The organism is Colwellia piezophila ATCC BAA-637, assembly GCF_000378625.1.
In the GTDB taxonomy this organism is placed as follows: Bacteria; Pseudomonadota; Gammaproteobacteria; order Enterobacterales; family Alteromonadaceae; genus Colwellia; species Colwellia piezophila.
On sequence record NZ_KB905161.1, the window covers coordinates 404,270 to 461,940 of the forward strand.

Here is a 57,671-nt window from a genome sequence, read left to right on the forward strand (position 1 = left end):
CTCTAATAAACCTGATTGTGTTTTGATACCGGCTTTTTCTAGCATAGCTAAACCATTGCCCGAAACGCGTTGATCCGGGTCAACCATCGCAGCAATAACATGACTAACTTTAGCGTCAATTAAAGCTTGAGCGCATGGTGGCGTGCGACCAAAATGGCTACAAGGTTCAAGAGTGACATAAGCGGTAGCACCTTTAATTAAATCGGCATGTTTTATTTTAGCCGCGGCTAAAGCATGAACTTCGGCATGGCCCTGCCCTGCTTTTTGGTGATAGCCGGCACCAATCACTTTACCAACGCCCTGATGGTAACTCACTAACACACAACCCACTCTTGGGTTAGGCGAAGTAGTAAAGTGGCCTTTTTTAGCTAATTCAATAGCCTCAGACATGAAACGTCGGTCTTGGTCAGTAAAGTCTTGCTTATTATTTTCCACAGCAGCTACCATATTATTTAACCACTTTCGTTGCTTTGATTTTTTTTGCCTTACCGTTTTTTTCTTTACCTAAACGGGTTATCTCATCAGCAAACTCGCTAATATCTTCAAAGGATAAATACACCGAAGCAAAACGTAAATAAGCCACCTTATCTAATTCTTTTAACTGCGCCATGATCAGATCACCAAGCATTTCACTGCTAATTTCTCGTTCACCGGTAGCACGCATTTGCGATTTGAGTTTATTCACCGCAAGTTCTATTTGTTCCATACTAACGGGACGTTTTTCTAATGCCCGACTTATGCCACTACGCATCTTATCTTCATTAAAAGGCTCTCTACTACCATCACGTTTAATAATTCGCGGCATCACCAACTCAGCATTTTCAAAGGTGGTATAACGTTCATGACAGGCTAAGCATTCTCGGCGGCGACGTACTTGGTGGCCACCAGAAACTAAGCGTGAATCAATCACTTTAGTGTCAACAGCGGAACAAAATGGACAATACATGGATTACCTTCGAAAATTATAAGCTAAAAGATACAGGCGGAAGTTTATGGATAAAAACGAAAAATGGCCGCTCAAGGCGACCATTTTAATATAAAAGAAAACATTAAGCTAAACAAACTGAGTATTGGTAAACCCTAGGAAAAAAAGAACTAGGCAATGACAAAACGTCTCTAGCAACTGATTTAGACAAATAGATATTTATCTTTAATATTACACTTAAAAAAAATGGCCGCTAAAAGCGACCATTTATACAGGATATAAGCGATTAAAAACAAACTGAGTCTTGATAAACCCTAGCGACAAGAAACGTCAGGAATGACACTAATTCGTTATTAACTTACTTTACCAGAAGCTCGTTATCGCAAGTCAGTAATAACTTTAAGCTGTAAGGTTAAATTTAAAGGAAAAAGCACGGAGTTGACGTTAGTCAATGAGTACTTTTGACACCTAAATTTTTTCTTACAGCAACAAGTTATGTTGACTTATGTACTATCTATCTACTTTTGGTAAACAGGGAAACGGCTACATAACTCTTTAACTTGACCTTGAATACGAGTAATAACGTCTTCATTGTTGATGTCATCAAGAATGTCACAGATCCAGCCAGTTAAGGCTTTAGTTTCTTCTACACCAAAACCACGACGGGTGATTGCAGGTGTACCTAAACGCAAACCAGAGGTAACAAACGGAGAACGTGGATCGTTTGGTACTGAGTTTTTGTTTACCGTGATGTTTGCTTTACCTAAAGCAGCATCAGCATCTTTACCGGTGATATCTTTATCAATTAAATCAAGCAACAATAAATGGTTTTCAGTACCGTTAGAAACAACTTTGTAACCACGTTCTTGTAATACCACGACCATAGCTTTAGCGTTATCTAAAACACCTTGCTGGTACACTTTAAACTCAGGCTCTAATGCTTCTTTAAATGCTACCGCTTTCGCAGCAATAATGTGCATTAATGGGCCACCTTGGCCACCAGGGAAAACAGCGCTGTTAAGTTTTTTGTAAATAGCTTCGTCATCACAAGCAGAAACAATTAAACCGCCACGTGGGCCAGCTAATGTTTTATGCGTAGTTGTGGTAACAACATGAGCGTGTGGTAATGGGCTTGGGTAAAGACCCGCAGCAATCAAACCAGCAACGTGAGCCATATCAACGAAGAAGATAGCGTCAATTTTATCAGCAATCTTACGCATACGTGCCCAATCAACAACACCTGAGAATGCTGAGAAGCCACCGATAATCATTTCTGGTTTGTGTTCTAGCGCTAAACGCTCTAATTCTTCATAATCAATATCGCCAGTTTCAGGGTGAAGGCCATATTGAAATGCTTCATAGGATTTACCAGAAAAGCTTACATGTGAACCATGAGTTAAGTGACCGCCATGAGCCAAGCTCATACCTAACACTTTACCGCCTGGTGAAACTAACGCTTGGAAAACAGCAGCATTTGCTTGTGAACCAGCATGTGGTTGCACGTTAGCGTAAGTAGCGCCAAATAATTCTTTAGCGCGGTCAATGGCTAATTGCTCAGCAATATCTACATACTCACAACCACCGTAATAACGTTTGCCAGGGTAACCTTCAGCATATTTGTTAGTAAGTTGAGAACCCTGTGCTTCAAGAACACGTGGGCTACAGTAATTTTCAGAAGCAATTAATTCAATGTGTTCTTCTTGACGAACAACTTCATTACTTATTGCTTGAGCAAGTTCTGGATCAAATTCAGCAATATTCATATCACGAGTAAACATGTTTTATTCCTTAAGTATTTCAGCCCAAGGCTGCAAACTATGCCCTACTACTTCTTTATAAAGCAATTAGAACATACAAAAATTAATGGCAGTATTTTGCCCTACTTTTATGGCTATGTACACGGCAAAACGGTCTTGCTTTAGTGCATTTAGCTCTGCTTTATAGCGTAAAAGGTTAAGAGCTTTAGCAGAACGTTTAGTTAAAATTCGCTAAAAAGCAACCACGCAAACTATAACCAATAAAAAACCAAGTTACAACGAATTTAATACAGAAATGCAAAGTGTATACCGAATTTTACACGGAACCATAAAGTAAAGTGCAAATAATTCATAAAAGTCGTGAGAATATTACATCGCCATGAAACTAACAAGGCACTGTCGATTATTACTCGATAGTGCCTTGTTTGTTTCATACCATTTTTAAAAAAACCTAGCGCTGATGCACTTAAAAGATTAACGCCGTAATAAAGTCCTCATTCATAAATAATTATATAACACCTAGTTGAGATAATTCTTTATTGCGCTTTTTATGAAACCAGTGGGTGAGCAGCCACATGACCAACACAATCGTATTCATGGTAATAAAAGCCGGCCAAGGTGACTTACCAGACTCTTCAATCATCGCATAAAGATAGCTATTAGCTGCCAGTAAGCACAACCAACAAGATAATTTAATTAATTTAATATATTTAATGGAAGACTCGACCCCAGCAATAGCATTGGCTACCGCTTTATCTGGGCTATCACAGCATTGTTGCCATATTCGTAAGCGTATTTTTATTTCATAATAAACAAAGACTACTGAGGTTATGCCGCCAAATGCCAGAAAAGCAAGAGTCGCAGTGCTCCAATCGCCTTGATAAAGCCCAACAAATAGCACGATGAAAGTCCCGATAGTGGCAATAACATCCAATGCCAACAAAGACTTCGCTAGCAAGGTACGTTTTTTGGTTTGTTTTAACAGTGCCTGAATATCCGTTTTTTCATAAGGCTGACTTTGCCAGTCTTGGCTCAAGGCTAGCCATTCGTCATCTAGTGGATGCTCACCTAATGGTGGACACTCTTTTTCTTTTTCTGATTCTGATTCTGACAAAGTGATTTTTTTCGGTAATGAAAGTACATTAATCTGCTTTGTTTTGACGGTAATCGAATGGTCGATTTCATGCTTACTCGGCTCTACTGACGATGTATCTTCATTATCCAATATTGATTTATCCATTTGCTGATCCCTCCAACAACTGTGCTAGCGCCTGTTTAGCTCTTTGTAATCGTACACCCACAAGGTTACTGGTAATGGCCAAAACCTCAGCGATTTCTTGGTAACTCATACCTTCTAAAGCCAGAGTAATCACTTGCTGTTGCTCAAGTTTTAACTGACGGATAGCATCCGCTAACTTTTGTTGTCGCTGGCTCTGATTAAGTGATTGATAAGGCGTGGGTTGATGTTGATCTTTTTCTGCCTCACTACTTATTTCACTTAAGTCTTGATCCGCTTTGATGGTTTTCACCGCCTTAGCAACATGGGTAGCTAAGACATTATGAGCAATACGTGCGACAAAGGTTTTCACCGCTGAGTCTTGACGAAACTTAGGTAAGGCGCGCCAAATATTTAAGGCTATTTCTTGAAAGAGTTCATCTTGAATAGCTATTTTTGCTTCAAAGCCGGTAATGATATGACGCAGCAACTTCTCGTGCTCCGTCATCCACTCGGTGAATATTGCTTGATGATCTAGATGTCTAACCTCTGAATAAGAGCGATCCAAACTATTTTCCTTGCCTTCAACTTGCTCGGCCGTAGCATAAGAAAATTGAGCTTTTGATAATATTAATTCACTAGAATTTAACATATTCATCGCTTTTGAGTCATCTCTTTTTCAGTGTGCTAGCTTTAATAATCAAGACCAGTGTTAGCTCAACGCCATTACTACTTTTTCAGACTTAAGCTTTTTAGCTAAGGCTAAAACTAAAGCAGCGGTAATCGCAATGGTGACACCACTAGTGGCAAATACCGCTAACCAATTCACATCAACACCTTTAAAAACACTTTCAATGATCAAGGATTGACCCGAAATTGGCAGCCAATCTAACCACTCAGGTCTATCGTCCATCATAGAAACCACAAAAGGTATAAAGGCTGGAATACCAATTAACATACCCACCGTAGACTGCGCTTCTTTAAAACTTTTGGTTTGAAAAGCAACAAAGAGCTGACAGGCTGAAGCTAAGAAACAGATAGGTAACAGTAGTAACATCAGGAATATTGCGGTCGACATATCTAAACTAAACGTTGCGCCAATTTTGGTTAAATCAACAAAACCTACTGAAAGTGAAGTAAGTACCAATACCAGTACCACACCTATAAAGGCAATCGTTGATGCGCCAATCAGTTTTGCTAGTACTATCTTCAAGGTACTGACCGGTTGGCAAAGTAACATTTCCAGCACATTACGTTCACGCTCACCCGCACTCGAATCTATAGCTACCGATAAACCCGACATAAAAGCCGCTAGCATAAGATAAATCCCCAACATCATAGAGATCAAAATAAAGGTAGCATTGGGTTCAGCGGTGTCTTGTTCGACCAATTTAACCGGGTTTAATAAACGTACATCGACACCACGCAGTAATAAACGCTTATAACCAATAGACAATGAAAATTCACGTATCGCACTGTTGATACGTCTTACCGGCGGTTTCACCGCTTTATCGGTAAAGTCAGCTTGTAAATGTAACTTAATCGGCTTACCTTCAGCCATATTTTTTGCATAATCTGCTGGGATTTCAATAGCAATATTACGTTTTTCCCAAGTCGTTTTTTCGTCCTCTGGCACATCGACAAAGTTTAATAAGTTATTATCCGCTAAATGCAGCATTAATTTTGGTGCAAATTCAGCACCGGTAAATTTCACATAGACCGGCGGCTCATCGACTAATTTTTCAATCATGATTTTAGCCATCCCCATGATCATAATGGGTGCAAAAAAGGCGAAACCTAACGCCACCATTAAGGCACGTTTATCACGAAATGTTTCTCGATATTCTTTTAGCAATAAGGCTTTAAACTGGATCATGCCGCCACTCCTTCATCTGAGCCAATCAACTTAACAAAGGCATCTTCTAAGTGTTCCTCACCCGCTAAATCACACAATTCTTGCGGTGTACCTTGTGCGGCAAGCTTGCCATTAGCAACAATAATCACCCGATCACATAAAGCCGCGACCTCTTGCATCACATGTGAAGAGAATAAAATACAGTGGCCCTTGGCTTTAAATTTCGCTAAATGATTGCGTAAAACCCGCGTGCTCATTACATCTAAGCCTCGTGTAGGTTCATCAAGCACAAAGTTTTGTGGTTGATGGACAAGTGATTGTGCCAAGGTTACTTTCATGCGTTGGCCTTGTGAAAAACCAACAGTTTTACGGTGCGCTAAGTCTTCCATATCTAAATCTTTGAGCACTTGTGCAATGGCTTGTTTTTTACTCGCCCCGCTCATGCCATGAATACTGGCAAAATAATCAATTTGTTCATAAGCCGTTAAACGTTCATATAAACCAAATTTATCTGGAAATATTCCCAGCTTAGCGCGTGCGGCCAAAGGATCCTCGGCAACGTTAATGCCATCAATGATGACATGCCCTTCATCGGCAGCGAGTAAGCCATAGAGAGTACGCAAGCAAGTAGTTTTACCGGCGCCATTAGGTCCTAAAATACCGGTAATTTCGCCATCTTTGGCGGTAAACGATAGTCCATCTAATGCTTTGACGGTATTTTTTTTATCTTTTTTATCAATAAAGCTTTTATGTAAGTTATTTACTTCAATCATTTCTTTTTCCTTCAAACATAGTTATTTCCATTTTGTGCTAACTCGCGCCATTAATCCCAACGAGTAGCGCTCTATTGAATTCCGTTAACACTGGTCATAAAGCTTTCTTGAGGAATATCCTTTAAACAAGACTCATCAAGTGCTTTTGGATCTTTACTGGTTAAAAATTCATTGACAATATCGCTAGCACAAGTGCTCATAGCGACAGTATGTGAAGCATTTTCAACAATAATGTGATGGCTATTAGGCAATGTTTTGGCTGAGAATTCGCCATTACTTGGTGGGGTTACTGGGTCTAGGTTACCTGATAAGATTAAGGTTGGAATATCGGCAGTAACACTTTGGTAAAAGTCTTCACTGGGGCGATATTCCGGGAAGAATGGACAAACCAACTCCCACGCTAGGTGACTATCTTTTCCATCAAAATTATTATTAGCATCTGCCGCTTTATCAGCAACAGACAGTCTTGGTATATCTTCATTACAAATAATATTGAACAGTAAACCGGTATACACCAGTTGCTCACCTTCAGTACGGGCCATCAAACCCGTCAACGGCTGATAATTACCAAGGAAGGCTTGATGAATAACCAATGGCACCATTGAGCGCCCTTCCATACCATAAAGCTGAAAACGTAAGTTACCGGTAAACTTAATATTATCAATTACTAGCTTTGTTGGTGTACCTAAACGCGGGTGTAAGATATCAATGCTAACCGGCTCTTTGGTTAAACGTGCTTTTACCGCTTGAAACTCTTGCGCTAAATTTGGAAAGGCTTTATGACAAGGCGCACTTTTTTTACAATTTTCAAGTAATAAGTTAAATGAACGAGCGCCACTTTGACCAAACAGACCAATAGGCACTTCAATCGGACCAACACTATCAAGTATCACAGTTTCTAACGAATCGGGGAACATGCGCATAAAGACTAATCCGGCGCGGGTGCCGTAAGAACCACCGTAAATATTTAACTTTTCATGACCTAAGGCTGCACGTATTGCATCAAAATCACGAATAGCATTTTCAGAGTTGTATTGGGTAACATCGCCTTTAAATTGACTCACACAATCTTTTACTTCTTGTGGGTCCAAGGCATCTGATAGCGTACTATAAACACTATCTACCGCTTCAAATTCACACGAAAGCGCACTGCTTTTTCCTGTACCACGTTGATCGACTAAAATAATATCGCGTGTCTTACGTACTTCGCTAAATACACGGTTAAGCACGGTTGCTAATTCAACGGCAGCTTGACCGGGTCCGCCCGCTAAAAACATTAACGGCGCTTTGTACTCACTATCATCAATGGCTGGCAATACGGCAAAATTAACCGCTATTTTATCGCCGTTTGGTTTTTGATAATTTTCAGGGACTTCAAGCTTGCCACATTTTACTTGTGAGCGTATTTCGCCTAAATGGCAATTCTCTAAGGTTAATTTATGATCATTTGCCCAACTCATTACTGATATTGACAACAACCCTAAAGTAAAAACTTTTTTCCATATTATTTTCCACATCGTTTTCATTCTATCTTTCCTTAATAAAGCGGTTGCACAGTTAGTCTTAGCGTTTACATATTTATTACAAATAAAAATAAAAATAAATAAAAAACATATAAACCATTGGTTTAATTGTTATTATTTTTAGTTTTAAAAATAACCCTGTCTCTATTACCATGCTGGGACTTGATTGGACTTGTGCTATTGAAATCCGACCAGTTGACAACAGAGCAGGTTAATAATGAAGCATTACACTGGTTTATTCATCGCCTAGGTAAAAAAGTGTAAATAGCCATTCCCAAACGCACGAATAAGCGATATGGTTTAGTCATAGTTTAATTATATTTGTATTGTATTGAGGGTATTGAGATGGACTTAAATCAATGGGTAGATGAATTGTTTGAAGTGTTTGATGAAGATAAAGACGGTGTAATCAATCGTACTGAGTTTGTCGAACTAATTGATGTTTTGCTGCAAGATAAAGGTATTCGCATGTGCGAAACCATTTTTAATAAATTTGATAAGAATCACAGTAATTCTATTTCTAAAGATGAACTCAAAGACATGGTGATTGAGTTAGCACTATAAGCTAACTGACCACTGCAAGGCTAAATATCCTTTAGCCTTAACTGGTGTTATCTTTTATTAGTTATGCTTTGCTTTGCAATAGAGCTCAGCGTACAATTGTACCCTGAAACTATTAAAGCAACTATTATGCCTGCCCAGAAAGATATATCTGCGACAATCTCTCAGCCCTCCTCCTACAGTCGAAGTGAAGAAAAATTCAATGCTATCAGTCATGGCATTGGCTTGTTACTTAGCGTTTTGGCACTATTTTTATTACTAAACAAAAGCCATGGCGAAATTAACCGGCTTGTTAGTTTCAGCATTTTCGCTACCAGTGGAATTTTGCTCTTCCTCGCATCAACCCTTTACCATAGTTTAACCAACGAACGTGCTAAAAAGGTATTTAAGCTGCTAGATCACTGCGCAATATATTTACTCATTGCTGGTACTTATACACCACTATTCGCGCTCACGTTAGCTGGACCGCTTGGATATACGCTACTGGCTTTTATTTGGCTATTTGCTTTTTTAGGCATACTTTTCAAAATAAAGTTTGGCAATAAATACAAAAAAATATCTCTGGCCACTTATGTAGCTATGGGCTTTATTTCGCTAAGCGTTCTAGGGGAGTTATATCAAGCATTGCCTGAAGAGGCGGTAAGTTTGTTAGCCTTGGGTGGGTTGATTTATTGTCTTGGCATATTTTTTTACGTCAAAAAAACAGTACCTTATACCCATGCTATTTGGCATCTGTTCGTTTTAGGTGGCGCCACTTGTCACTTTTTAATGATTTATTGGTATGTATAGCGAGTAAGGCTATTGTCGCGTGCCCCACCCTTGCGGAGCTAGTCGATAGCCTGAATAGTGACATTATTCTCCATTTGTATAACCGCTTTCTTCAAATAATTCCTGCTAATAAAAACATCATCCCCATCAAAACATAAACTTAAGCTGACTCTCTTTATTATCGCGCTTATTCAGGGCTATAAATGTGCAGTATTTTCATCGGTCCAATATTTAAGTCCTATACTTACATTCATAAATTTAACTGCATAAATTTAACTGCATAAATTTAACTGCATAAATTTAATTGCATAAATTTAATTGCATAAAATTTAGCCTAATAAAAATAATTTTTTTCACTGCGACGGAGCTGATATCACACCCGCTAATTTCCACTATAGATCTTTTATAAGGAATTAAAAGCATGAAGAGTTTATTACTATGCTTGGCATGCGCTGTTTTTACCGTCAATGCTGGCGATTACACTACGCAGTTTTTCGCCGCTTCGTATCATCCTACGACTGAAAAAGACCTCAATAAAAATCACTATTTATTGGGCGTTGAGTACATTGAAGATAACATTGGCTACAGCCTGAGTATATATAAAAACTCATTTTACCGAACAACCGTAATGTACACGCAATCCCTTTACATCGAAAATGATAGTAACAATTACAAGTTTTTTTTATCGGTGGGCGCCGCGACTGGTTACCAGGATACTGGAGCTGATTGCTTATTTGAACTGGGGAATATCTGTAGTGTTTTAGCGACAGGCGTTATTTTTACTACCTATGATATCAGGCCTAGAATTACTGTATTAGCTCAGGCCTTAGTCTTCAGCCTAGAATATAAGTGGTAATAATCTATGCTGACGGATTTTGGCTTTGAGTGCTCTCATGCCCCTGCATAGCGATTTTTACTGCGTCAAAAAAACAAAAAGCCGTAATCCTCTATGCTGAATAAAGAATACGGCTTCTTAATGGTTAACGCTGCCCCCTGAGGTTGTAGCCATTAACCTAGCTTATCTAAGTATAATTATGCATAACTATACATAACTCAGTAAAACTAAATAAGGTTATTAATCGCTACTTCTGGGTTAAGGTCGGCATCATAATCAATACCTTCAATACCAAAACCAAACAATTTTAAGAACTCTTGATGATAAGCAACATAATCGGTTAATTCATCAAGAGTGTCAGTATCTACCTTGTTCCAGATATCAGTAACACGTTGCTGAACACTGTCTTCTAATTCTTTATAGTTTTGACGGAAACGACCTTGCTCATCTAAACGTGGCGAATCACTGTATATGTTCTCTTTAAACAGGTTGGAAATTTGTTCGATACAACCTTCATAAGTACCATCAGCTTTCATCACTTTGAACATAGCTGAGATGTATAACGGCATAATTGGAATCGCTGAACTTGCTTGAGTAACCACGGCATTTAATGACGTAACGCGGGCTTGACCATTTAAGTCTGCCGTTGCGACATTAATCGCGGTTGCAGCTCGGTCTAAATCTTCTTTCGCTTTACCAATAGTCGCTTTACCGTAAATTGGCCAAGTTAACTCTTTACCAATATAAGTGTAAGCGACAGTTTTAACGCCTGAGGCTAATACACCGGCATCATTAAGCGCGTTCATCCATAATTCCCAATCAGCGCCGCCCATGACATCAATAGTCCCTTGAATTTCAGCATCATTTGCCGCTTCAACAGATATTTCATCAATAGTACGCTTTGAGGTATTAAGGTTCTTAGTGGTAACACTTTGACCAATTGGCTTTAACGTTGAAGAGTACACTTCACCCGTATCTGGATCAGTTCTGCGTGGTGATGCTAGTGAATAAACCACTAAATCAATTTTACCCATATCGGCTTTAATGGCTGCAATCGCTTTTGCTTTTATTTCATGCGAAAAAGCATCGCCATTAATGTTCTTAGCGTAAATGCCGGCGGCATCGGCGGCTTTTACGAAAGCGGCGGTATTGTACCAACCAGCAGAGCCTGTTTTTCTTTCTGTCGGTGGTTTTTCAAAGAATATACCTAAGGTTTTAGCATCATGACCAAAAGTAGCGGTGATACGTGAAGCTAAACCATAACCGGTAGAGGCGCCGATAACTAACACATTTTTAGGACCAGAAGTCGCTGATGTTTGTGCTTTCACATAAGTAATTTGCTCATTCACATGCGCTTCACAACCTACTGGGTGAGCGTTAGTACAGATAAAACCACGAATTTTTGGTTTGATAACCATAAGTAAACCTTTTTTATTTATATTAGTGACTCAGCTACCGTAATACCATTTACATAAATCATAGCTAAGATTTGAAAGAGACTTTCAATAATTTTGAGACATTGTACCTTGCCTTAAGCATAAAGAGGTACGACCAGACAATATCATAATTAAGAACGTTATTTTCCGCCACCTAAACAGTTCGGTGAGCTAGGCGTATTATTAGCATACTGCTCTTGCCATTGTGATTCTGTATAGGTGTGTAAAGCAAGCGCATGAATTTTTTCAGCAAGCTCTTCGACAAGAACTGCGTTGACTAAACGATGGCGCTTAATTAAGCGTTCATTGTCAAAAGCTTTAGCAACAATAATCACTTTAAAATGTGACTCACTGCCCGGAGGAACATTATGGTTATTGCTCTCATTAATAACCTCTAAGTGTGAAGGCTCAAATGCATCAAGCAGTTTTTGTTCAATAACAGAAGCAACAGTCATTATATTCTCGCTGAATTTTAAAGGGTAAGCACCGAAGTCATAGGCACTAAAAGTGGCAAATATTTTAGCTGATTTAAGTGGATAGACCAACAATATGTTGTGAATTATGACACAATAGCCGACAAATTTTTACTGACCTTTTAGCCAATTTTTATGATCAGCCCTTTTATTGTTAATGATAAGAACTTATTTCTAAGCCGTTTCCCTGCTGCGCAAGTAAACCGCAGTTTACAAGCATGGGACTCAGCCGATGAGTACCTATTAAACCATATTAATGAACAAGGTTTAGTTAACGCTAACACTAAGGTGGCTATTTTTAATGATGCCTTCGGCGCATTGGCTACCAATTTCTGCCATTCAGCCAGTGAAAATCCAACCGTACTTTGCATCAATGATTCCTATATTAGTAGCCAAGGCATCAGCTACAACATTGAACAAAATTATTTAGATGATAGTAAAATTGAGCAACTTAACTCGCTTGATAGCTTGCCTAATGACATTGATATCATTTTATACAAAATTCCTAAAAGCAAATCGTTACTTATCGAACAGCTTATTCAAATCAAAAAATCGGTGAGTGATACCTGTATTTTTATCGCTGCTGATCGTGCAAAAGAAATTCACAGCGCGACCCTAAAAGTGTTTGAAAAACATTTAGGCAGCACTAAAACATCATTGGCAGTAAAAAAAGCCCGTTTAGTATTTTGTCAGTTTGATAATAAGCAAGTACATCAGTCGCCTTTCCCAACGGTGTGGTCGCTAGCACATAAATCTACTAATGACTCGCCATCGCGTGAGTTCACCATAAGCAACCATGCCAATGTCTATGCCCGAGAAAAGTTAGATATTGGCGCCCGCTATTTTATTGAGAATTTACCTAACGTTGCTGCTAACAGCAAAGTAATCGACTTAGGTTGTGGTAACGGTGTTATTGGCCTGACCGTCTTAGCCAATCAACCTGAAGCGCAGGTGCAGTTTATTGATGAGTCACCAATGGCAATAGCTTCTGCTGAGCAGAATATAAAAACAAACCTACCTGAATCCCTGGAGAATTGTCAGTTTACCCTTAACGATTCTTTAACCGATATTGAAGGTGGTAGTGTTGATTTAATTTTATGTAACCCTCCTTTTCATCAAAATACTGCAACAACCGATCATATCGCTTGGCAAATGTTTAAAGACAGTCATCGGGTATTAAAAAAAGGCGGGGAGCTACGCATTATTGGAAACCAACAATTAGCATATCATATTAAATTACAACGCCTTTTTGGCAACGAAACGCTAATAGCCAGCAACAATAAATTTGTTACTCAATCTGCCATTAAAAAATAAAAGATAATTAACGTTATGCCATTGATCAGTTTTAAATTTGTCGCTCTCGCCTTTTTATTGGTGAGTATTTTTAGTTGTGGTACTACCCCGACACATTTAATTGTATCGCCACAGGTATATCTTGCGCCTTCAAACCTACTTGCTAATAAAGTAGTAGATATAACCGTTGTTGATATGCGTACCAGTACACACATCATCCAAATTCTAGAAAAGGACGAAGCCGCGGTCATTCTTTCTGCCGAGCTGCGCCTTGAAGATACCATCCAAGACTTATTAGTTAGCCACTGGCAACGACAAGGCCTAGTCTTTACTAACCCCACTGAAAACAATATGGTGGTAACCATAGAAAAAGCGATCATCAGTGTTGAGCAAGAAAGTGTAACTTATACCACCCAAAGTGAAATCATAATTAAAGTCACCATTGATAATGATAAACAAACGCTGACCAGTAGCTTTAAAAAAAGAGCCTACAGTGATGGTGCTCTGCAAGCTGATATTGCCGTGTTAGAGCGAGAATTCAATCAGCACTTAAGCGCCCTGCTTAAACAAATACTAATCAGTAAAGATATTGAAAAATTTTTATGATTGCAAAGACGTTAATTAATTTTCACTTTCACAAGTAAGGCTAGGTAATTTTGAAAAAAATTTTTCACTATATTATGGCGAGCATTTTACTCGTTAGTAGCACTTTCAGTAGCGCTGTTGATCCGACTAACCTTTACCCAAAAGTAAAATTTGTTACCTCCATGGGTGTCATTATTGTTGAACTTGATAGAGTAAAAGCCCCGGTAACCGTGGATAACTTTCTAGAATATGTGGTGAAAGGTGAGTATAACAACACCATTTTCCACCGGGTTATTGAAGACTTTATTGTTCAAGGCGGTGGTTATGACGCTAAGTTTACCGCGAGAAAATTAGGTAAAAGTATCTTTAATGAATCAGGTAATGGTTTAAAAAATGAAATAGGCACCATTGCCATGGCAAAAGAAAGCCGTCCGCATACCGCCAATCGACAGTTCTTTTTTAATATGGCTGACAACACTACTTTAGATCCCGGTAGAAGATGGGGTTACGCCGTTTTTGGTGCCATCGTTGAAGGTGAAGAGGTACTAGCCGCCATAGCTAAAGTACCAACCGATTATAACGAGAGCATGGCTTGGAATGATGTCCCGGTAAAACCTGTCACCTTGATTAGCGCAACATTATTACCTGCAGGCGAGTAAGGAATAAGTATCTTCGCCCCGAACGTTTACAAAATAACAACAAATATTACCTAATATTTTTTGACAAAAAACCAATTATCACCGATAAATAAGTAAGTAAGTAAGCGCACATTCAACCATAAAAATAACAATAAAAAGTGAATAAAGCGCTAACGCCTGTCAGTGAGAATCATAACTTCTCATTAAGCACCGTCATATTGAGTGTAAAGTAGTATGCAGGCATTAAGGGGACATTATGATAATTGAGCAATTTATCGATCAAAAAATATTGCAAATGAATAGCTATGTAAGCGCTGTTATTGCACAAGAACTCCATTATACAGAACTCGATGGTTTCATTTCAGATACTATGTCTGAATGGACTTTACTCCGTGTGGTAGATGAAACGCCGCATAGCGCTAAAGAACGTGTGTTTTGGCACTTGATGCACGAAGTTAGCCTGCATGGCGCTCAAGCCCTAAGCCAAGATTTATTTTTTAAGAGTGAAATGAGTACCTGTTTAGACTTTTTCAACGGCTCAGGTAGCTACCCTATCGATTGTATCGGCTGGCGACCAATAGCATAACTAAAGCGAGTCGTGATTAAAAAGCCAGTCAAATACCATATGCCCCTTCTGCAAGTCGCAAGCCTCTGATAGACTTAAAAGTATTCCCTTTTATCACCTTGAATGACTTGTTAATGCCAACAACCACCCTAGCGAAGACTAGCTCTTTTAAAGAAGCCATTTTAAATAAGCGTATGCTTATTTGTATTTTCACCGGTTTTAGCTCTGGTTTGCCGCTCTTTGTCTTGTATCAGCTAGTACCGGGTTGGTTACGATCTGAAGGCGTAAGCCTTGCTGAGATTGGCTTATTCTCCTTAATTGGCATCCCTTATGTCTGGAAATTTATCTGGTCGCCCTTGATGGATCGCTACTCCCTAGGGCTACTCGGCCGACGCCGTAGTTGGATGCTAGCAACACAGTTGCTGCTTTTAGGCTCGATTGCTGGCTTTGGTTTTGTAAATCCTATTATGGACATCTGGTCGGTTGCTTATTTAGCTGCCGCGGTCGCTTTTTTCAGTGCCAGTCAAGATATAGTACTAGACGCTTACCGACGAGAATTATTACCTGATAATGAATTGGGGTTAGGTAATTCAATCCATGTACAAGCTTACCGACTTTCAGGGCTAGTACCTGGCTCTCTTGGTTTTATTTTGGCCGATCATATGAGTTGGCAATCTGTTTTCATGATAGTGGCGGCTTTCATGTTGTTAGGGGTATTGTTAACCTTGTTCATTAAAGAACTCGAGTCTGAACATGGCGCACCCAAATCGTTAAAAGATGCAGTTGTGTTACCCTTTAAAGACTTTATTCAAAGCAAAGGTCTTAAGTCTGCAGCTTATACGTTATCTTTCCTGGTACTTTATAAGTTAGGGGACAATATGGCGACAGCATTACAAACACCATTCTTCATTGATATGGGTTTTAGCATGACTGAAATAGGCGTTGTCGCCAAAACAGCCTCATTAATTGCCATGACTATAGGTATTGTTATTGGCGGTTTAGTGATGGTAAAACTCAGTATCAACCGAGCGTTGTGGTTATTTGGTATTGTACAAATTCTCAGTATTTTAGGCTTTGCTGCCCTCGCTGAAATAGGACATAACACCTATGCTTTAGCTATAGCGATGGGATTTGAATATTTAGGTGTTGGCTTAGGAACTGCAGCCATGACCGCTTTTATTGCCAAAACAACTAACCCTGCTTTTGCGGCAACCCAAATTGCTTTATTTACTGCCTTGGCGGTAGTGCCTCGTACTTTTGCTAATGCCACCACCGGAGTTATTGTTGAACAAATAGGTTGGACTAACTTTTATTTCTTATGCACAGCCCTAGCCGTACCTGGTATGTTGATGTTATTTAAAGTTGCCCCTTGGAATGAAACTTCACCTAACTCGAGTAAAAATTAATTAAACTATTACAAATAAACTTAACGATGAAGTCAGTGAAAACAACCGCTATAGAAGTGTTTATTAAACCAAGCTGAGGCTATTTATATGATTAAATTTTTTTTCTTACTCCCTATTATTATGTGTGCAATATGGGCATGGTATTTAGATGCTCGCGGCTATAACTTAAAGCAAGGCGTCAAAGGCTTTACCTACATTATTGCCTTCAACAGTATTATTATTGGCTTTTTTGTGATGATGATTTGGGTCACCCATTAACTTAACCGGTACCGTGAAAATATTTATGCGAGCAATATCGATAAACAGTGTCGTTGCAACCAGGGGTTGGAAGACCTGACTTTAATTACACATCAGCCGATTGGCCTTACGTTCAAGATGAAGTGTGTCAGCTATTAGTAATTGATGAGGTTAGTTTAAACGCCTTGCTTACCGAGTTCACTGAGCGTCAGTGAATATTAATTGTCTAGCTAAAGCTGCTACTTGAGCGCCCTTACATAGTAATAATGTGGTAATAATATGCTAATAATCAGGTAAACGTTAAGATAAACCGTTGGTAAATTGACCCCAAGAAAGTAACAACACTCAAAAATAATCTAAAACCCTCTAAACCATACCCGCCATTTTATTTTGACCTTACTTTGAACGCCTTGCTTACCGAGTTCACTGAGCGTGGTTTACATAAAGGTGCTAATAATCAGGTAAACGTTAAGATAAGCCGTTGGTAAATTGACCCCAAGAAAGTAACAACACTCAAAAACAATCTAAAACCCTCTAAACCATACCCGCCATTTCATTTTGACCTTACTTTGAACGCCTTGCTTACCGAGTTCACTGAGCGTCAGTGAATATTAATTGTCTAGCTAAAGGTGCTACTTGATCGCCTTTACATAGTAATAATATGGTAATAATCCGGTAAACGTTAAGATAAGCCGTTGGTAAATTGCCCCCATGAAAGTAACATCACTCTAAAATCCTCTAAACCACAACCCGCCATTTCATTTTGATCCAGGTGGATATGCTCATCCGTTAACATCTCAGGTAAGCCTTCGCCACTACCATTGAGTGAACCATTCAGACTGACGTTAGTTTGAATCGAGATATCTTCACGGTTTAGGGTAATAGAGTACTCGCTACCCGTAATGAGTATCTCACTTGCCTGGCCTTTGTCGATATTGTCGATGGCCGTTAGCAGTTCGGTAAGTTTAGTAACGTTATGTCCTAATTCAACTTCCATCCATGGACCTATCACTTCATGCTCTAGTGAGAAGAGCGCTCGGGCTTCGCCTGTTACGGCATCGTGTACAAATTCATATTCCATAGCCTTTCCTATCTTGTGCGGCATAAAAGGGCATACTTTAAGTGTAGCAAAGCTTTGCCGATGTCTAGCAATTGTGTGAAATTATTACTGCGCTTGCCACTGACAAGTGAGTAAGACATTGTTAGTAACTAAGTTATCTGTTTGCTTCAAAAAAACCTGACCGATAAAATCATCATTTTTAGTAATAATACCAACACCTTTAGGTGTACCTGTCATAACAATATCGCCATCTTCAAGGGTAACAAATGATTGTAATGCTGTTAATATTTCATCAGGTTTTACCATCATCAACGTCACCCCGCCTCGTTGTTTGAGTCTGTCATTAATAGTCATCGATAAATTTAGCTGGTGAATTTCATCTTGCGCAATGCTAACAAAGTCACTAAAAACAGCAGAACCATCAAACGCCTTAGCACGTTCCCATGGCAGGCCTTTAGCTTTTAATTTAGCCTGCACCTCACGTTTCGTTAAATCTAAACCAAGCGCAACCGCAGTAAACTGGCCACCTTGATAAAGAAAACTTAACTCGGCTTCATAATGTAAAATATCATCATTATGCTTAGCGTTAAGCGTGGTGCTAATGGCCGAATTAGGCTTAAAAAACACCACCATTTCATCCGGCATCTCATTAGCAAGCTCTTTAATATGATCGACATAATTACGACCGATACAAACTATTTTTGATGGGGTTATCTGCTGTGCTGATATACCAGCTGAAACTAAGGTAACTGTATTCATAAAGTGCTATTGACCTACATAGTATTGATAGCGGGCATAATAATCAGTTACTTGTAGTGGGACAAGGGGATTTTATCTCTAATGTTAAAATATAAAGCCATGTATTTCATCTCACTAGCAAAAATCATACAACTCCCGATAAAATAAATATCGTCAAAGCACGCTATAAAATAGCATTAGCTATCACCAACAACGTTGACAGCCTCCCTAACACTCGTAACAGCAGATATTCTCACCAGTGCTACAGTTTGATTACCAGTTATTACCATTGATAACAGTTCTGGTCTGACCTTTGAGGTAGGCTCATTACTTTAAAATTATAAGAAATGGTCCAAAAATTATGACATTCAAGAAATCCTTATTAGCGCTATCGTTAACCTGCTCATCATTTTACAGTGTTGGTGCTGCCTTTCAGTTAGCTGAGCACAGCGCTGCTGGTTTAGGTAGAGCTTTCGCTGGTGAAGCCGCCATTGCTGACGATGCTTCTGTTGTGGCCCGTAACCCTGCCCTTATGGCACAGTTCGATACCATGGAATTCTCAGTTACGGGTACTTATGTTATGCCTGATGTTAGCTTAACCGGTATTGATGCACCTGGAGATATCCCAGCTTCAGCGCTAGATGATAACAGTATTGCGCCCAGTGCTTTTATTCCTGCCATGTATTTAGTTATGCCATTAAATGACAAGTTTGCCCTTGGTTTTGCTACTTTCTCAAACTTTGGTTTAGCGACTGAATTTGATGACGATTATGCGGCGGGCTCACTAGCGGGTGAAACCTCCGTCACTACCGTTAATTTTAATACCAGCCTTTCTTATAAAGTAAATGACCAGTTTGTAATCGGTGGTGGTTTAAATGTTATTTATGCCGATGCATCATTGGTACGTAATGCTGGTCAAAACCCTTACGATATACCTGCTCAAGCCGAAATAGCAAACTTAGCTGGAGATGACATTGCTTATGGTTGGAACATGGGTTTATCGTATGACTTTAATGAAAACCACCGCTTAGGTTTTAGCTACCGCAGTGAAGTAAAACTAGAGCTTGAAGGTGATTATAGTAATGACCACGTTTTAGGCGGACAAGTAGTTCCTGGCACTATGGATATTAGCTTACCTGCGATTATGGAATTTTCAGGCCTTCATCAAGTCAGTGAGAAAACCTCAATACATTATTCTGCATTGTGGACGGGCTGGAGTAGTTTTGATGAACTAGCTGCCTATGCTGAAGGTGTAGAGGGTCCTGCTTTTGAAAAGGAAGAGAATTTTTCTGACTCAATGCGTTATGCCCTAGGTGCCACCTACCAACTTAGCAGTAAAGTAACGCTAAGAACGGGTATCGCTTATGACGAATCTCCTGCCGATGCCGATCATCGCTCTATCTCAATCCCTGATACTAACCGTGTCTGGTTAAGTGGTGGTGTAAATTACACTTTTGATAATAACTCTTCTATCGATTTCGGTGTAAGTATTGTTCAAGGTGAAACGCAGACCTTCACTGAAACTGATGATTTTGATCAACAGTGGGAATTTGAATCAACAGGCGATGCTTATCTCGTTTCAGTACAATACAATCACGTTTTCTAAAGTGATGTATTGCGGCTAGTAGGCTATGTTCATTGATAGTGAATAGTGTTTAAGAAAGTCCTCCCCGTTTGGTGAGGACTTTTTTTGCATTTGTATTATTGGCTAAGCTCAGCGAGTTGTGCTTTAACCGGCTTAACCTTAACGGTTAATTTTTACAATTAAGGCTATAGGGTTACTCTTTTACCGCTAAAAGTTGACGAATAGATTGAGTGATTTCTTCAATTCTATTCACATTCACTGGTGCAATAAAAATAGTATCATCGCCAGCAAGTGTCCCTAAGATTCCCGCAGACTCGCCCATACTATCTAACATACGAGAAATTAATGGCGCCGCACCAATGCCCGTTTTTAAGATAATCTGCATATTATTATGCTTTACACTCAACACCACAGATTCTATTGACTGCTTAGACTTAGGTACCGCTAATTCATCAGGCAAAATATAAATCATCTCATTATTAGTGTTACGTGTTTTAACGGCACCAAGCTTAGATAATAAACGAGAAATTTTTGCTTGTGACATATCCTTAAAGCCCTGCTCAGCAAGTGCTGTTGCCAGTTGACCTTGAGAGCCATAACATTGCTCTTTTAGTAATTTTTTAAAGGCATGAACTAATAAGGATTCTTTTTCTTTGCGAGTGCTAGTCATTTAGCTTCTTCATATAATTAATGGTTATATATGAATTCTACACTATATGCCCGTCGTAAAGTGAATATTTATTCACTTCTAGTGCTTTATTTTAAGATGAAATAACCGCCAAATGATTATCCCAACGCAGATGATTAAATCTCTCCTGTTGTACTCTATGGCCGCTGACTATCTGCTCAATTCTCAAATTCCATAACAAAATCAACCTTTATCAAGTTAGCAAGCCATAGCAAGCCATCTTTTACACATTTTTAACTATTATTTCGGCTGATTTTTTGACTCTCCCCCGGTACTAGCGCAAAATCCGCAAGTGTTAATAAATCGTAACTCAGCCCTAGGCGAGCTATGACTAATAGATAACTAAAAAAACAACTAAAACATAATCCAGAAAATTATTGTTAGGGAACTTATGAAAAAGCTTAAACAACTACTTACCTTGAAAGTAATGTTGCCAGTGCTAGCGCTTACTAGCACGGCGGTATTAGCCGATGAAGGTATGTGGCAACCAAACCAATTACCAACAATCGCCAAAGAATTAACCAAAGCCGGTTTAAAATTAAATCCAAATGATTTAACCGATCTAACAGGCTTCCCTATGGGCGCCATTGTTAGCCTTGGTGGCTGTACGGCTTCATTTGTTTCTGATCAAGGCTTGGTGGCAACTAACCATCATTGTGTTTATGGTTCAGTTCAATACAACTCAACCGCAGAAAACAACTTACTTAAAAATGGTTTTTTAGCTAAAAATTTCGCGGAAGAATTACCGGCAACACCCGGTAGTCGCATTTATGTAACCGAAGAAATTACCGAAGTCACTAAACTGGTAAAGTCAGGCGTCTCTGAGAAAATGTCAGGTAGTGATCGTTATAAAGCTGTTGATACTAATTCAAAAAAATTAGTCGCTGAATGTGAAAATGATGATAGATACCGCTGTAGCGTGGTTAACTTTCACGGTGGTTTAGAGTATTACTTATTCAAACAACTGACGATTCGTGATGTGCGTTTAGTACACGCGCCAGCAAGCAGCATTGGTAAATACGGCGGCGATATCGATAACTGGATGTGGCCACGTCACACCGGTGATTACGGTTTTTATCGCGCCTATGTTGGCAAAGATGGCCAACCTGCTGATTTTCATAAAGACAATGTGCCATACCTGCCTAAGCATCACTTAAAAGTAAATAAAAGCAGTGTAGATGACGGTGATTACATCATGGTGCTTGGCTATCCAGGCAGAACTAACCGCTACCGCACAGCCTATGAAGTGGAAAATACTTTCTCTTGGACTTATCCAAATGCTAAAGCTTACCGTGAAGAGATCATTGATTTAATTCATACCCATTCAGCCGTTGGCAGTGAAGCGCGTATTAAATACGAAAGCACATTAGCAGGTCTTGCTAATTACGCGAAAAACTATGGTTCTATGATCCACAGTTACAACAAGGGTACTTTCTTACAACGTAAGCAAGAACTTGAAACAAACTTAACTACCTGGTTAAACAGCAGTTCAAAGCGTAAAGCCCAATATGGTGCAGCGTTATCTGGTTTAGATAAGTTAGTTAAACAAGATGACCAGCAACAAGCGCGTGATTTAATTTTAGGCTACATGCGTTACAGCAAAATGTTATCTACGGCGAAATCACTGCACCGTTTGGCTATTGAAAACACTAAGCCAAATATTGAACGTGAACGTGGTTATCAAGAACGTGATATCGCTCGTTTTGAACAAGGTATGAAGTCTGTTGATCGTCGTTATGACGAGAAAATTGATAAAGAAATTCTTGTTGCGATGTTAAGACACTACGTTGCTTTACCTAAAGATGAACGCATCAAGTCATTTGATAAATTCTTTGGCTTAACGAATAGCACAGCTAAAAACTTTAACGAGCAGAAGTTACGTAAACAGTTAACAAAAATGTACAAAAACACCACGCTTAATTCACAAGAGCAACGTTTAGCCTTGATGACTAAATCTGTCAGTGATTTTAACAACAGCAAAGACCCGTTTATTCAATTAGCCGTTGCTAGCTTTAACGAGCGTAAAGCGATTGAAGATAAGTCAAAAGAACTAGCCGGTAATATCCAAGCATTCCGCCCTAAATACATGGCAGCGCTTATTGCTTATTTCAACGATAATAACTTACCGGTATATGCCGATGCTAACAGCACTTTGCGTATTACTTACGGTAATGTAAAAGGTTATTCGCCTCAAGATGGTTTAACGGCTACGCCTTACACTACGCTTGAAGGTATTGTTGCTAAAGATACCGGTGTTGCACCGTTTGATGCCCCGCAAAAGCAATTAGATTTAATTAATAAAAAGCAGTACGGCGAATACGCAAAAAAATCGCTTGGCTCAGTACCGGTAAACTACTTAGGTACGCTTGATATTACCGGTGGTAACTCAGGCTCACCGACGCTAAATGACAAAGCAGAATTTGTTGGTTTAGTGTTTGATGGTGTTTATGAAAGCATCATTGGTGATTGGGATTACGATACTAAATTGAATCGCTCAATTCACGTTGATGTGCGTTATATGCTTTGGGTTATGGAGCACGTAGATGGCGCCACTAACTTAATTGAAGAAATGGATATTGTTGAGTAAATAAAACTTAACAACCATTCAAATACTAACAACCCGACCTTGTGTCGGGTTTTTATTTTTGTGAGGAAGAATATTCGCGTCACTTCTTATAACAACTAAGTAAATTACACAAATTTAAAATTCATCCCAACACATTTTTTAACCGTCGCTCTTGAAACAAAAACTAATGACCATATTAACTAGCTAAGGCCGTCATTTATTTTAAATGACAAATGGCGTTTGGATTGAAAAGATAAGGGAGGGAGCAATGCAAAACGGTTTGATACAGTTTTTGATAAAGTTTTTACTGCTACTTTGCGCTTCCCTGTCCGTACATTCAGCTCTGGCATTGCCTTTATCTTCGGTATTAGCAAGCAACTACCATGCGGCCACAGATAGTGTTGACCTAGCAGAACAGTTCAACACTAGCACAGTGCTTAACGACTTAGCTTATCAGCCAAGTGTCCAATCAAAACTGCAAAAAAGTCTACTGACATTATTACAACAAGAGCATAACTACCGCCTAAATACTGCACTTTTTCTTGCTGCAATGTTTGCAGCTGATATCGATATTGCCCAAGTCAATGTACAAACACTTATTCGCTTGGCTTATCAAGAACAACTCATCACTCACACTTACATCCAAGGCAGACAAAACGCTTTGTATACTCAAAAATCTTGTTATCAGGCAAAGTTACAATACCAGCAAAACCTTTCTTAATTTAACTTTTATGCTATCGCCATATCTCTTGGTTATAGAAAATAATTAACTGTTTATTTTAGGAAAACCCATGGAAAACTTATTTTATTTGATGCTGGCCCCGTGGCTATTTTTTGTGGTATTGGCGATTACTGCCTGTTGGTTATTAAAGCTAGCCAAAAAACGTAAAGGCATAGCTTTTGCTTTTGGTGTGTTTGTGCAGATGTTCACCCCTGATCCTATGGTCGAACAAACCATAAAAATGGTGCAAGTGGATAAACGTATAGTTAAAGAAAAAAAGACTCAAGCCAATGGTGATAAAATCAAGTCTTAGTTACTGGATATGCCATCCTATATAGTTAATAAACACTTTAAATCCACTTTTGCGCTGATGAAGGCACAGTCTTTTCGCTAATAGTCTCGCCGGTATGTGCGGTGCTTGCTGGCTCGACCATTAAAAAATGCGTATCAGCTAGCGCTTTAGGACAATGTTCAACGCCCTTAGGCACAACATACATTTCCCCTGGATTGAGCACGATATCACCCGATTTTAATTGCAAAGTTAATTGGCCTTTAAAAACGATAAACAGTTCATCTTCATTATCATGTTTATGCCAAACCAGTTCACCCTCACCTTTTGCTATTTTGACTAACTGGCCATTACTTTCGGCAATGACTTTAGGTGACCAATGCTCATCAAATAGTGAGAATTTCTCATTGAGATTAATTTTATCTTTCATGCTTTTTCTTTTTCTTTTTAGTTTTAGTTTTAGTTTTAGTTTTAAGTATGATAATAATTTACAGCTAACCTTGATTCGAATGGTTTCGACTAATGATTAAACCAATAGCGATCAGTAACGCCGATAGAATAAGAAATATACCTACAGCTATAAAATCTCTTTTTACTAGGTTATATACCACAACTAAAGACATTACTATCGACGCCCAATAATAAGTCTTCGCTGTTATTAATAACTTCCCCATGCACCTTCCTTGAATTAATTTACTGTAATCCCTTTTTACCAAATCCGAAAAGATAGCAATATATTCAAGTAACTATAGCTAACGTTTTATCAAGCGCGAATTTCGAGTCACTTTACATCTGGATATTTTACGACTTTAGACTTTGCTGTAAGGACTGCTTTAACGTAAGCGTATTAGCAAAGGCGCTACTATCTGCTATTGAGGCCAGTGAGTCTTGGCTCGGTAAACAATCGTCTCTAATAAACTCTAAAATACTCGGCTCCGGCGGACAAAAAAGTATATCGAGCGCCAAACGATCCATGCCATACAAACCACGATGGATCATATTGGCAGAAAAGATCAATAAATCACCTGCGCCTAGCTTGATGATTTTTCCCTGGCTAAGTGCTTGATTGTTTTTATGGCCATGCTGCTCTAATCTTACCTCAAGCTCTTCCTTAGTATCCCAACGTTTATGGGTGCCAGGCACCAATTCAACACCCGGTTCATCTGCTAGTGCCAGACGAAAATGAAAGACATCAAATGCCGTTAGCGCTGCTTTTTGTTGCTCAACAGATAAATGATATTGTGGGTCTCGATGCCAATAATTATTTTGTTGTTCATTGACGGGATTAAAAAAAAGCTGGGTATTGATAAAACAAGGCTGAGTAGGTATTAATTTATGGACCAGGCTCATGACTTTAGTTGAGCCGATAAAATTAAATAGTTGCGCTCGTTGCTGATTAGTTAAAAATTCATTACTGGTCAGGTAAGCAGAGTTAACCGCTTGTTTAGCATAAAAATCAGCGTTCTCTTGTTGCCATAATTGATGAAATTCAGTGACTATGGTGCGCAGCTCACGTACTTCCTTATCACTAAGAAAGTTTCGAATAAGTACATAACCTTTTTTATTATAATATTCTATCATCAGGCCCTTACCTGTTGTTAATTTTACTTATCCAATGCTGACTAACTCGGCATTGCTATTGAGAATTTTCTTCTCACCGATATAGCTTTGATAAAACTCAACATGGGCGGCTTTAGAGAAAGTATCTTCTCTTAGTTCATATTGTGAAATCCACTCGATAAGCATGGTTAAGTTAGCATCTTGGGCAGATTTAGACTCATATTTGTGCGGCTCCCAAGCACGATTATTGGCATTGGCAATACAATCATCAATCGATAAATTCATAAAGATTATTGCTGATGAGTTTGCCTGAGCAATACCTAAGAGGTCACTATAACAGCCTTCTATTACCCAACTGTTATGCTGATGCATAAATTGCTCTATCGCTAGCGCACTTTCAGCGAGAGGCATTCTTATTGGCGGATTTGTTGCTTGCCACGCCAACAAATCAAGATCTAAATGGGCGAGGTTTTCGGTCTTGGCCAATTGTTTAGCCAGGGTAGATTTACCACTGGCCGAGTTACCAAAAATAAGTAATTTTTTCAATATTCATCCTTATCCTTGCTATGAATATCTACTTAGCAAAGATTTAAAAGTTTAACTAACCTGAGCTCTGGATAATGAGTACTTGATGTTTAAGAAAAAACAACAACTTAGATTGTTAAGAACAAAATTTATAAGATTAAGTAGCTATATATTCTATCAATGTTCCAATTTATTTGATTATCAAGGCAAAACGTTTATGAATAACGGGTTATTTATCGACGTTTTAACGCTGAGAATCGGATAAAGGGGGATAATGAGTAAGTGCTGCTTATCCAGAGTTCAGGTTAACTAATAATTTGCCGTTAAATTTATAGCTAAATTTTCTCAAATAACATCACAAAACGATCAGTCTTACGGCGAAGTTCGGGGACAAATACTAACTTGCTATGATCATCAGCATTGTTCGTCAGTATTTTAGACGTTTTAACTAATTTAAAGCCGCGCTTTTCTAAATCCGCCTTAACAAAGGCACTGTCAATTCTGTGCAGCGATTTCACATCACGAATGCCACTGTTCTCTGCGGCAGCATGATCTATAACGAGCAATTTTCCACCCGGCTTTAATGATTTAAGTAACTGAGGCATCACCACATCAGCGGTAAAGTTCCAGCCATCATCTTGGAAAAACATATCGTGAAAACCTAACACTAAAAAAGCACTATCGTATTTATTCTCGCCAAGTTTTAGGTCTTCTGCTTCGCTCAGTAGGTAGTTAACATTTTTCAATCTGTCATCTGCAAGCCTAACTTTAAGCGCTTTTTCGGCATACTTCAGATAAGCCTTGGGGATTTGTAGGGTGACTTCACCTTTTTCACCAACGACACGAGATAATAATTCCGAGTAATAACCGCCGCCGGCTAATAAATCAAGCACCGTATCACCTTTTTTAACGCCCGAAAATTCGATAACTTGTGCCGGTTTTCGGCCAGAATCTTGCTGGATATCGTTATCACTTCGTCCGGATAAGTCGAGTGAACAGGCCAATAGCGGAGCACTAAAAGCAAATAAACTTAACGTTGCAAGTGCTGAGAATTTGGCAGTAAACTTACTTTGAATTGTCTTCATTATTATTTTTATCCCTGACTGTCGTTAATAAAATATACAGCGCGTAACTCATCTTTAGTGATTACAGCGCACTATAGCAGTTTATAACAGCGTTTTATTTCAGCAATAAATAACTTGTTTCAAAATATGTAACAACTCTGTAAAAACCTAAAATAGCTTTTTGAGTAACTTTGCTTATCAAGAATTGAGGGTAAATAGAAAACTTTAGTGCAAGTGGGTAGGAGTGATGACTTCTACTCTATTTCGCCCTTTTTCCTTGGCTTGATACATAGCCTTATCGGCATCATTAATTAATTGCTCTAAGTTTTTATGTCGAGCGGTAAGCATGCTCACCCCAATACTTAAGGTTACACAAACCTCTTTGCCTTCAATTGCCAAGCAATGTTTCGCTAACGAAAGTTGAATACGGTTAGCGGTCTCAACACCACCAGCAATATCACAATGAGGTAAAACTATGATAAATTCCTCACCGCCATATCGGGCTAAAAAATCAATATCTCGTATCTCTTGGCCACATATATTACAAATATGTATCAACAATTCATCACCAAATAAGTGACCAAATTCATCATTGACGTTTTTAAATAAATCACAATCGAGTAAAAGTAGCGTCAGATTGTTTTTATTTCTCACTGCCCGAGAGTATTCCATTTCCCCACGTTCAAACAGCGCTCTGCGATTGGCAACCTTAGTCAAGGGATCCGTATTAGAGAGCCGTTCCAAAACATGGGTTCGTTCTTCAACTACCTTCTTCATCACGCCTAAAGAAACCGTCGTTTCACTTAATTTTTCATTCATGACATTAAAAGCTTTGGCAATACTATCAAACTCTTGAGAGTGATAAGAAAGCTTTATTTTTTCAAAATGACCACTGTGATTTTGCTTAAAAGCACGTTTTACTTCATCAAAGGATTTTCTCACTATGTGCGTTAACGTAATGGCGCCCAACAACAGCGCGACCATACTGGCGGCAGAAACTGAAATAATAAATAAAGCTTGTTGTTTTATAGTCTGGTAAATGTCTTCATGGGCAATAGCCGATAACTGTAATGAATCAGAGCGAATAGCTTCTAGTTGCGTCATCAACCTTGCTTTTAAATAAATTTTTATCGATGTATTGGCATTTTTTAACTTGTTCTTAGTAATTTGTGCAAATAAACGTTTTAAGATTTCATTTTCACTCTTGATACTATGCTGAATGATTTGTTGTTGCGGCGGTAATTGCGGTGAGGACTTAAGCAAACTGCTCAGTTTATGCTGTAAAACTTGCCAATTACTGACGCTATAGTGACTTGCGTATATATTATCGCTAACAACTAATTGCTTGAGCGCATTTGTTTGGTTGGCAAGTTGTTGGGCATAGTTATCTCGACTAAAAGCAAGCTCCACTGCTTGTGATGTCCATATAACACTACTAAGTAAAATAACAAATAATAAACAGCTACTTAGAGTGAAAAAATAGATGCGTTGCGACAGACTTACCTTCATATTCACTTCCTCTTACAAGGGGATATTTACCGCTTCTGGCATTACCTGCAACATCGCTCTGCTATCAATGAAGTTCTCAACGTGAGGCATTTCAGTAAAATGACTCATGTGAGTATCAATCGCCCAAATGGCCTGAGATTTTATGCTTAAAATTAAGGACTGGTTTAATCCTAGTTTAAAAATGTAATCTGGCCACACCCAGTCAATAAATTCGGCAGAAAGCTGTAGTTCATTAATGACTATTTGTTTAGCTTTAGCCGGATGCAAAGTAATATAGTTAATGGCGGTATTTAGCCCTTGAATGATGCACTTTGCTTTGTCGACCAAAAGAGTATCCGCGGTTTGAGAAATCAAATTAAAACTTAAGGTATTCAAACTTTTACTATCGTGAATTTTAATTTGTTTATTAAGCAATTGAACACTATGAAAAGCAAAAGGTTCCCAAGGCACAAAAGCATCGATTTTATTATCAATAAAACCATTAATAAGCTGCTCTGGTTTAAAATGAACAAGCTCAACATCTTCAGTAGTCAAACCCTCCAGTGCTAATAACATACTTAAGAAATATTCACTTGCCGTGCGTTTAGTAACACCTATGCGTTTACCTTTAAGATCAATAAATGAGTTAATTTGTGCCGATGGGCGGGTAATGAGTTTTACATCATTATCTGACTGAACAAACATGGCATGACTGACAAAAGACTTACTGGCGAGACTTTGAAAAGCCATCACTGAATCTGAGCTAGTACCAAAATCAACCTCACCATTCATCACTTTAGCAAAGGCCCTTTGGCCACCATCAACCTCAACAAACTTAACGCTAACGCAAGTATCATCAAAAGCCCCAATGACCTTAGCCACATAAAAAGGTGTTGATAAAGGCGTTTTAGAAACAGCAATAGTTACTTTATATTTTGGCTGTTGCCAACGCGCTTGCAAATGAGAGTAAAGCAGCGCGGCACAGGTAAGCGTAAGCAATATAATTGCATAAAAAATAAGGGACTTTTTAATCAAAATAAATAAATAATACCAAATAAAGTCATTTTCTAAGTATAGAAACAAATATTATATTTGGATCATTGTTCTGAAAACTTCTTGCTTCGCCCCTTGCCTCTTAACTTTTATCGTTCCAGGTTTAACTTTTATCGTTCCAGGTTTAACTTTTATCGTTCCAGGTAATACTGGCTTTACTTTCGATACCAGGTGCTTTTGGTTAAAGCTCAATTTCCGACTAAAAAAACGCCTGGATACCCGTTTGTGCTCGTCCTAATATTAAAGCATGCACATCATGTGTGCCCTCATAGGTATTAACCGCTTCAAGGTTCATTACATGACGAATAATATGAAATTCATCACTAATACCGTTGCCACCGTGCATATCTCGCGCTTGGCGAGCAATATCTAGCGCTTTGCCACAAGAGTTACGCTTGATCAGTGAAATAGCTTCAGGGGCTAAATTGTTAGCATCCATCAGACGCCCTGCTTGCAAGCAAGCTAACAAGCCAATGCTAATTTCTGTTTGCATATCGGCTAGTTTTTTCTGAATCAATTGTGTTGCCGCTAAAGGTTTACCAAATTGTTCTCGGTCTAAAGTATATTGACGCGCGCCATGCCAACAAAATTCAGCAGCGCCAAGTGCCCCCCAAGCAATACCGTAACGCGCTTTATTCAAACAACCAAAAGGACCTGATAAACCACTGGCTTTGGGTAGTATATTCTCGCTTGGTACAAAAACATCCTCCATCACTATTTCGCCCGTGATTGAAGCACGCAACGAGAACTTACCTTCAATTTTTGGTGCTGATAAACCAGTCATACCTTTTTCAAGAATAAAACCTTTAATAACACCATCAAGCTTGGCCCAAACAATAAACACATCGGCAATGGGTGAGTTAGTGATCCACATTTTACTGCCATTTAGTTGGTAACCACCATCAACAGCTACCGCTTTCGTTGCCATACTGGCGGGATCAGAGCCGGAATTAGGCTCAGTTAAGCCAAAACAGCCAATATATTCACCCGTTGCTAGCTTAGGTAAATATTTCATTTTCTGTGTCTCGCTGCCATAAGCATGAATAGGGTGCATAACCAAGGAAGATTGCACACTCATAGCACTACGGTAACCGCTATCTACCCGCTCTACTTCTCGCGCAATCAAACCATAACTAACATAATTAATGCCGGCACAGCCGTACTTCTCTTCAATGGTCGCGCCCAACAAACCCAGTGCGCCAAATTCTTTCATTATCTCAACGTCAAATTTTTCATGGCGGTTAGCCATTAAAATACGCGGCATGAGTTTTTCTTGGCAATACTGATGAGCGCTATCGCGTACTAACCGTTCTTCTTCAGAAAGTAGCGAGTCAAGCAACAGCGGGTCTTGCCAATTAAAATGTACTTTTTTTGTCTTCGCTGTTTGACTCGCTGTGCTTATCTTTGTATTGGACATAAGATTTACCTAAAATTGCGGTTGGGCATAATATATTTGAAATAGTAATAGAAAGCTTTAACAAGTCAATGCAATGCTGATGGCATCATGCGATAGAATAAGAAAACTGTTAACTTACACTTTCTGACAGTTTTTCGACACTTGGGTTACGGATTTATACAACTGGATTAGGCAAAATCCTCCCATATTAAAACTAAGTAACCACAGTAAAAACTGACAGGGATTGCCCACTAATGAAAATAACCCCCGCCACTGGTATGGCAAGCTCACTACTTTTACTTTCTTTTGTACTGCCAATGGCAGTTGCCGCGGAAAATAGCGAAACTAAAGAAAAAGAGCAGAAAACAGTAGGGCAAGATATTGAGGTTATTGAAGTGACCTCAAAGCGTAACCAAGCTAACAGTGAGATGACCGAAAAAACCGAACAATTAATGAGTGTTGCCGGTATTGGTAATGATCCGTTAAGCGCCGTTTATAGTTTACCCGGTATTATTTATGCGGGTGGTGATGGTGGTTCGCCGGCAGTACGCGGCTCCTCTCCTGATGATAATGCCTTTTATATTGACGATATTCCTGTCGCCTATATTTTTCATTTATTTGGCGACAGTATTTTTAATGAAAATCTGATCCAAGACTTTAACTTACACCCTGCGGCCTTTGGTAGTGAATACGGCAACGCCACGGGTGGCATATTCGATGTAAAACTACGCGATCCTCGTCAACAAGAGATAACCTCCACCATTGATTTAAGCATGCTTAAAAGTGGTTTTATGATCGAAGGGGAAACCTTTGAAGAGCAGGCTTTTTACCTCTCATATCGTCGTAGTCAAATTCACCTCTTCTTACCTGAAGGCACCGAAGAAGATGGTTATACCATCTTTAAAGCCCCCATTAGTGACGATTATCAAGCTAAATATCAATGGCTAATCGGTGACGCTCACAAGTTAACGCTTAGCGCATCAGGCGCCAGTGATACAGGCGGAATTAATATTTCAGAAAACTCTGAGTCGGGTAAAATTAACCCCGATAGCATAGGTGATTTGAAAATCACCACTCAATTTGATAGTCAAAGTCTTTCATGGCAATACTATGGTGAACAACAAAAAATCATGCAACTAATTGCTGGCCATACCGTGGAAAAAACAGCTCAAAAATTTGGTCAAGGGCAATTTATTGAAGTCGAAGAAGAAAAATACCATGTACGCTTTTCCTCACAAATTAACTGGCTAACAAACCACAAACTCGGTTTTGGCATTGATTACAGTAAAACTGACATCGATTATAGTTACGATATTATTCCTTATTTTTGCACCGAAAATGATGCCGATTGTAATACTTTTAAAGGCGATAGAATCCAAGACAACTCCTCACTGAACGACGAAGACCTTGCCATTTATCTTCATGATATTTGGCAAATGAGCGATACCTGGCAACTTACCTATGGCATTAGAGCTGAACGTAACGATTATACCGAGCAAGACTTTATTCATCCAAGGCTAGCGCTAGATTGGCTTGCCACCGATAACTTAACCATCAAAGCCAAGGCCGGAACCTATAGCCGTTTCCCTGACGTAGATACTGCACTGCCAAAACTTGGGAATCCTGAGATTAAGTCACCACAAGCGACACATTATTCTTTAGGTTTTGATTATGACTTAAACGGCTTATGGTTCACCTCAGTTGATATCTACCATAAAGAGTTAACCGAGTTACCTCGCTCAATTGATGAGCATACCGCTGAAGTCGACTGGCAGGCTAATTATACCGATGATACTTCCGGCGATGCTCAAGGGATTGAGTGGTTAGTTAGGCGTGAGCGCGAAAGTGGCTGGTTTGGTTGGGCATCGTTAAGTTGGTCGCAAAGCCAGCGTACTGACGACCTAACCCATATTAGCGCTGATTATTACCTCGATACGCCATTGGTTGCCAATGTAGTGGTTAATTATCAGCTAAACCAGCACTGGGATTTTGGCTTACGCTTTACCCTACGTAGTGGCGCAAAATATAGCCCTATTGTTGGTTTGCGTGAAAACCCTGATTATGACGATCACTTCTTACCAGAGTATGGTGAGCTCAACGCTAAAACCTTACCGGTTTATCATCGACTAGATTTAGAAGCGAACTACCAAACAACCTACTGGGGTTATGACGCCCAGTGGACCATGGCGGTTATTAATGCCATGGCACAAAAAAATGTCTCCGGTTATTATTATGACCCCGAAGACGGCGACACCTTAACCGAGTTTAATATCAGCGGCGAGGAAGATGTTGGCATATTCCCTTATATCGGTTTAAAAATGAGCTTTTAGCGTTTTTTTCAAGTTGTTTAACATTGCTTACACTTTTTAAACAATAAAATTGCCTAGCTAGCGCAAGTAATATTTACAAAGTGGTAACATATGGTTACTTTTTGTAAATTTACTTTGTGCTCTGCTATGCCCTTTAAAAAAAATAATATCAGACGAAGACAGAATCATGGCTTTAGCTGGCTAGTTGCCATTAGCTTATTGATGTTTAGCTCGTTAAGTTATGGACAAGAAACCAGTGATAACTTGGAGCACAGTGCTCGCTTAGAAATTAGCGCAGAGCAAGAATATGACGCCAACAAACCTGTACTCAAAGATGCGTTTGAATGGCAATTTGCACTTGATTTCTCTTTAGTTTATAACCCGACGATTATTGCAGGCATCGAGCAAGATGAGTTATTGCATTACTTTATGCCGGGTTTGTTATTTGACATCTCTTATAAAGGATTTTATTTACAGAGCAATCAAAGACGCTCAAGTGCTTTACTTGGCGGTACTGAATTTGGCTATCAGCTTGTTGTTGAACAGAATTGGCAACTTGATCTGATAGCCAAGGTGTATATGCAAGGTTATGACTCAGACTCACTAATTGAATATGGTGGCGGCGATGAAGAAGTACTGTTAGGTTTAACTGAACGTGAAGTCACCATCGGCTTAGCTATACGTTACTCGCAGTACTTTAAAGATAGCATATTTACCCTTGACCTTGCCTCAGCTCATACCGGTGATGATGAGTATGGCGATCATGTCAGTGGCCTAATTATTGATAGCTTTTACAGCCATTTATTTCTCTATAGAAATTGGGATATTTATCTAGGTGTCGGTTTAAGCTATTTTAGCCAAGATATTGTTGATTACTATATTGGTGTTGCTAGCAACGAAGTAACTGAAACTCGGCCTGAATATACCGCTAAAGGTGGCTTCAGAGGGCAAGCGGAGATTTATGCGCAATACCCTATATCAGCAAGTTGGTCTTTTCATACCGGCATAACCCACAGCATTTTTTCAAAAAATGTAAAAGAAAGCCCCTTGGTTGATACTAACCAAATAACTCAAGTGGTGCTTGGGGTGCTGTATGTATTTTAATGCCGGCAAAGGAATTGCCATATCACAGTTAAAAGTACCGCTCAAAGCACCGTTAAAGGCCCAGCTAAGAGTAAAGTTCATAGTAGCTTTATTACTGTGCAGCTTACTTTTAGCTGAACAAGTAAATGCTAATGAGGTCAAAACGGTTAATAGTGCCGAAGTAACGTTTACTGCCCTGCCCGAACAATGTGTCACCTTAAGGCAAGGCCGAGATTGTTTTGCTACGGTAGAATTGCAATGGCAGTCATCAGACAAGCAAAGTTTTTGCTTGTATCAAGAAGGTAAAAATAAGCAGCTAGGTTGTTGGCAAAACAATAACAAGCTGCAAATAAAAATTGAGTTTGAATCTAACAAGAGCATTAACTATCAGCTACGTACTGTAAGTGATAATAAAGTCATCGCCGAGACGCAAGTCGAAGTTAGTTGGCAACATAAAAACACCACCCGTAAACGTCGCTGGAGAATGTTTTAATAAAGGCAAGTGCCGTAGCTAGATAAATACTAGGAAAAATTAAATGTTTAATATTTTATTGGTAGAAGATGATATTAGCCTTGCTGATTGGGTCTGTGAATATTTAAGCGAACAAGGCTTTAATGTTTCCCATGTTGCCCGTGGCGACTTAGTGATGGATGTTATCAAAAGAAATAGCACTGATATCGTTTTACTCGATGTCATGTTACCTGGCCTAAATGGCATAGAAGTTTGCCGGCTTATTCGCCAGAATAAACAAAGCCAAGCAACTCCAATCATTATGTTAACCGCCCGCGCCGATGAATTTGATGAAGTGATTGGCTTAGAAGCTGGCGCGGATGACTATGTAATAAAGCCTGTTCGTCCGCGTGCTTTATTAGCGCGTATTAACCGTCAATTAAGTCAAAGTAATAAAGCAGAAAGTAATCTCAATAGCGAGCTTGTTTTTGGTGATCTCACCATAAACCAAGAAGCAAAGCGTGTCGTTTATCAAGATAAAGAAGTTGAGTTATCAACCAGCCTATTTACCTTTCTCACCTACTTAGCCCAGCATGCTGGCAGTGTTGTTGATAGAGACTCGGTTTTTAAAGCGTTGAAAAAACGTGAGTATGATGGCCAAGATAGGCGCTTCGACGTAATGTTATCGACCTTACGAAAATTATTTAATGACGATCCACAAAAACCGCAAAAGTTTAAAACTATTTGGGGCAAAGGTTATTTATTTGTTAGTGATGCTTGGCAAGAAAAACCAAGCTTGGACAATGAAGAATAACCATGCGTGGCATTTATATTAGTATTATCTTTACCGTATTGGGCTCGCTATTTTTTATTGGCTGGGGCTTAGATAAACTAGTAGAGTATTCAAACGAAGATAAAATAACTGAGACACCAGCAACGACTATCTACCGTCAGCTGCTTGATGGGCTATCTGACGAACTTAGTTCGCTAAGCAGTATACAGTTAGCTGAAAAAGTTGAATTATTTCAACAACATTATCAAATAAAAACCAGCTTAGCTTCCAGTAAAAAAATTGCCTTGCCTAGTTCACTGGTAGCAGAGTTAAAACAGCAAGGCGGCTTGCTACTTGCTTCAAGCAGCAATCAATACTTATTAAAAAACATCACCAATCATGCTGAATTTTTATTGCGCCTTGAGTTACCCGCTGAAAAAATTGATGATAATAACTTAAATTTCATCTTAACCTTAATACTCTACGTAAGCATATGTGGCATATTAATTTTATGGTTAATTCCCTTAACAAGACGGTTATACCTACTTAATAATGCGGCCGCTAAAATTGGCTCAGGACAGCTTGATGTCCGTATCGCCAGCAGCCGTTTTTCCTATATAAAGGTGTTAGAGCAAAGCTTTAATACCATGGCCAGTAAAATTGAAAAGCTGGTGGCCGATAATAAAATTCTCGCCCGCAGTTTATCCCATGATATTCGCACGCCAATGGCTTGTTTACGTTTTGGCATAGAAGCGGCTTTAGACAGTAAATCAGTTGAAAAGAAAAACACTTATCTCTCACGCATGGATAATGAATTAACCTGTATGGAAGAAATGACCCGGGTATTTCTTGACTATGCCTCGATGGAGCGCCAAGGGCTAAATTTGAAAAAGCAGCAAACTAATGTTTATGCCTTAATTACCTCTGCCATTAATGATTGCCAAGTATTGGCAGAGCAAAAAAATATTACCGTACATTTAACGGGTGATGCCAGCATAGACTATGCATTAGATTATCACTGGAGCTATCGCGCTTTAGTCAATCTTATAAGTAATGCTATAGGTTACGCCAATAACCAAGTAGTACTCACCATAAGTAATACTAATCAGCTACTGACTATTACCGTGGAAGATGATGGCAAAGGCATTGCCGATGATAAACTTGCCATCATATTTACTGCCTTTGTCAAACTTGATGCGGACAGATCAAGAGAGCAAGGTCACTTTGGCTTAGGCTTGGCCATCTGCAGTAAAGTCATGGACTGGCATCAAGGCAGCATTAATGCCCGCAATAGCAAGCAGCTATCCGGTGCTTGCTTTACCTTGAACTTTCCAAAACAACTCCGTTAGCAGCAAAAATCACCACAATAAACCGATATAAATTAGGCTTTTCATCATACTTTACTATGCTTTGTAGATAGCTATTTACTCAGTAAAGACTAACAAAAGTTATGCATAATAATTCTCAGCAAAAATCTGGTTTTCAGTTCACCATAAAGAAAAAACTCATCCTTAATGCATTTATTAATATTGCCTTAATGTTAATTATTGGCCTCTATGCTTTAAATCAAATGAAATTGATTGGTGAAGAGGTTGAAGAAATTGCTGAAATTGATATGCCGTTAATACGAAGTATTACCGCGATAGAAACCCATCAACTCGAACAAGCTCTGTATTTAGAGCGTCTATTACGCTTAGGTACACAGACATTTCAATCAGCGTTGACCGTGCAAGAGTACGCCATGGCTAAAGCTAAGTTTCTCAGCTACGGTGAGCAAGTTAAACAAGAATTGATTCTGGTAGAGTCTAAGGTAAATGATGACATAGAAATCACGCCTTACGAGGCAGACAAACAAGAATTCCAATACGTATTAAAACAAATCATAAATATAAGCGCCGAGCACAAGAGTTATCAAAAACATGCGATGAAAATCATTGCTCTGCTCAATGCAAAACTAAATGGTTTAGCATTCAAGGACTCCGCACCTCTAGGAGAACCCCAAGGCAATGATACTGCCACCTCAACTGAGCAGTATTTGACAGAGAGTAGGACTGAGCTTCAACAAAGCAGCTTGCTGGCGGAGCTGGCGGAGCTTGAACAGCTTATTCACAATATTGAAATAGAAGAAGATGAAATTGACTACGAGCTTGAGCAGTTATTAAAAGAAATCGAAGATTTCACCCAAAAATCACTCTACGCTGCCGAAGAGCATGAGAAGTCGGCTATTAAACAAATTCTTTTGCTGATAATTATCGGCACGATTCTAGCCACATTAGGCTCGTTTATTATTGCTCGGCTTATTAGTTTACCTATCACCCGATTAAAGGAGCTGGCCAAGAAGGTAGCCACCGGTGATTTAAGCCAACAAATCACCCAAATCAGCAATGATGAACTCGGTGATTTATCCCTATCAATTAATAGCACCGTACAATCCATGGCCGAAGCGGCGCAACAAGCTGAAGCTATCGCATCGGGGGATTTTAGCCAGGAAATTCACCCTAAAAGTGAGCAAGACAAGCTAGGCCATGCTTTATATAATATGAAGGCGCAAATTATTGAGAAAAATACTAGCTTGGCAGAAAAAATGGCCCTTAATGAGGGCATAGTGAATACCAGTTTGGATGCTATTTTAACCATAGATGAACTAGGTACTATTTTATCGTGTAACAACTCGACTATGCGTTTATTTCATTATCGTCGAGAGGAAATCATAGGAGAGAATATTAAAATGCTGATGCCTATGCCTTATACAGCCGAGCACGATAGTTACCTCAATAATTATAAAACTAGCGGCATAAAAAAAGTTATTGGCAGTGGCAGAGAGGTTAAGGCACTTAAAAAAGATGGCACTATATTCCCTATTGCGCTGTCTGTTGGCGAAGTTACCAAGCAAGATGCTCAAAACAGGATTTACACCGGTTTTATTCGAGATATCTCCCAAGAGAAAAAATTTGAAGCCGACTTACAGCAAAATAACGATCAGCTATCTAAACAAAATGAGCGCCAGCATCAATTAGCTGAAATTAACGAACTGACTCAGGGCATCACAGATCTTAGCAAATTGAGTGATGACATCATCACCAGTTTAGCCAAGGCCTGCCAAGCAGGACATGGGGTGATATATATAAAAGAGCAAGAAGATAGTAATAAATTATCGCTGGTCGGCAGTTACGCCTTCCACTCTAGAAAAAATATTGCCGCTACTATCAATATCGGCGAAGGCTTGGTTGGCCAGTGCGCGAAAGAGAGAAAAGTTATTCTCCTGACTAAGGTACCGGGTGATTATATTCAAATAAATTCCGCCTTAGGTGAGCAAACACCGCTTAATTTAATACTGTTACCGGTACTTTTTGAAACCAAAGTCATGGCCGTTATTGAGTTGGCTTCCTTCCACGAATTTACTGAGGAGCAGCAGATAACATTAACGCAAGTCGCTCAAAGTCTCGGCATAGTCATTAACAACCTATTTAATCAACAAAGAACCAAACAACTTTTACACGAAACTCAGCAACAGGCTGAGGAATTACAAACCCAACAAGAAGAGTTAAAAAGTGCCAATGAAAATCTAGTCGAACAAACCGAGCAATTAAAAGCCTCAGAAGAGGAGTTAAGGCAACAAAGTGAGGAACTTCAAGTCTCTAATGAAGAATTAGGACAAAGACAAAAAGATTTACAAGCACAAAGAGACAAGATTGCCGCTTCTGAGCAAGAGTTGTCGATTAAAGCTAAAGAACTGACTATAGCAAGTAAATACAAGTCTGAATTTTTAGCAAATATGAGCCATGAATTAAGAACGCCACTTAATAGCTTATTATTGTTGGCTAAAGGCTTAGCTGACAATAACAGTGGTCACTTAGATGAAACTGAAGTTGAAGATGCCCATATTATCTATGATGGTGGTCAAAGCCTACTGCACCTGATTAACGATATTCTCGACTTATCAAAAGTAGAAGCGGGAAAATTAAATATTCATCTGGAAAAAGTACAACTGAGTCAAGTTAAAGAAAAGTTATTGCAACTCTTTAACCCGTTGGCAAAAGAGAGAAATATTCAACTGTCTGCTAGCATAGACAAAAATGTACCAGATAACATAGTCACCGATAGTCAACGTCTTGAGCAAGTTTTACGAAATTTACTTTCTAATGCGGTTAAATTTACTGAAATGGGTGAAGTAAAAATAAACTTTACCCTGCCGGCTGAAAACACTCACTTTAGACACCCGCACTTAAGCGTGACCAACAGTTTGGCTATTGCGGTTACTGATACCGGCGTAGGAATTGCGGAAGATAAACTACAAGCCATTTTTGAGGCCTTTCAACAAGAAGATGGCTCAACTAGCCGAAAATATGGCGGTACCGGCTTAGGTTTAACCATAGCGAGAGAATTAAGCCATTTACTGGGCGGGGAAATACAACTGACCAGCACAAGATATAAAGGCAGTACTTTTACGCTATTTTTACCACTATCGTCGGATGATATCGCTAGCCCTGCCAGTAAAAATGAGACCGAGGTTATAGCAGCCGACCTAGAGAGTGAAAATAGCGCAGCAAGCACATTACCTCAGCAAGCAGTTGCTAATTACCCCGCCGCTAACCAAGCTAAAACCTCTGAATTAGCGCGTATTGATAGAGAAATAGATTTAGAGCTGAATATTTTTATTGATGACGATAGATTCAATATTATCGCGGGCGATAAAACACTGTTAGTTATTGATGATGACAAAATCTTTGCGAAAATATTACGTGATTATGCCCGAAAAAGTGGCTATAAATGCCTAGTCGCCGGTGATGGCCGTTCGGGTATCTATTTAGCACAACATCATCAGCCCAATGGCATTATTCTTGATCTTATGCTGCCTGATATTGATGGTCACCAAGTATTAGAGCAATTAAAGTCCAGCTTAAAAACCCAACACATTCCAGTAGAGATTATTTCAGCTCATAGTGAGAATCGTAGTGAAGCATTAGCCGAAGGCGCCATTGGCTTACAAACCAAACCCGTTAGCCATGAACAGCTGCATCAAGTATTAGCTGAAATTGAAAATATATCTAAAGCAAAAATCCGCCAAGTATTAATTATTGAAGATAATCTACACCATAGTAAAGCGACCCGAAGATTACTGGAAAATATCGGTTTAAAAGCGACTTGTGTTGCTACCGGTGAAGAAGGCTGTGCCGCTATTTTAACCGGTAAATATGACTGCGTTATTTTAGACTTAGGTTTACCCGATATGGATGGCATTGAGCTATTAAAACAAGTTAATGCTGGCCAGCTAGAAGTATTACCTCCGGTGATTGTCTATACCGGAAAAGAAGTGACTGACCAAGAGCAAGCAGAGCTCGATAAATACTCTTCTACGGTAGTGATAAAAGGCATTGGTTCTCCTGAGCGCTTACTTGATGATATATCACTATTCTTACACGACATTGAAGAGAAGTTAGGAAAGTTAACCACAGCTAAAGATAAAAAAGCTATGCGGCTTTTACATGATGAAGACGCTATTTTGCAAGGACGAAAAATATTATTAACCGATGATGATATGCGTAATACCTACGCCTTGTCTAAAAAGTTAATTGATATAGGTTGTGATGTGGAAATGGCCAATAATGGTAAAGAGGCGATTGAGCTGCTCAGAGAGCATAACGATTTTGAACTTATTTTAATGGATACCATGATGCCAATAATGGATGGTAATGAAGCCACCCAAATTATCCGCACCATGAACAACTATAAAAAAACTCCAATTATCGCGCTAACTGCGAAAACGATGCCCGAAGATAGAGAGTTAGCATTAAAATCTGGCGCCTCAGAATATTTAACTAAACCAATAGATTTTGACAAACTGGTCTCAATTCTACGTATTTGGTTATTTAAAAAAGACTAGGGGCTGTTGATCTTTCAGGGTTAAAATTTATTCAATTTAAAACGGATTTAATCGCGACGAGAGCTTTGTATCATAGTCATTCTATTAAAAAAGCGAGCAACAATGAGTAAATTTGTTTTAAATGAACCCTAAAGGGCAGCACTTGTTTGAAATTTATACTACGTTATCGTATGTTCGAGTAGCTAGCTACACGTCACATACTCTGCCTTGTCTAAATACCAAACAAGTTGCTGTAAAAGTAATCTCGAAAGATCAACAGCCCCTAATACCATTTTAAGTCAGCAACATTGATTCGATAACAAGGAAAATCTCTTGACGCCAACCACTCAAGCAAAGGCCAAAGCTTATAGCCATCGCCCTGACGAAGACGAGATCATGGCACTAGAGATCAAACTATTACTCCAAGCCATAGAGTTTCGCTATGATTATGACTTTAGCCATTATGCACAAGCTTCCCTCACTCGCCGCATAAACAACTGCCTTAAAAAAGCGCAACTCAACAACATTGCCGAAATGATTCCAAAAGTGTTATACCAGCCTGATTTTTTTGAAATTTTCCTGAAAGAAATGTCAGTAACCGTCACAGAAATGTTTCGTGATCCACTGGTATTTAAAGCGCTCAGAGACAAGGTTTTTACCCAGTTAAAAACCTACTCGCGGATAAATATTTGGCATGCAGGATGCGCCACAGGGGAAGAAGTCTATTCATTAGCCATCATGTTAAAAGAAGAAGGTTTACTAGCTCGTAGCCAAATATATGCAACAGACTTTAATAATCAATCGTTAAAAATAGCAGAGCAAGGTATTTATAAAGCAGAAAAGATCGCCGAGTACACCCATAATTACCAGCTGGCCGGCGGCAAAGCCTCTTTTGCTGATTATTATCAAGCCAAGCATGGTTATGCCAAAATACATAATGATCTTAAAGCGCATATTACCTTTGCCCACCATAACCTGATAAAAGACCAATGTTTTGCGCAAATGCATTTAATAATTTGTCGTAACGTACTTATCTATTTTGATAAAAAGCTACAGAACAATGTCTTATCACTCTTTAATCAAAGTCTATTGCATCGTGGTTATCTATTATTAGGTGATAAAGAGTCTCTCGAATTTAGCAATCAAAAAAATAACTTTGAGACTATCGCTAAAGGCCAGCGTATTTTTCAAAAAATCAACTATGAATAATCGTCGCCAAGCAGCTTACTTATAATGGCAAGCGATAATAACTGCCATTATCAAGCGCTAGTGATCGGTGTATCTGCTGGTGGACTTAATGCGCTCCACAATATATTGCCTAGACTACCAAATAACTTTCCTCTTGCCATCATTGTGCTGCAGCATAGAGGTGAAGTAGTATTTGAGGGGGCCAACCGTAATGATTTTCTTATCAGTTATTTTCAAAAAGATTGCCTTATGCCGGTTACGGAAGCAATGATAGGGGCAACAATAAAGCCGGGGAATATTTACATTGCACCAGCAAAATACCATTTACTCATTGAAAATACTAAAGTATTTTCTTTAAGTCTTGAGCCGCCAGTTAATTTTGCACTGCCTTCCATTGACGTACTCTTTGACAGTGCGAGTGCTTGCTACAAAAATCAATTAATTGGTCTTATACTTACAGGTGCAAGCAGTGATGGCAGTATCGGCCTTAAGACCATTAAAGACCGCGCTGGCTTAACACTGGTACAAGAGCCCAACACCGCTGAAGTTGACTTTATGCCAAAAGCAGCCATTAACTTACATACAGTAGATCATATTTTACCCTTACATGATATTGCGCCATTTTTGTGCAATCTCATGCTAGGAAACAAGGATTAACATGGACTCGGGTAAACTGCCAAAAATTCTTATAGTTGATGATGAGCCTAATAATTTGCGCGTTTATGAGCGCACCTTGGCCTCGCTAAATGTTGATATTGTTAAAGCTCTTTCTGGACAACAAGCACTTGCTGTAGCCCATAAACATGACTTTGCCCTGATCCTAATGGATGTACAAATGCCTTGTATGGATGGCTTTGAAACCGCCTCTTTAATTCTTGAACACCCGAAAACCAGCCATATTCCGGTTATATTTATCACCGCATTTGCCCGTGACGAGGTTTTTGAATTTAAAGGTTATGCCAGCGGTGCGGTAGATTACTTAGTAAAACCGATCAATGAAGATATTGTCCGCAGCAAGGTCGCTGTTTTTTTGGAGTTACATAAAGAAAAACAGCGATTAGACCATGCCTGTAAAGTACGCGCGCAAGCCGAAGCCGAACTGAGAGTACATAAGGAGCACTTGGAAGAGCTAGTGAAAGAGCGTACCCAAGAGTTACAAAATTCTATTGAAAATTTAATGGCTACTCAAAATCAGTTGGTCGAATCGGAAAAGATGGCTTCATTGGGACGTTTAGTCGCGGGGGTTGCCCACGAACTTAATACACCAATTGGCATTAGCATAACAGGCGCTTCTTTTTTACAAGAAAAACTACAGGAGTTAAAAGAAGTTTTTGAACAAGGAGAAATTCGCCGGAAAGATCTGGCTAATTTTATTGAGTGTGCACCAAAATCAGTTGAGATTATATTAACTAATTTAAACCGAGCTGCAGAACAAATTGCCAATTTCAAGCTAGTGGCCGTTGATCAAACCAGTGAAAGAAAACGTAAAATTAACTTGATCAGTTACATAAAAAAAGTCGTTAATAGCTTATCGCCGGCAATTAATAAAGCCCACCATACTATAGAGATATCTGGTGAGCAATCGATTGAACTGAATACTATTCCTGGAGATATCTCACAAATTATTACCAACCTAGTAATGAATTCAATTTATCATGCCTATGAAAATGATCAGCAAGGGCTTATAAAGGTTAACGTGCAACAACATAACAACAATATTCGCCTAACATACAGCGATGATGGTAATGGCATGGCGAAGGAGATGAGTCAGATGATTTTCGAACCATTTGTCACCACAAAACGTGGTTCAGGTGGCAGTGGTTTGGGCATGTATATTGTGTATAATTTAGTTAGCCAAAATTTAGCGGGGAAAATTACCTGTGTAAGCGAGCTAGAAAAAGGCACACAGTTTATTATGGAATTCCCCATCATCAATAATAAACTAGAGAATAAACTAGAAAAAAAACTCCATAATTGATCGCTATTTTCCTGTTAATGCCCAACCAAAATCCTGCTTACCATGTACTTTAACTGTCAATAGTTCTAGCCAGTTGACTGCCAACTATTTGTAACTTTTAGTAATCTACTGTTCAACCAGTAAATAATTCATATACAATCAACATATTAACAATTACTGTCTACAGTAATTGCATACATTAATACCAATTAAGTCAGAGATAAATTTATGAGTCAAGATCGTCGCCAATTTCTTAAATCTGTTGCTGCTATAACGGCTGCAGGTGTTGCTACTAGCGTAACCGCAGGTTGCGCTTCTTCAACACCAACAACATCAGGCTCACCTATTGCCCAAGGCAAGTCGGTTATGGGCTTAGTTGTTGCTAAAATGGACGTTGTTCGAATTGGCTTTATTGGTGTTGGTGAACGAGGCTCTGGTCACGTTAAGCATTACTGTCATATTGATGGTGTGGAAAGCAAAACCACTTGCAGTGGTGAGTTAAATGACTAGTCTTGTTATTTTAGCCGCCGGATTAGGCTCTCGTTTTGGCGGCAATAAACAGCTAGCTGAGTTTGGTCCGCTGCAACTGACGTTAATGGAATACAACCTAATTAACGCGGCTAATGCGGGCTTTAAGCGAGTGATATTTGTTATTCGCCCAGAGCTTGAGTCACTACTTCGGCAGCAAGTCATAGGCCGGTTACCGGCAGGTGTTGAATTTGATTTTGCTTGGCAAAGTTTTGATGATTTGCCACAAGGTTGCGTTATCCCTAAGCAACGCCATAAACCTTTAGGTACGGCGCACGCACTTTGGTGTTGTCGACAATTAATCACCGACAGTTTTGCGGTGATTAATGCCGATGACTTCTATGGTAAACAAGCTTTTGCTTTATTATTAAAGCAAGCAAGTGCCACACCTAAAGACTATGCAATGGTAGCTTATCAATTAGCAAACACCTTGTCAGATTTTGGCGGCGTTAACCGAGGTTTATGCAAATTCGATCAGCACGGTTATTTAACCGCCATCGAAGAATGCGAACAAATCAAGGCTACTGCTCAAGCTATCAACGGCGTTTTGAGCACTAACAAGGCAAACATTACCTTAAGCCCTGTTAGTTTAATCTCAATGAACTGTTGGCTTTTTAACGCCGATATTTTCTTGGCGCTAGAGCAAGCGCTGACTGAGCTACTCAACTCAATAAAAAATAATAAAATGGCGGTTAATCAAGAGTGTTATTTACCTGCGGTAGTGATGCAACAAATTGAACAGAAAAATAAAAGAGTGAAAGTTTTGAGCACCAACGACAGCTGGTTTGGCTTGACCTATCCTCAAGACTGTGAGCAAGTTGATGAGAAAGTTACTGCACTATTTGCTAAAAAATAGTACTATTTGGCGCTAATTTGTCATACGTTAATGGTTTGCAGATTAACGTGTTAGCCTAAGCAGACCAGTAAAACTTACTCGTCTAATGACAGCGCTAACAATATCATCACTACAAGATAAGTATTAAAAGCAATGGAAAACAAAATAGCATCACTACATACGGATATAGACTCAGTACTTAACAACTATGATTTTGACTTTTCACAAGTTGAAGTTACCACGTTAGGTAATGGTCATATTAATAATACTTATAAATTGGCAACCCCTGACTTTGAATTTGTCTTACAGCAAATTAATCACGATATTTTCCCTAAAACCGTTGAATTAAGCTGTAATGCACAAAAAATTAATTTGCACCTACTCGCACAGAAGAATCGCGGTAACTATCCGTTAAGAGTACCTGGGCAAGTATTAACCAAAGCAGGCGAAACTTGTATTAAAATTGGTGCTAATTACTGGCGTTTAATGGAGTTTATTAGCGGCTCTTATACCTTAGAAGAAGTTGAATCTACTGAGCAAGCAGCCCTCGTTGCGACAGCCTTCGCACAATTCAGTTGTGCGTTGAGCGACTTCCCTGTAAATGACATCGCTGTCATCATCGAAGACTTCCATGACATCAGCTTTCGCATGAGTCAGCTTAAAGAAGCTGTTGACAATAATCATCAGGATCGTTTAGCGGACTGCCAAGCTTTAGTCAATTTTTGCTTTAATCAACAGGACTTTATAAACCATGTGGTCGACATCAGTAAAAAATTACCACTGCATGTAACTCATAACGATACTAAGATAAACAACCTACTATTTACTGCTGGTGATAAGCCCTGTGCGGTCATCGATCTTGATACCTGTATGCCGGGGTTATTAATGCATGACTTTGGCGACATGGTTAGAACCTGTTGCAGTAATCTGGCAGAAGACGATACCAGTACCGAGAAGATGGTGCTCAACCTTGATATATTTACCGCGCTTATTCAAAACTATCAGAATACTTTTGGTGATAAAATGACCGCACTTGAAAAAGAGAGCTTAATTGTAGGCGCTAAATTATTACCCTTTATTATCGGTACACGTTTTTTAACCGATCATTTAAACGGCGATAACTATTTTCAAGTAAGCCGTGAGAATCACAATTTAGATCGCGCTATCAGCCAAGTGCAGTTATATAGTTTAGTATGCGAAGCCGAGCCTGAGTTAGTAAAACTAGCGCAGTAAATCTTTTACCCATAAACATCTACCTGTGCCATGACTTATTGATCAATTCTTTAACCTGCCTATGCACATGACTCAGCAATGTTCGCTGTAGGAGGGTGTTTACGCCCGAACAGGGTTTGATGCCGGATGGGATGTTCGGCTGTATTCGCATTGTTCGCGGCTAAAGCCGGCTCCTACAGGGAGGGTGTTTACGCCCGAACGTTTGTTACATAGCCATGTGATTTTGTTGTTGTTAATCTTTTCTCGGTGAGGACGAAGTCCCTCGGTGTTCTCGGTGGTGATACTTGTTTTGTGTCTTAAGATAATCAAGCAGCGATAAGTGATGAATAGAATTTATACCACCGAGGTCACAGAGCCGCTTCGCTGTCATTTCCGCTATAAAGCCACCTCCACAACACTCACTTCCCAAATGATATGCATTGCCGCAATTTCCCCCCTTATTCTGCTGTGATACTTCTGTGATACTTATGCAATGAAATGACTCACAAAAAATGATAAAACCGTGATCTCACACCGATAATTCACCGACATACTCTCTATTACTTTAACAACATTAGCTTTAACAATATTAGTGCTAACAAGCTTAGTGCTAACAAACTTAGTGCTAACAAACTTAGTGCTAACAAGCTTAGTGCTAACAAAAGTAACTCTAACGACCAAGGAAAGTATCATGAAAGTAATCAAAAAATCAGCCATCAAGTCGACAATAAGCCTACTGGCACTAGCGCTAGCGAGTTCAACGACCATGGCACAAGAATTATCCATTACCGTCACTAATTTAACGCAAGGTTTGCATTTCACCCCTGTCGTTACCGCTGCCCATATGAGTGACAATCACCTCTTTATGGCCGGTGAAATGGCCAGTATTGAACTACAAGCCATGGCCGAGGGCGGTGATATTTCAAGCTTAGTCAGTATGTTATCCAATAGCGACGCCAATATTAATGAAAACCCAGCCGCCGGTTTATTAGCACCGGCAATGTCAGCAAGTTTTAGTTTAAGCAATGATAGCGCCAATACTCACCTGTCTCACGACTTACGAACGCCATTAGCGACCATGCAAGGCTATATTGAAACCTTAGCAATTAAAGGGGCTGACTTATCCAACACTGAGCAACAAGAGTATTTAGCGACAGTTCAGCGCAACGTAACGCAGTTAAAGCGCCTGATTGATCAAATATTTGAACTGGCGCATCTAGAAAATGGCCAAGTGACGGTTAATTTAGAAACCTTTGCCATCGGTGAACTATTACACGACATTTTGGCAAAATTTACCTTAACAGCCGCCGATAAGAAAATCAGCCTACTTTTAAGGCCTCAACCCTGTCAATTTATGGTGTACTCTGATATTGCTAAGTTAGAGCGAATCATGACCAATTTATTAGAAAATGCCCTCAGACATACCGCGATGGGGGGTGAAATAGTGATGACTGTCGAACAACTGACATCACAGATAAAAGTCAGTGTTACCGACAATGGTAGTGGTATCAGTAAAGAAGATATCGCCTACATCTTTGATGCCAGATATAGGGCCAGTAACGCCATAGAGGACAATATCCAACATACCGGTTTAGGGTTAGCGATTAGCCAGAAATTATCTCAGGTGCTCAATTCCGAGCTAATGGTCAAAAGTGAGTTGGGTTATGGCAGCAGCTTTTCATTATCATTACCGACGCTAAAACCATAAAACTGCCGCTGCCATTTCAGCTAAACAGTGCTTAGCGTTAAACAGTTACCTAATCAATTATGCGGTATATTTCCCACTTAGGCGTGCCGGAAACAACAAAGGGCTCTAATTTTTTACTCCACTCAAGATGCGCGTCTATCTCGCCCAGTTTTTGCCAAGCCTCACTGAGCTCGGTTAGGTTAGCAATGGTTATTTCTGAGATAACACTCGACTCTAATGCACCAACAGAGCCTACCAAAATACGAGAGTTCTCTTTGGTCCACCCTATTTGCGAGCCTATTTCATCGAACCATTTAGTTAAGGAGTCAACCACTTCAGGTTTGTGACCAAATTTTGCATCAATACACCATCGTGCAATCATCATTACAATATCTCCAACCGAGAAAAGTCATAGATGATAAGTATGATTCATCTAGGTGGGATTACCATTTAAGTCATTATTTAGTATTTACTCACTTGTAAAGAAAACAACTATCAACAAATAATAATGAAATACTTACCATAATCTATAATAAAAAATAAGAAAGTTAATTATCACCATGAGTACGCCAAAAAATAATTAACGCTTCATTTAAATAGTAGGGAAAACAGTGTCGAAGCATTTAATTCAACTTAATAGTGTTCAACCCTCCTGTCAGTATCGGCTGTTTTTTCTGCCGTTATTAGTGCTCATTACACTCTGTTTTATGAGCATGCCCGGTTATGCAGAAACGCTACATCCTCAGTGGTTACAAGAGTCCCTCGATAAAGCGGATAAACTTAATGATAAAAACCCGGTACTCGCGCTTGAGTTTACTCAAGACCTGCTTGCTAATCACAATGACCAGCTGTCTACCCCTGGCAAAGCGGCTCTTATCGCTCGCCTAGCGGAATATCAATATTATTTAGGTCATAACGAGAAAAGCTTAAAAAACATAGAGCTTTTTTACACACTAAGTCCCGACTTAAACACTTTTGACGGCATATCAGTACTCATCACCCATGGCGGTATTTTAGACGGCCTCGCCAAGCCCAAAGAGGCGATGAAGTTATACTTACAGGCTGAGGCCATAGCTAAAGCCATAGAAAGTAAAAAGCTATTGGCCGAGACATACGGCAGCATAGCAGGATCATTTGCTCGCATTAACAACGATAGTGAAGCCTTAAAGTATTATCACCAAGCCTATTTACACCTTGAGGCCATTGGCGATAAATTAGAAATGGCGTACTTAAAAATACAAATGTCTATTTCATATTCCAATATTTTTGATGATAAAAACGCTATTAAACTCGCTAAAGAAGCTATTAGCTACTTCAAAAACAATGAATATATTTTTGATGAGCTTTTTGGTCACAGCACACTAGCGAGAATTTTCATGGCCGTTAAGGACTATGATAGCGCCATAACAGAGTATCAACAGGTGATGGCATTATCACAACAAGTGGGCAAAGATAGCCTAATTGAAGTGGCTTATATCGGCTTAGCGAAAGCTTTTCATTGGAAAAAACAGCATGATAAAGCGCGTCATTATTTTAACTTATACCAACAAGTTCACCAACACTCGGATAGCCCCTTCGCCCAGATTGATGATTTAGTGCTTAGTGCCTCAATTTCCATTGCCGAACAAGATATCAGCTCCGCAGTTCAGAGCTTAAAGTATGCGGATGAATTATTATTAACCCTAGAGAAAAATAGCGTACTGTCATGGCGAATTAAAGTGCTTGACTTAAAAGCCGAGCTAGCAATATTTAATCAAGATTATCAAAGTGCCTTTCAATTACAGAAAGAAGCACGCAAACTAGTGAGTAGCTACCAAAATATTGAACGAGAGAAGATACGCTCTAAATACAAAGTAATGTTTGATATCGACCAAGCACTGCTTCAAAACCAACTACTTGAACGTGACAAGCAACTTGATAAAGCCGCGCTCGAAAGCGCCCTACAGCAGCAGAGATTGCACTCATTAGTCATCGCTGGCATATCACTTTTTGCCCTAATATTAACTTTTTTTATTTTACGTCAAGTAAAAAACAGTAAAACACTACATAAGCTAGCCAATACCGATACCTTAACTGAGTTAGCCAATCGTCGTTATACTTTTGCCTCGGCAGAGAAGTTAATTGTCCAAGCAAAAATCAGCAAACAAGACTTCACCATTATTATTTTTGATATTGATCACTTTAAAGCAGTCAATGACACCTTTGGCCATACCGGCGGAGATATTGCGCTTAAAACCATCGCAACTATTGCCAATATACATGTTAGAAACCATGATATTTTAGGGCGAATTGGTGGCGAGGAGTTTTTAGTGGTATTGCCTGGCACTTCAGTACAGCAAGCATATGAAGTGGCTGAGCGCATACGACATGCCATCAAAGACAAAGACATTATGCTTAAAGGTAAGGTGGTTAATATATCAGCGAGTTTTGGTATTGCCCAACTGGCCAAACAACACGACAACTTTAATCAACTATTTCACCAGGCCGATATTGCCTTATACCAAGCTAAAGATAGCGGCAGAAACTGTATCAAGTTAGCTCAGTAATACCTTAGAGCTTTGGTGTACTCTCAGCAATAAGGCTTTAGTGGTAAAAAAGAGCCCAAAGGCTCTTTTTTATTTTATTTTAACTAATTACCTTAGCTTTTGCTGGCATTAAAAGGCAAAACGTACACCAATAGCGCCATCAACACTTAATTTAAAATCATCATCAAAATTTGCTACTGGCTGCACTTGGCCATACAAATCCCATGCCTTGGCAAACTCCCAAGAAACACCGACCGGTACACGTACTCCATAACCATGGTTCCAACCAGCCCAACCGCCGCCAGAAAAATACCAAGATAATGGCGTGGTATTATTAAAGGTACCCGTTTTAACTAAATAATCGACGGCAAAACCACTATCTCCCACAACGATATTGTAGTTATCGATTTGTGCCACAATACTTAAATCCATATCTGCCGCGATACCCAACTTAACCGCTGCATGTGCGAAACTAGAAAGCGACAATGCCAGCATCAATACGCTGACTAAAAATAGTTTTTTCATATAAATTCCTAAATACCGAAGAAGTTGTAATTAAACCCTGCGTTATTGTAATCATTAGCCATGGTAAAGCAAGCAGACCTATGCAGTACTAATAGCTAAATCTCTTAGTGACTTAACTAGCCTATCTCAATAAAACCTTAACAAAACCATAATATCAATGGCAATAAAACCAAAGGCACTAAGCCTTCAATCAAGCAATGATATTGTTACGAAATTGTTCTACCTACTTGTTAACGTAGATCACTGTCTTTACTATAAGGCACGTTTTACCACATATCATCGAAACTTAGGCTCATAATGTTAAAAAAGACCACAAAAATACCGACTAAAAAGCTACTTGCGATTGCCGGCTTAATTACCGCTAGCTTTGGCCTCACTAATACGGCTAATGCCACCATAGTAGAATTTCAAACGTCGCAGGGTAACATCCAAGTTAACTTGTTTGATAGCACCACCCCTGAAACAGTAAAAAACTTCCTTAGCTATGTTAATGCTGAGCATTACACCGACACGGTTGTACATAGAGTAGCTCCAGGGTTTGTCGTACAAGCGGGTGGTTATGCATTCGATGGAGTGTGGCCACTAACCGCACTGGAGTCGAATGAACCAGTGATCAATGAGCCGGTTTATTCTAATGTTAAAGGCACCATCGCTATGGCGAAAAAAGGTGGTGATGTTAATAGTGCTACTAATCAATGGTTTTTTAACTTACAAGATAATAATGATCCATTAAACACCAAAAATTTAGACATACAAAACGGTGGTTTTACTGTTTTTGGCCAAGTGATTGAAGGCATGGATATTGTCGAGAAAATAGGCCTACTCAAGTTATGTAGTACGAGCCAATTACAGGACATTCCTATGGTGATGGATGAAGATCAAGGATGTCTCGATATGGATGTTGCCGGCATCGAAAACTTTGTCGCGATTAAACAAATAGTTATCGTTGATAGCTCTGAAGTTACCGACGGTCATTTAACGCCTTTAATAAACACCCTTATTGATGAAGAGCCCGCTCCAGCTCCAACGCCAGATCCTGCGCCACTACCTACACCTAAAGACAGTGGTGGCTCACTAACTTGGTTTGCCTTAGCAATGTTAGCATTGGCAGCAACACGAAGACGTCTTTTCTAAGTAAAGAGCGAAATAGAAAGCTAAAATAAAGAAAAAAGCAGTAATATCAATTAAGAATATTACTGCTTTTTTTTGTTCTTAAGCATTTGGCGAACGAGCGTAAATACCCTACTACAGGAGCAGGCCTGTAGGAGCCGGCTTTAGCCGCGAACAATGCGAACAATGCGCACAATACGAACGTCATTAACTCCGAACATCGCAAAAATCCACAACAAAATTCGGGCGTAAACACCCTGCTACAGGAGCAGCCTGTAGGAGCCGGCTTTAGCCGCGAACAATACGAACAATACGCACAATACGAACGTCATTAACTCCGAACATCGCAAAAATGCAAAACAAACATTCGGGCGTAAACACCCTGCTACAGGGGCAGCCTGTAGGAGCCGGCTTTAGCCGCGAACAATACGAACAATACGAACAATGCGAATATTTTTGGCGAACATTTGCGCGAACAATGGTGACGAAATCACTCGCGTATATCACTGCGAACATTGGTGGTAAACATTCGGGCGTAAACACCCTCCAACAAACATTCGGGCGTAAACACCCTGCTACAGGGGCAGCCGTAGGAGCCGGCTTTAGCCGCGAACATTATTCGGGAATGACGGTACAGAAGCCCATGTATTAAAAAAGCAGCGATACCGTCAAACGATACGCTGCTTTTTTTAGTTTTTAGTTTTTTGGAACTAAGGCATTAAAGCCTTAGTTCCATTAACCTTGATATTCTAACCTCTAGTGAACTCTGGATATGCTTCCATACCACAATCCGAGATATCAACACCTTCGTATTCTTCTTCAGCTGTAACGCGAATACCGATGATTTTCTTCAGGGCATACCAAACAATGAAACTAGCACCAAACACCCAAACAAAAATGGTTGCAGCGCCAATCAACTGACCGCTAAAGCTCGACGATGAATTGGTAATAGGTACAATCATTAAACCAAAGAAACCAACCACACCATGTACTGAAATAGCACCTACGGGATCATCAATTTTGATTTTATCTAAAGCTAAGATAGAAAGTACCACGATTACACCAGCAATGGCGCCAAAGAGTGTCGCTTGTAATGGTGTTGGCGTTGAAGGCTCAGCAGTGATAGCCACTAAACCGGCCAATGCTCCATTTAGAGTCATAGTTAAATCGGCTTTCTTAAATAAGATTTTAGCAAAAACTAAGGCTGCAATTGCGCCAGCTGCAGCGGCGGCATTAGTATTTAAAAACACCATAGCCACTGAGTTAGCACTATTAATATCGGCAAGTTTTAATACTGAACCGCCATTAAAGCCAAACCAACCCATCCATAAAATAAAGGTACCTAAGGTTGCCATAGGCAAGTTAGCACCAGGAATAGCATTCACTTTACCGTCTTTACCGTATTTACCCTTACGAGCACCCAATAATATAACACCAGCTAATGCAGCAGAAGCACCGGCCATATGAACTATGCCTGAGCCAGCAAAATCAGAGAAACCTAAATCACCTAAGGTATAGAAACCAAAGACTGCTTCACCGTTCCATGTCCAGCTACCTTGCATAGGGTAAATAAAACCGGTTAGCACGACAGTAAAAGCTAGAAATGCCCATAACTTCATGCGCTCAGCAACCGCACCTGAGACAATCGACATAGCGGTAGCAACAAATACTACTTGGAAGAAGAAATCAGCCGCATTGGAATAAACAGCACCGCCATCAAATCCGGCTTCTGCAGATTCAGCAAGTACAGTACTAACCAATGCTTCTGCATCACTAGCACCATCAAGGCCAATACCATTTAAGAAAACGCCACCGCCATACATGATATCGTAACCAACAATAAGATACATGATACATGCGATAGCATAGAGCGCGACGTTTTTGGTTAGGATTTCAGTGGTGTTTTTAGCACGTACTAAGCCAGCTTCCAACATAGAAAATCCGGCAGCCATCCACATCACCAAGGCACCACACATAAGGAAGTAAAAAGTATCTAATGCATATTGTAATTGAAAAATATTTTGTTCCATGATTACTATCCCTTAAATTGCTTCAGAGTCTTGTTCACCCGTACGAATACGGACAACTTGCTCAAGGTTAAAAACGAAAATCTTACCGTCGCCAATTTTACCGGTGTAAGCCGCTTTGGTAATGGTTTCGACTAAGCGTTCAACTAGATCATCATTTACTGCGATTTCTAGTTTTACTTTAGGTAGAAAATCAACTTGATATTCTGCGCCGCGATATAATTCGGTATGACCCTTTTGACGGCCAAAACCTTTCACTTCACTGACCGTGATCCCCTCAACGCCGATATCAGAAATGGCTTCTCTGACATCGTCTAATTTGAATGGTTTAATGATTGCGCTAACTAGTTTCATGCTGTACCTCGATTTATCGTTATTATTATGGCTATAACTTGATAATACAATTCACATGCCACAAATAATTAACAAGCAATATCAACAACTTAACAAATAAGGTGCGCGTTAAAACAGTAAAATCGCACCAAGGCAGTGCGCGGAATAATTTCAATGAGTGCATCTGGTGCAATGGAGCAGGCCTGTAGGAGCCGACTTTAGCCGCGAGCTTTAGCCGCGAACAATACGAACAATACGAACAATGTAGGAGTTGGCCTGTAGGAGCGAGCTTTAGCCGCGAACAATGCGAACAATGCGAACGTCCCATCCGGCATCAAACCCTGTTCGGGCGTAAACACCCTCCTACAGGAGCGAGCCTTAGCCGCGAATTTCTCTACACATTCTGGCTCTACACATTCGGGCGTAAACACCCTCCCTGTAGGAGCGAGCTTTAGCCGCGAACAATGCGAACACAGCCGAACATCCCATCCGGCATCAAACCCTGTTCGGGCGTAAACACCCTCCTACAGCGAACAATACTTATTTTAAACAAAAACGTCTATATAGATAAGAGTCTTTTTGCTTGGCATAACTAGGGTTGAATTTGAGCTGGCTACATAACAGTTTTTCTCTGTTGATATCCTTAGCAAACTGCAGTACTTGCCGCAGCGTTTTAGGTTGTGTTGTTGCTACATCAAATTGCTTAAATAACAATTCTATTTCTTTACCGGATAAGAGCGGCCAATTTAACAACCACACTTCTATGGTGCCTACTGTTACTAAATCAATATATGGCCCCGTAGCGAGCGCCTGAGTAATATAATATTTGGTCTGTTCATTGTAGCCATGCAAGTAGTTATTCAAGCGCAGTAAATCAACCCAGGGATCCGGCCATAAAGGTCTAAGTTGGGTTGCTGATAAATACCATTGATTGATCTCGGCTAATTTTCTTTTATCTTCAAAGCCCATATCAACGCCCCAATGCATGATCCGCCCCACCATATGAGCATAATGCGGATGCGTAGGATCTAACGTCTGTGCTTTGTGAATAGCGGATAATGCTTGTTGGTATTCGGCTTCGTCTTTTATGGTTTTTTGCTTGGCCCAATCATTTAATGAAAATTCAGCATTAAAGTACCAAGCATTAGCAACACCTCGGCTAAAACTCGATGACAGGCCATACAAGGTAAGCAATATTAACAAAGCTACAGCTATGTAGTTAAGTTTTTTGCCGAATAACTTTCCGAATAACTTTCCGAACAAAGAGCCAGAGGTATGATGTGAAGAAGCTGATGAAATACTCATATGAGTCCTGTAAATTTAATCGAACTAACTTAGCAAACATTCGGGCGTAAACACCCTCCTACAATTCCCCCTCCCTGTAGGAGCAGGCATGTAGGAGCCGGCTTTAGCCGCGAACAATGCGAACATTGCGAACACAGCCGAACACAGCCGAACATTCCATCCAGCATCAAACCCTGTTCGGGCGTAAACACCCTCCTACAGTTCCCCCTCCCTGTAGGAGCAGGCATGTAGGAGCCGGCTTTAGCCGCGAACAATGCTAGATTCAGGAGAATGTGCGTCCTGCATTCTCTAATAAGTAGCATCCATGCTACGTCCGACAAGTGAACTCGGGAATGACGAATATTTTACGGTTCCCTAGTCACTCCTCAGTGTAGCGCAGCGA

At 39.6% G+C, this 57,671-nt stretch carries 54 protein-coding genes (1 of these 54 cut by a window edge); 28 read left to right on the forward strand and 26 right to left on the reverse strand.

What is annotated here, in order from left to right; all coding sequences use genetic code 11:
* The 8 genes from ribD to F580_RS0105075 form a co-directional block, all read right to left on the reverse strand.
* On the reverse strand, window positions 1-447 hold the beginning of the coding sequence (gene ribD / locus F580_RS0105040; protein ID WP_019026603.1) for a bifunctional diaminohydroxyphosphoribosylaminopyrimidine deaminase/5-amino-6-(5-phosphoribosylamino)uracil reductase RibD. It extends 768 nt beyond the left edge of the window; only the first 447 of its 1,215 coding nucleotides appear in the window; its start codon is at window positions 445-447; the stop codon falls past the left edge of the window.
* 1 nt (window position 448) lies between these two features.
* Entirely contained in the window at window positions 449-946 is a 498-nt protein-coding gene (gene nrdR, locus F580_RS0105045) for a transcriptional regulator NrdR (RefSeq protein ID WP_019026604.1), read from the reverse strand.
* A 497-nt stretch (window positions 947-1,443) separates the two neighbouring features.
* Window positions 1,444-2,703, reverse strand: coding sequence for a serine hydroxymethyltransferase (glyA, locus tag F580_RS0105050; protein ID WP_019026605.1), 1,260 nt, complete (start codon window positions 2,701-2,703; stop codon window positions 1,444-1,446).
* 487 nt (window positions 2,704-3,190) lie between these two features.
* Window positions 3,191-3,922, reverse strand: coding sequence for a hypothetical protein (locus F580_RS0105055; RefSeq protein WP_019026606.1), 732 nt, complete (start codon window positions 3,920-3,922; stop codon window positions 3,191-3,193).
* Window positions 3,915-4,550, reverse strand: a complete 636-nt coding sequence (locus F580_RS0105060; RefSeq protein WP_019026607.1) for an RNA polymerase sigma factor — start codon at window positions 4,548-4,550, stop codon at window positions 3,915-3,917. Before F580_RS0105060 ends, F580_RS0105055 begins: the two co-directional genes overlap by 8 nt.
* A 60-nt stretch (window positions 4,551-4,610) precedes the next feature.
* Window positions 4,611-5,774: an ABC transporter permease gene (locus F580_RS0105065; RefSeq protein ID WP_019026608.1), complete on the reverse strand. Its 1,164-nt coding sequence runs from the start codon at window positions 5,772-5,774 to the stop codon at window positions 4,611-4,613.
* On the reverse strand, window positions 5,771-6,526 hold the full coding sequence (locus tag F580_RS0105070) for an ABC transporter ATP-binding protein (RefSeq protein WP_019026609.1): 756 nt from the start codon (window positions 6,524-6,526) through the stop codon (window positions 5,771-5,773). The genes F580_RS0105065 and F580_RS0105070 overlap by 4 nt, the downstream gene beginning before the upstream one ends.
* A 71-nt stretch (window positions 6,527-6,597) precedes the next feature.
* Window positions 6,598-8,052 (reverse strand): alpha/beta fold hydrolase, encoded by a 1,455-nt coding sequence (locus F580_RS0105075; RefSeq protein ID WP_019026610.1) that lies wholly within the window; start codon window positions 8,050-8,052, stop codon window positions 6,598-6,600.
* A 342-nt stretch (window positions 8,053-8,394) separates the two neighbouring features.
* Here F580_RS0105075 and F580_RS0105080 point away from each other — a divergent pair, with 342 nt between their 5' ends.
* The 3 genes from F580_RS0105080 (at window position 8,395) to F580_RS0105090 (ending at window position 10,234) form a co-directional block, all read left to right on the forward strand.
* Entirely contained in the window at window positions 8,395-8,613 is a 219-nt protein-coding gene (locus F580_RS0105080; RefSeq protein ID WP_019026611.1) for an EF-hand domain-containing protein, read from the forward strand.
* A 126-nt stretch (window positions 8,614-8,739) separates the two neighbouring features.
* Window positions 8,740-9,399, forward strand: coding sequence for a PAQR family membrane homeostasis protein TrhA (trhA, locus tag F580_RS0105085; RefSeq protein WP_157442998.1), 660 nt, complete (start codon window positions 8,740-8,742; stop codon window positions 9,397-9,399).
* A 400-nt stretch (window positions 9,400-9,799) separates the two neighbouring features.
* Window positions 9,800-10,234, forward strand: a complete 435-nt coding sequence (locus tag F580_RS0105090; RefSeq protein ID WP_019026613.1) for a hypothetical protein — start codon at window positions 9,800-9,802, stop codon at window positions 10,232-10,234.
* Window positions 10,235-10,440: 206 nt separating this feature from the next.
* Here the strand turns inward: F580_RS0105090 and fabV are convergent, their stop codons facing one another.
* Both fabV and F580_RS0105100 read right to left on the reverse strand, forming a co-directional pair.
* Window positions 10,441-11,631: an enoyl-ACP reductase FabV gene (gene fabV / locus F580_RS0105095; RefSeq protein WP_019026614.1), complete on the reverse strand. Its 1,191-nt coding sequence runs from the start codon at window positions 11,629-11,631 to the stop codon at window positions 10,441-10,443.
* A gap of 158 nt (window positions 11,632-11,789) precedes the next feature.
* Window positions 11,790-12,104 (reverse strand): BolA family protein, encoded by a 315-nt coding sequence (locus F580_RS0105100; RefSeq protein WP_026301259.1) that lies wholly within the window; start codon window positions 12,102-12,104, stop codon window positions 11,790-11,792.
* A 153-nt stretch (window positions 12,105-12,257) separates the two neighbouring features.
* Here F580_RS0105100 and F580_RS0105105 point away from each other — a divergent pair, with 153 nt between their 5' ends.
* The 6 genes from F580_RS0105105 to F580_RS26570 all read left to right on the forward strand — a co-directional run bounded on the left by F580_RS0105105 (window position 12,258) and on the right by F580_RS26570 (window position 16,867).
* The gene (locus F580_RS0105105) at window positions 12,258-13,436 is read left to right on the forward strand and encodes a methyltransferase (protein WP_019026616.1); all 1,179 of its coding nucleotides are present in this window, start codon (window positions 12,258-12,260) and stop codon (window positions 13,434-13,436) included.
* 15 nt (window positions 13,437-13,451) lie between these two features.
* Window positions 13,452-14,021, forward strand: a complete 570-nt coding sequence (locus tag F580_RS0105110; RefSeq protein WP_019026617.1) for a YajG family lipoprotein — start codon at window positions 13,452-13,454, stop codon at window positions 14,019-14,021.
* 59 nt (window positions 14,022-14,080) lie between these two features.
* Complete coding sequence (locus F580_RS0105115; RefSeq protein ID WP_026301260.1) at window positions 14,081-14,659, forward strand: peptidylprolyl isomerase; 579 nt, start codon at window positions 14,081-14,083, stop codon at window positions 14,657-14,659.
* 235 nt (window positions 14,660-14,894) lie between these two features.
* Window positions 14,895-15,224 carry a hypothetical protein gene (locus F580_RS0105120; protein WP_019026619.1) on the forward strand — a complete coding sequence of 110 codons (330 nt, stop codon included), beginning with the start codon at window positions 14,895-14,897 and terminating at the stop codon, window positions 15,222-15,224.
* A gap of 113 nt (window positions 15,225-15,337) precedes the next feature.
* On the forward strand, window positions 15,338-16,609 hold the full coding sequence (locus F580_RS0105125; protein ID WP_019026620.1) for an AmpG family muropeptide MFS transporter: 1,272 nt from the start codon (window positions 15,338-15,340) through the stop codon (window positions 16,607-16,609).
* 87 nt (window positions 16,610-16,696) lie between these two features.
* A complete protein-coding gene (locus F580_RS26570; RefSeq protein WP_019026621.1) occupies window positions 16,697-16,867 on the forward strand; it encodes a hypothetical protein in 171 nt (56 codons plus the stop codon).
* 661 nt (window positions 16,868-17,528) lie between these two features.
* Here F580_RS26570 and F580_RS0105140 read toward each other — a convergent pair.
* Window positions 17,529-17,927, reverse strand: a complete 399-nt coding sequence (locus F580_RS0105140) for a YacL family protein (protein WP_019026623.1) — start codon at window positions 17,925-17,927, stop codon at window positions 17,529-17,531.
* 84 nt (window positions 17,928-18,011) lie between these two features.
* Window positions 18,012-18,665, reverse strand: coding sequence for a fumarylacetoacetate hydrolase family protein (locus F580_RS0105145; protein ID WP_019026624.1), 654 nt, complete (start codon window positions 18,663-18,665; stop codon window positions 18,012-18,014).
* A 340-nt stretch (window positions 18,666-19,005) separates the two neighbouring features.
* Here F580_RS0105145 and F580_RS0105150 point away from each other — a divergent pair, with 340 nt between their 5' ends.
* Window positions 19,006-20,250 carry an outer membrane protein transport protein gene (locus tag F580_RS0105150; RefSeq protein WP_019026625.1) on the forward strand — a complete coding sequence of 415 codons (1,245 nt, stop codon included), beginning with the start codon at window positions 19,006-19,008 and terminating at the stop codon, window positions 20,248-20,250.
* Window positions 20,251-20,422: 172 nt separating this feature from the next.
* On the opposite strand, the gene argR is transcribed toward F580_RS0105150, so the two are convergent.
* Window positions 20,423-20,899 carry a transcriptional regulator ArgR gene (gene argR / locus F580_RS0105155; protein WP_019026626.1) on the reverse strand — a complete coding sequence of 159 codons (477 nt, stop codon included), beginning with the start codon at window positions 20,897-20,899 and terminating at the stop codon, window positions 20,423-20,425.
* 409 nt (window positions 20,900-21,308) lie between these two features.
* Between argR and F580_RS0105160 the strand changes: the two genes are divergently transcribed.
* The 3 genes from F580_RS0105160 to F580_RS0105170 all read left to right on the forward strand — a co-directional run bounded on the left by F580_RS0105160 (window position 21,309) and on the right by F580_RS0105170 (window position 24,517).
* Window positions 21,309-23,504 (forward strand): S46 family peptidase, encoded by a 2,196-nt coding sequence (locus F580_RS0105160; RefSeq protein WP_019026627.1) that lies wholly within the window; start codon window positions 21,309-21,311, stop codon window positions 23,502-23,504.
* Between the two features lie 247 nt (window positions 23,505-23,751).
* On the forward strand, window positions 23,752-24,204 hold the full coding sequence (locus tag F580_RS0105165) for a hypothetical protein (RefSeq protein WP_019026628.1): 453 nt from the start codon (window positions 23,752-23,754) through the stop codon (window positions 24,202-24,204).
* Between the two features lie 70 nt (window positions 24,205-24,274).
* Window positions 24,275-24,517 carry a hypothetical protein gene (locus F580_RS0105170; RefSeq protein ID WP_019026629.1) on the forward strand — a complete coding sequence of 81 codons (243 nt, stop codon included), beginning with the start codon at window positions 24,275-24,277 and terminating at the stop codon, window positions 24,515-24,517.
* Between the two features lie 37 nt (window positions 24,518-24,554).
* Here the strand turns inward: F580_RS0105170 and F580_RS0105175 are convergent, their stop codons facing one another.
* From F580_RS0105175 to F580_RS0105215, 8 genes are all read right to left on the reverse strand, one after another.
* Entirely contained in the window at window positions 24,555-24,923 is a 369-nt protein-coding gene (locus F580_RS0105175) for a cupin domain-containing protein (protein WP_019026630.1), read from the reverse strand.
* 64 nt (window positions 24,924-24,987) lie between these two features.
* Window positions 24,988-25,167: a hypothetical protein gene (locus tag F580_RS0105180; protein ID WP_019026631.1), complete on the reverse strand. Its 180-nt coding sequence runs from the start codon at window positions 25,165-25,167 to the stop codon at window positions 24,988-24,990.
* Between the two features lie 127 nt (window positions 25,168-25,294).
* Window positions 25,295-26,074, reverse strand: coding sequence for a phytanoyl-CoA dioxygenase family protein (locus F580_RS0105185; protein WP_019026632.1), 780 nt, complete (start codon window positions 26,072-26,074; stop codon window positions 25,295-25,297).
* Window positions 26,075-26,101: 27 nt separating this feature from the next.
* Window positions 26,102-26,599, reverse strand: coding sequence for a P-loop NTPase family protein (locus tag F580_RS0105190; RefSeq protein WP_019026633.1), 498 nt, complete (start codon window positions 26,597-26,599; stop codon window positions 26,102-26,104).
* 314 nt (window positions 26,600-26,913) lie between these two features.
* Window positions 26,914-27,663, reverse strand: coding sequence for a class I SAM-dependent methyltransferase (locus tag F580_RS0105195; RefSeq protein ID WP_019026634.1), 750 nt, complete (start codon window positions 27,661-27,663; stop codon window positions 26,914-26,916).
* A 204-nt stretch (window positions 27,664-27,867) separates the two neighbouring features.
* On the reverse strand, window positions 27,868-29,151 hold the full coding sequence (locus tag F580_RS0105200) for a diguanylate cyclase (protein ID WP_019026635.1): 1,284 nt from the start codon (window positions 29,149-29,151) through the stop codon (window positions 27,868-27,870).
* A 12-nt stretch (window positions 29,152-29,163) separates the two neighbouring features.
* Window positions 29,164-30,129, reverse strand: coding sequence for an ABC transporter substrate-binding protein (locus tag F580_RS0105205; RefSeq protein WP_245560586.1), 966 nt, complete (start codon window positions 30,127-30,129; stop codon window positions 29,164-29,166).
* Window positions 30,130-30,382: 253 nt separating this feature from the next.
* A complete protein-coding gene (locus F580_RS0105215) occupies window positions 30,383-31,600 on the reverse strand; it encodes an acyl-CoA dehydrogenase (RefSeq protein ID WP_019026638.1) in 1,218 nt (405 codons plus the stop codon).
* A gap of 233 nt (window positions 31,601-31,833) precedes the next feature.
* Between F580_RS0105215 and F580_RS0105220 the strand changes: the two genes are divergently transcribed.
* The 13 genes from F580_RS0105220 (at window position 31,834) to F580_RS24010 (ending at window position 49,485) form a co-directional block, all read left to right on the forward strand.
* Window positions 31,834-33,909: a TonB-dependent receptor gene (locus tag F580_RS0105220; RefSeq protein ID WP_019026639.1), complete on the forward strand. Its 2,076-nt coding sequence runs from the start codon at window positions 31,834-31,836 to the stop codon at window positions 33,907-33,909.
* A gap of 90 nt (window positions 33,910-33,999) precedes the next feature.
* The gene (locus F580_RS0105225) at window positions 34,000-34,992 is read left to right on the forward strand and encodes a MipA/OmpV family protein (protein ID WP_019026640.1); all 993 of its coding nucleotides are present in this window, start codon (window positions 34,000-34,002) and stop codon (window positions 34,990-34,992) included.
* Window positions 34,982-35,464 carry a DUF3019 domain-containing protein gene (locus tag F580_RS0105230; protein ID WP_019026641.1) on the forward strand — a complete coding sequence of 161 codons (483 nt, stop codon included), beginning with the start codon at window positions 34,982-34,984 and terminating at the stop codon, window positions 35,462-35,464. The genes F580_RS0105225 and F580_RS0105230 overlap by 11 nt, the downstream gene beginning before the upstream one ends.
* A 43-nt stretch (window positions 35,465-35,507) precedes the next feature.
* A complete protein-coding gene (locus tag F580_RS0105235; protein ID WP_019026642.1) occupies window positions 35,508-36,236 on the forward strand; it encodes a response regulator in 729 nt (242 codons plus the stop codon).
* A 2-nt stretch (window positions 36,237-36,238) separates the two neighbouring features.
* Window positions 36,239-37,543, forward strand: coding sequence for a sensor histidine kinase (locus tag F580_RS0105240; protein ID WP_019026643.1), 1,305 nt, complete (start codon window positions 36,239-36,241; stop codon window positions 37,541-37,543).
* 101 nt (window positions 37,544-37,644) lie between these two features.
* On the forward strand, window positions 37,645-42,078 hold the full coding sequence (locus tag F580_RS24000) for a response regulator (RefSeq protein ID WP_019026644.1): 4,434 nt from the start codon (window positions 37,645-37,647) through the stop codon (window positions 42,076-42,078).
* A gap of 312 nt (window positions 42,079-42,390) precedes the next feature.
* The gene (locus F580_RS0105250; RefSeq protein ID WP_019026645.1) at window positions 42,391-43,266 is read left to right on the forward strand and encodes a CheR family methyltransferase; all 876 of its coding nucleotides are present in this window, start codon (window positions 42,391-42,393) and stop codon (window positions 43,264-43,266) included.
* A 24-nt stretch (window positions 43,267-43,290) separates the two neighbouring features.
* Window positions 43,291-43,902, forward strand: a complete 612-nt coding sequence (locus F580_RS24005) for a chemotaxis protein CheB (protein WP_019026646.1) — start codon at window positions 43,291-43,293, stop codon at window positions 43,900-43,902.
* 1 nt (window position 43,903) lies between these two features.
* A complete protein-coding gene (locus F580_RS0105260) occupies window positions 43,904-45,223 on the forward strand; it encodes a hybrid sensor histidine kinase/response regulator (RefSeq protein WP_019026647.1) in 1,320 nt (439 codons plus the stop codon).
* 207 nt (window positions 45,224-45,430) lie between these two features.
* Entirely contained in the window at window positions 45,431-45,712 is a 282-nt protein-coding gene (locus F580_RS0105265) for a twin-arginine translocation signal domain-containing protein (protein ID WP_019026648.1), read from the forward strand.
* Window positions 45,705-46,586: a nucleotidyltransferase family protein gene (locus F580_RS0105270; RefSeq protein WP_019026649.1), complete on the forward strand. Its 882-nt coding sequence runs from the start codon at window positions 45,705-45,707 to the stop codon at window positions 46,584-46,586. The genes F580_RS0105265 and F580_RS0105270 overlap by 8 nt, the downstream gene beginning before the upstream one ends.
* 132 nt (window positions 46,587-46,718) lie before the next feature.
* Window positions 46,719-47,798 (forward strand): phosphotransferase enzyme family protein, encoded by a 1,080-nt coding sequence (locus tag F580_RS0105275; protein ID WP_019026650.1) that lies wholly within the window; start codon window positions 46,719-46,721, stop codon window positions 47,796-47,798.
* Window positions 47,799-48,468: 670 nt separating this feature from the next.
* Window positions 48,469-49,485, forward strand: a complete 1,017-nt coding sequence (locus F580_RS24010) for an ATP-binding protein (protein ID WP_083926945.1) — start codon at window positions 48,469-48,471, stop codon at window positions 49,483-49,485.
* Between the two features lie 49 nt (window positions 49,486-49,534).
* Here the strand turns inward: F580_RS24010 and F580_RS0105290 are convergent, their stop codons facing one another.
* Entirely contained in the window at window positions 49,535-49,849 is a 315-nt protein-coding gene (locus F580_RS0105290) for a hypothetical protein (RefSeq protein ID WP_019026653.1), read from the reverse strand.
* Window positions 49,850-50,075: 226 nt separating this feature from the next.
* Between F580_RS0105290 and F580_RS0105295 the strand changes: the two genes are divergently transcribed.
* The gene (locus F580_RS0105295) at window positions 50,076-52,010 is read left to right on the forward strand and encodes a tetratricopeptide repeat-containing diguanylate cyclase (protein WP_157442999.1); all 1,935 of its coding nucleotides are present in this window, start codon (window positions 50,076-50,078) and stop codon (window positions 52,008-52,010) included.
* Window positions 52,011-52,118: 108 nt separating this feature from the next.
* Here F580_RS0105295 and F580_RS0105300 read toward each other — a convergent pair whose 3' ends face one another.
* Window positions 52,119-52,514: an OmpH/Skp family outer membrane protein gene (locus F580_RS0105300; RefSeq protein ID WP_019026655.1), complete on the reverse strand. Its 396-nt coding sequence runs from the start codon at window positions 52,512-52,514 to the stop codon at window positions 52,119-52,121.
* Window positions 52,515-52,811: 297 nt separating this feature from the next.
* Between F580_RS0105300 and F580_RS0105305 the strand changes: the two genes are divergently transcribed.
* Window positions 52,812-53,648, forward strand: a complete 837-nt coding sequence (locus F580_RS0105305; protein WP_019026656.1) for a peptidylprolyl isomerase — start codon at window positions 52,812-52,814, stop codon at window positions 53,646-53,648.
* Window positions 53,649-54,373: 725 nt separating this feature from the next.
* Here the strand turns inward: F580_RS0105305 and F580_RS0105315 are convergent.
* The 3 genes from F580_RS0105315 to F580_RS0105325 all read right to left on the reverse strand — a co-directional run bounded on the left by F580_RS0105315 (window position 54,374) and on the right by F580_RS0105325 (window position 57,289).
* Window positions 54,374-55,654, reverse strand: coding sequence for an ammonium transporter (locus tag F580_RS0105315; protein WP_019026658.1), 1,281 nt, complete (start codon window positions 55,652-55,654; stop codon window positions 54,374-54,376).
* A gap of 12 nt (window positions 55,655-55,666) precedes the next feature.
* The gene (glnK, locus tag F580_RS0105320) at window positions 55,667-56,005 is read right to left on the reverse strand and encodes a P-II family nitrogen regulator (RefSeq protein ID WP_019026659.1); all 339 of its coding nucleotides are present in this window, start codon (window positions 56,003-56,005) and stop codon (window positions 55,667-55,669) included.
* Window positions 56,006-56,524: 519 nt separating this feature from the next.
* Window positions 56,525-57,289: a VpsP family polysaccharide biosynthesis protein gene (locus F580_RS0105325; protein ID WP_019026660.1), complete on the reverse strand. Its 765-nt coding sequence runs from the start codon at window positions 57,287-57,289 to the stop codon at window positions 56,525-56,527.
* Window positions 57,290-57,671 lie beyond the last annotated feature (382 nt).

Bases quoted from the DNA above. Each gene is read 5' to 3' on its own strand.
- nrdR (WP_019026604.1), bottom strand. From the start codon at position 946: ATGTATTGTCCATTTTGTTCCGCTGTTGACACTAAAGTGATTGATTCA.
- glyA (WP_019026605.1), bottom strand. From the start codon at position 2,703: ATGTTTACTCGTGATATGAATATTGCTGAATTTGATCCAGAACTTGCT.
- F580_RS0105055 (WP_019026606.1), bottom strand. From the start codon at position 3,922: ATGGATAAATCAATATTGGATAATGAAGATACATCGTCAGTAGAGCCG.
- F580_RS0105060 (WP_019026607.1), bottom strand. From the start codon at position 4,550: ATGTTAAATTCTAGTGAATTAATATTATCAAAAGCTCAATTTTCTTAT.
- F580_RS0105065 (WP_019026608.1), bottom strand. From the start codon at position 5,774: ATGATCCAGTTTAAAGCCTTATTGCTAAAAGAATATCGAGAAACATTT.
- F580_RS0105070 (WP_019026609.1), bottom strand. From the start codon at position 6,526: ATGATTGAAGTAAATAACTTACATAAAAGCTTTATTGATAAAAAAGAT.
- F580_RS0105075 (WP_019026610.1), bottom strand. From the start codon at position 8,052: ATGAAAACGATGTGGAAAATAATATGGAAAAAAGTTTTTACTTTAGGG.
- F580_RS0105080 (WP_019026611.1), top strand. From the start codon at position 8,395: ATGGACTTAAATCAATGGGTAGATGAATTGTTTGAAGTGTTTGATGAA.
- trhA (WP_157442998.1), top strand. From the start codon at position 8,740: ATGCCTGCCCAGAAAGATATATCTGCGACAATCTCTCAGCCCTCCTCC.
- F580_RS0105090 (WP_019026613.1), top strand. From the start codon at position 9,800: ATGAAGAGTTTATTACTATGCTTGGCATGCGCTGTTTTTACCGTCAAT.
- fabV (WP_019026614.1), bottom strand. From the start codon at position 11,631: ATGGTTATCAAACCAAAAATTCGTGGTTTTATCTGTACTAACGCTCAC.
- F580_RS0105100 (WP_026301259.1), bottom strand. From the start codon at position 12,104: ATGACTGTTGCTTCTGTTATTGAACAAAAACTGCTTGATGCATTTGAG.
- F580_RS0105105 (WP_019026616.1), top strand. From the start codon at position 12,258: ATGATCAGCCCTTTTATTGTTAATGATAAGAACTTATTTCTAAGCCGT.
- F580_RS0105110 (WP_019026617.1), top strand. From the start codon at position 13,452: ATGCCATTGATCAGTTTTAAATTTGTCGCTCTCGCCTTTTTATTGGTG.
- F580_RS0105120 (WP_019026619.1), top strand. From the start codon at position 14,895: ATGATAATTGAGCAATTTATCGATCAAAAAATATTGCAAATGAATAGC.
- F580_RS0105125 (WP_019026620.1), top strand. From the start codon at position 15,338: ATGCCAACAACCACCCTAGCGAAGACTAGCTCTTTTAAAGAAGCCATT.
- F580_RS26570 (WP_019026621.1), top strand. From the start codon at position 16,697: ATGATTAAATTTTTTTTCTTACTCCCTATTATTATGTGTGCAATATGG.
- F580_RS0105140 (WP_019026623.1), bottom strand. From the start codon at position 17,927: ATGGAATATGAATTTGTACACGATGCCGTAACAGGCGAAGCCCGAGCG.
- F580_RS0105145 (WP_019026624.1), bottom strand. From the start codon at position 18,665: ATGAATACAGTTACCTTAGTTTCAGCTGGTATATCAGCACAGCAGATA.
- F580_RS0105150 (WP_019026625.1), top strand. From the start codon at position 19,006: ATGACATTCAAGAAATCCTTATTAGCGCTATCGTTAACCTGCTCATCA.
- argR (WP_019026626.1), bottom strand. From the start codon at position 20,899: ATGACTAGCACTCGCAAAGAAAAAGAATCCTTATTAGTTCATGCCTTT.
- F580_RS0105160 (WP_019026627.1), top strand. From the start codon at position 21,309: ATGAAAAAGCTTAAACAACTACTTACCTTGAAAGTAATGTTGCCAGTG.
- F580_RS0105165 (WP_019026628.1), top strand. From the start codon at position 23,752: ATGCAAAACGGTTTGATACAGTTTTTGATAAAGTTTTTACTGCTACTT.
- F580_RS0105170 (WP_019026629.1), top strand. From the start codon at position 24,275: ATGGAAAACTTATTTTATTTGATGCTGGCCCCGTGGCTATTTTTTGTG.
- F580_RS0105175 (WP_019026630.1), bottom strand. From the start codon at position 24,923: ATGAAAGATAAAATTAATCTCAATGAGAAATTCTCACTATTTGATGAG.
- F580_RS0105180 (WP_019026631.1), bottom strand. From the start codon at position 25,167: ATGGGGAAGTTATTAATAACAGCGAAGACTTATTATTGGGCGTCGATA.
- F580_RS0105185 (WP_019026632.1), bottom strand. From the start codon at position 26,074: ATGATAGAATATTATAATAAAAAAGGTTATGTACTTATTCGAAACTTT.
- F580_RS0105195 (WP_019026634.1), bottom strand. From the start codon at position 27,663: ATGAAGACAATTCAAAGTAAGTTTACTGCCAAATTCTCAGCACTTGCA.
- F580_RS0105200 (WP_019026635.1), bottom strand. From the start codon at position 29,151: ATGAAGGTAAGTCTGTCGCAACGCATCTATTTTTTCACTCTAAGTAGC.
- F580_RS0105215 (WP_019026638.1), bottom strand. From the start codon at position 31,600: ATGTCCAATACAAAGATAAGCACAGCGAGTCAAACAGCGAAGACAAAA.
- F580_RS0105220 (WP_019026639.1), top strand. From the start codon at position 31,834: ATGAAAATAACCCCCGCCACTGGTATGGCAAGCTCACTACTTTTACTT.
- F580_RS0105225 (WP_019026640.1), top strand. From the start codon at position 34,000: ATGGTTACTTTTTGTAAATTTACTTTGTGCTCTGCTATGCCCTTTAAA.
- F580_RS0105230 (WP_019026641.1), top strand. From the start codon at position 34,982: ATGTATTTTAATGCCGGCAAAGGAATTGCCATATCACAGTTAAAAGTA.
- F580_RS0105235 (WP_019026642.1), top strand. From the start codon at position 35,508: ATGTTTAATATTTTATTGGTAGAAGATGATATTAGCCTTGCTGATTGG.
- F580_RS0105240 (WP_019026643.1), top strand. From the start codon at position 36,239: ATGCGTGGCATTTATATTAGTATTATCTTTACCGTATTGGGCTCGCTA.
- F580_RS24000 (WP_019026644.1), top strand. From the start codon at position 37,645: ATGCATAATAATTCTCAGCAAAAATCTGGTTTTCAGTTCACCATAAAG.
- F580_RS24005 (WP_019026646.1), top strand. From the start codon at position 43,291: ATGGCAAGCGATAATAACTGCCATTATCAAGCGCTAGTGATCGGTGTA.
- F580_RS0105260 (WP_019026647.1), top strand. From the start codon at position 43,904: ATGGACTCGGGTAAACTGCCAAAAATTCTTATAGTTGATGATGAGCCT.
- F580_RS0105265 (WP_019026648.1), top strand. From the start codon at position 45,431: ATGAGTCAAGATCGTCGCCAATTTCTTAAATCTGTTGCTGCTATAACG.
- F580_RS0105270 (WP_019026649.1), top strand. From the start codon at position 45,705: ATGACTAGTCTTGTTATTTTAGCCGCCGGATTAGGCTCTCGTTTTGGC.
- F580_RS0105275 (WP_019026650.1), top strand. From the start codon at position 46,719: ATGGAAAACAAAATAGCATCACTACATACGGATATAGACTCAGTACTT.
- F580_RS24010 (WP_083926945.1), top strand. From the start codon at position 48,469: ATGAAAGTAATCAAAAAATCAGCCATCAAGTCGACAATAAGCCTACTG.
- F580_RS0105290 (WP_019026653.1), bottom strand. From the start codon at position 49,849: ATGATGATTGCACGATGGTGTATTGATGCAAAATTTGGTCACAAACCT.
- F580_RS0105300 (WP_019026655.1), bottom strand. From the start codon at position 52,514: ATGAAAAAACTATTTTTAGTCAGCGTATTGATGCTGGCATTGTCGCTT.
- F580_RS0105305 (WP_019026656.1), top strand. From the start codon at position 52,812: ATGTTAAAAAAGACCACAAAAATACCGACTAAAAAGCTACTTGCGATT.
- F580_RS0105315 (WP_019026658.1), bottom strand. From the start codon at position 55,654: ATGGAACAAAATATTTTTCAATTACAATATGCATTAGATACTTTTTAC.
- glnK (WP_019026659.1), bottom strand. From the start codon at position 56,005: ATGAAACTAGTTAGCGCAATCATTAAACCATTCAAATTAGACGATGTC.
- F580_RS0105325 (WP_019026660.1), bottom strand. From the start codon at position 57,289: ATGAGTATTTCATCAGCTTCTTCACATCATACCTCTGGCTCTTTGTTC.